This is a genomic window from Pseudanabaena sp. UWO311 (genome assembly GCF_006937785.1).
GTDB lineage: Bacteria > Cyanobacteriota > Cyanobacteriia > Pseudanabaenales > Pseudanabaenaceae > Pseudanabaena.
The window spans coordinates 55538-111592 of sequence record NZ_SJEE01000017.1 but is presented as its reverse complement, the minus strand read 5'-3'; the positions used below and the strand labels follow the sequence as shown (position 1 = coordinate 111592).

General features: G+C 42.0%; 54 protein-coding genes and 1 tRNA gene (1 of these 55 running past the window's edge). 33 read left to right on the top strand and 22 right to left on the bottom strand.

The genetic code is table 11. The annotated features are described in order from the left end of the window. Positions 1-119: 119 nt before the first annotated feature. On the bottom strand, positions 120-407 hold the full coding sequence (locus PseudUWO311_RS14460; protein ID WP_142655960.1) for a DUF5335 family protein: 288 nt from the start codon (positions 405-407) through the stop codon (positions 120-122). 224 nt (positions 408-631) lie between these two features. Then, a complete protein-coding gene (locus PseudUWO311_RS14455; protein ID WP_142655959.1) occupies positions 632-1048 on the bottom strand; it encodes a hypothetical protein in 417 nt (138 codons plus the stop codon). A gap of 554 nt (positions 1049-1602) precedes the next feature. Here PseudUWO311_RS14455 and PseudUWO311_RS14450 point away from each other — a divergent pair. After that, a tRNA-Pro gene (locus PseudUWO311_RS14450) sits at positions 1603-1676 on the top strand. Positions 1677-1720: 44 nt separating this feature from the next. On the opposite strand, the gene PseudUWO311_RS14445 is transcribed toward PseudUWO311_RS14450, so the two are convergent. The 4 genes from PseudUWO311_RS14445 to PseudUWO311_RS14430 form a co-directional block, all read right to left on the bottom strand. After that, entirely contained in the window at positions 1721-2239 is a 519-nt protein-coding gene (locus PseudUWO311_RS14445) for a rhodanese-like domain-containing protein (RefSeq protein ID WP_142655958.1), read from the bottom strand. 73 nt (positions 2240-2312) lie between these two features. Next, the gene (locus PseudUWO311_RS14440; RefSeq protein WP_223807581.1) at positions 2313-3092 is read right to left on the bottom strand and encodes a sterol desaturase family protein; all 780 of its coding nucleotides are present in this window, start codon (positions 3090-3092) and stop codon (positions 2313-2315) included. 24 nt (positions 3093-3116) lie between these two features. Further along, positions 3117-4043: a pentapeptide repeat-containing protein gene (locus PseudUWO311_RS14435; RefSeq protein WP_142655957.1), complete on the bottom strand. Its 927-nt coding sequence runs from the start codon at positions 4041-4043 to the stop codon at positions 3117-3119. Positions 4044-4079: 36 nt separating this feature from the next. After that, positions 4080-4778, bottom strand: a complete 699-nt coding sequence (locus PseudUWO311_RS14430; protein WP_142655956.1) for a type IV pilin-like G/H family protein — start codon at positions 4776-4778, stop codon at positions 4080-4082. A gap of 542 nt (positions 4779-5320) precedes the next feature. On the opposite strand from PseudUWO311_RS14430, the gene psbD reads away from it, so the two are divergent. Beyond that, on the top strand, positions 5321-6388 hold the full coding sequence (gene psbD / locus PseudUWO311_RS14425; protein WP_142655955.1) for a photosystem II D2 protein (photosystem q(a) protein): 1068 nt from the start codon (positions 5321-5323) through the stop codon (positions 6386-6388). Positions 6389-6605: 217 nt separating this feature from the next. Beyond that, entirely contained in the window at positions 6606-7997 is a 1392-nt protein-coding gene (gene psbC, locus PseudUWO311_RS14420) for a photosystem II reaction center protein CP43 (RefSeq protein WP_142655954.1), read from the top strand. Between the two features lie 87 nt (positions 7998-8084). On the opposite strand, the gene PseudUWO311_RS14415 is transcribed toward psbC, so the two are convergent. After that, the gene (locus PseudUWO311_RS14415; protein WP_094530228.1) at positions 8085-8384 is read right to left on the bottom strand and encodes a 30S ribosomal protein PSRP-3; all 300 of its coding nucleotides are present in this window, start codon (positions 8382-8384) and stop codon (positions 8085-8087) included. A gap of 60 nt (positions 8385-8444) precedes the next feature. On the opposite strand from PseudUWO311_RS14415, the gene PseudUWO311_RS14410 reads away from it, so the two are divergent. From PseudUWO311_RS14410 to PseudUWO311_RS14395, 4 genes are all read left to right on the top strand, one after another. Further along, a complete protein-coding gene (locus PseudUWO311_RS14410; protein WP_142655953.1) occupies positions 8445-9245 on the top strand; it encodes a TIGR01548 family HAD-type hydrolase in 801 nt (266 codons plus the stop codon). A 57-nt stretch (positions 9246-9302) separates the two neighbouring features. Continuing rightward, positions 9303-9647: an MgPME-cyclase complex family protein gene (locus PseudUWO311_RS14405; protein ID WP_142655952.1), complete on the top strand. Its 345-nt coding sequence runs from the start codon at positions 9303-9305 to the stop codon at positions 9645-9647. A gap of 86 nt (positions 9648-9733) precedes the next feature. Continuing rightward, positions 9734-10702: a hypothetical protein gene (locus tag PseudUWO311_RS14400; protein WP_142655951.1), complete on the top strand. Its 969-nt coding sequence runs from the start codon at positions 9734-9736 to the stop codon at positions 10700-10702. Beyond that, a complete protein-coding gene (locus tag PseudUWO311_RS14395) occupies positions 10699-12627 on the top strand; it encodes a pentapeptide repeat-containing protein (protein ID WP_142655950.1) in 1929 nt (642 codons plus the stop codon). The genes PseudUWO311_RS14400 and PseudUWO311_RS14395 overlap by 4 nt, the downstream gene beginning before the upstream one ends. A gap of 78 nt (positions 12628-12705) precedes the next feature. On the opposite strand, the gene PseudUWO311_RS14390 is transcribed toward PseudUWO311_RS14395, so the two are convergent. After that, on the bottom strand, positions 12706-13215 hold the full coding sequence (locus tag PseudUWO311_RS14390; protein ID WP_142655966.1) for a GNAT family N-acetyltransferase: 510 nt from the start codon (positions 13213-13215) through the stop codon (positions 12706-12708). Positions 13216-13567: 352 nt separating this feature from the next. Between PseudUWO311_RS14390 and grpE the strand changes: the two genes are divergently transcribed. From grpE to accD, 3 genes are all read left to right on the top strand, one after another. After that, entirely contained in the window at positions 13568-14326 is a 759-nt protein-coding gene (grpE, locus tag PseudUWO311_RS14385; protein WP_103667296.1) for a nucleotide exchange factor GrpE, read from the top strand. Positions 14327-14441: 115 nt separating this feature from the next. Then, positions 14442-16301, top strand: coding sequence for a molecular chaperone DnaK (dnaK, locus tag PseudUWO311_RS14380; RefSeq protein ID WP_142655949.1), 1860 nt, complete (start codon positions 14442-14444; stop codon positions 16299-16301). 148 nt (positions 16302-16449) lie between these two features. Further along, positions 16450-17418, top strand: coding sequence for an acetyl-CoA carboxylase, carboxyltransferase subunit beta (accD, locus tag PseudUWO311_RS14375; protein ID WP_142655948.1), 969 nt, complete (start codon positions 16450-16452; stop codon positions 17416-17418). Positions 17419-17463: 45 nt separating this feature from the next. On the opposite strand, the gene nagA is transcribed toward accD, so the two are convergent. Beyond that, entirely contained in the window at positions 17464-18510 is a 1047-nt protein-coding gene (gene nagA, locus PseudUWO311_RS14370) for an N-acetylglucosamine-6-phosphate deacetylase (protein WP_142655947.1), read from the bottom strand. Positions 18511-18623: 113 nt separating this feature from the next. Continuing rightward, positions 18624-19112, bottom strand: coding sequence for a hypothetical protein (locus PseudUWO311_RS14365; RefSeq protein WP_142655946.1), 489 nt, complete (start codon positions 19110-19112; stop codon positions 18624-18626). A 48-nt stretch (positions 19113-19160) separates the two neighbouring features. On the opposite strand from PseudUWO311_RS14365, the gene PseudUWO311_RS14360 reads away from it, so the two are divergent. Then, positions 19161-19739, top strand: a complete 579-nt coding sequence (locus PseudUWO311_RS14360; RefSeq protein ID WP_142655945.1) for a TetR/AcrR family transcriptional regulator — start codon at positions 19161-19163, stop codon at positions 19737-19739. An 82-nt stretch (positions 19740-19821) separates the two neighbouring features. Here PseudUWO311_RS14360 and PseudUWO311_RS14355 read toward each other — a convergent pair whose 3' ends face one another. From PseudUWO311_RS14355 to PseudUWO311_RS24040, 3 genes are all read right to left on the bottom strand, one after another. Further along, positions 19822-20574: a DUF561 domain-containing protein gene (locus PseudUWO311_RS14355; RefSeq protein WP_142655944.1), complete on the bottom strand. Its 753-nt coding sequence runs from the start codon at positions 20572-20574 to the stop codon at positions 19822-19824. Between the two features lie 116 nt (positions 20575-20690). Continuing rightward, positions 20691-21251: a hypothetical protein gene (locus tag PseudUWO311_RS14350; protein WP_142655943.1), complete on the bottom strand. Its 561-nt coding sequence runs from the start codon at positions 21249-21251 to the stop codon at positions 20691-20693. Continuing rightward, the gene (locus tag PseudUWO311_RS24040) at positions 21248-21388 is read right to left on the bottom strand and encodes a hypothetical protein (protein ID WP_190303504.1); all 141 of its coding nucleotides are present in this window, start codon (positions 21386-21388) and stop codon (positions 21248-21250) included. The genes PseudUWO311_RS14350 and PseudUWO311_RS24040 overlap by 4 nt, the downstream gene beginning before the upstream one ends. An 82-nt stretch (positions 21389-21470) precedes the next feature. On the opposite strand from PseudUWO311_RS24040, the gene gap reads away from it, so the two are divergent. Beyond that, positions 21471-22496 (top strand): type I glyceraldehyde-3-phosphate dehydrogenase, encoded by a 1026-nt coding sequence (gene gap, locus PseudUWO311_RS14345; protein ID WP_142655942.1) that lies wholly within the window; start codon positions 21471-21473, stop codon positions 22494-22496. A 53-nt stretch (positions 22497-22549) separates the two neighbouring features. Here the strand turns inward: gap and PseudUWO311_RS14340 are convergent, their stop codons facing one another. The 3 genes from PseudUWO311_RS14340 to PseudUWO311_RS14330 are packed head-to-tail and all read right to left on the bottom strand — an operon-like array spanning position 22550 to position 24340. Beyond that, entirely contained in the window at positions 22550-22900 is a 351-nt protein-coding gene (locus PseudUWO311_RS14340) for a nucleotidyltransferase substrate binding protein (RefSeq protein WP_142655941.1), read from the bottom strand. 38 nt (positions 22901-22938) lie between these two features. Beyond that, entirely contained in the window at positions 22939-24072 is a 1134-nt protein-coding gene (locus PseudUWO311_RS14335; RefSeq protein ID WP_142655940.1) for a DUF4238 domain-containing protein, read from the bottom strand. 1 nt (position 24073) lies between these two features. Continuing rightward, on the bottom strand, positions 24074-24340 hold the full coding sequence (locus PseudUWO311_RS14330) for a hypothetical protein (protein ID WP_142655939.1): 267 nt from the start codon (positions 24338-24340) through the stop codon (positions 24074-24076). 228 nt (positions 24341-24568) lie between these two features. Here PseudUWO311_RS14330 and PseudUWO311_RS14325 point away from each other — a divergent pair, with 228 nt between their 5' ends. From PseudUWO311_RS14325 to rpsU, 7 genes are all read left to right on the top strand, one after another. Then, the gene (locus tag PseudUWO311_RS14325) at positions 24569-25561 is read left to right on the top strand and encodes a fatty acid desaturase family protein (protein WP_142655938.1); all 993 of its coding nucleotides are present in this window, start codon (positions 24569-24571) and stop codon (positions 25559-25561) included. 14 nt (positions 25562-25575) lie between these two features. Beyond that, the gene (locus PseudUWO311_RS14320; protein WP_142655937.1) at positions 25576-26310 is read left to right on the top strand and encodes an iron-containing redox enzyme family protein; all 735 of its coding nucleotides are present in this window, start codon (positions 25576-25578) and stop codon (positions 26308-26310) included. Beyond that, positions 26273-27397 carry a DUF3419 family protein gene (locus tag PseudUWO311_RS14315; RefSeq protein WP_223807584.1) on the top strand — a complete coding sequence of 375 codons (1125 nt, stop codon included), beginning with the start codon at positions 26273-26275 and terminating at the stop codon, positions 27395-27397. The genes PseudUWO311_RS14320 and PseudUWO311_RS14315 overlap by 38 nt, the downstream gene beginning before the upstream one ends. Further along, positions 27394-28197, top strand: coding sequence for a GNAT family N-acetyltransferase (locus PseudUWO311_RS14310; RefSeq protein WP_142655936.1), 804 nt, complete (start codon positions 27394-27396; stop codon positions 28195-28197). Before PseudUWO311_RS14315 ends, PseudUWO311_RS14310 begins: the two co-directional genes overlap by 4 nt. Before the next feature lie 90 nt (positions 28198-28287). Then, positions 28288-28602, top strand: a complete 315-nt coding sequence (locus PseudUWO311_RS14305; RefSeq protein WP_142655935.1) for a hypothetical protein — start codon at positions 28288-28290, stop codon at positions 28600-28602. Between the two features lie 144 nt (positions 28603-28746). Then, positions 28747-31500 carry a bifunctional acetate--CoA ligase family protein/GNAT family N-acetyltransferase gene (locus PseudUWO311_RS14300; protein WP_223807579.1) on the top strand — a complete coding sequence of 918 codons (2754 nt, stop codon included), beginning with the start codon at positions 28747-28749 and terminating at the stop codon, positions 31498-31500. A 139-nt stretch (positions 31501-31639) separates the two neighbouring features. Continuing rightward, the gene (rpsU, locus tag PseudUWO311_RS14295; protein WP_094532977.1) at positions 31640-31831 is read left to right on the top strand and encodes a 30S ribosomal protein S21; all 192 of its coding nucleotides are present in this window, start codon (positions 31640-31642) and stop codon (positions 31829-31831) included. A 36-nt stretch (positions 31832-31867) separates the two neighbouring features. On the opposite strand, the gene PseudUWO311_RS14290 is transcribed toward rpsU, so the two are convergent. Both PseudUWO311_RS14290 and PseudUWO311_RS14285 read right to left on the bottom strand, forming a co-directional pair. Beyond that, positions 31868-32389, bottom strand: coding sequence for a thermonuclease family protein (locus tag PseudUWO311_RS14290; RefSeq protein WP_142655934.1), 522 nt, complete (start codon positions 32387-32389; stop codon positions 31868-31870). A gap of 65 nt (positions 32390-32454) precedes the next feature. Further along, positions 32455-32955: a DUF2993 domain-containing protein gene (locus tag PseudUWO311_RS14285; protein WP_142655933.1), complete on the bottom strand. Its 501-nt coding sequence runs from the start codon at positions 32953-32955 to the stop codon at positions 32455-32457. A gap of 114 nt (positions 32956-33069) precedes the next feature. On the opposite strand from PseudUWO311_RS14285, the gene PseudUWO311_RS14280 reads away from it, so the two are divergent. The 5 genes from PseudUWO311_RS14280 to PseudUWO311_RS14260 all read left to right on the top strand — a co-directional run bounded on the left by PseudUWO311_RS14280 (position 33070) and on the right by PseudUWO311_RS14260 (position 37121). Next, the gene (locus PseudUWO311_RS14280) at positions 33070-33681 is read left to right on the top strand and encodes a sigma-70 family RNA polymerase sigma factor (RefSeq protein ID WP_142655932.1); all 612 of its coding nucleotides are present in this window, start codon (positions 33070-33072) and stop codon (positions 33679-33681) included. Next, entirely contained in the window at positions 33678-34124 is a 447-nt protein-coding gene (locus PseudUWO311_RS14275) for a hypothetical protein (protein ID WP_142655931.1), read from the top strand. The genes PseudUWO311_RS14280 and PseudUWO311_RS14275 overlap by 4 nt, the downstream gene beginning before the upstream one ends. A gap of 16 nt (positions 34125-34140) precedes the next feature. After that, on the top strand, positions 34141-34737 hold the full coding sequence (locus PseudUWO311_RS14270) for a Spy/CpxP family protein refolding chaperone (protein ID WP_142655930.1): 597 nt from the start codon (positions 34141-34143) through the stop codon (positions 34735-34737). A gap of 313 nt (positions 34738-35050) precedes the next feature. Beyond that, positions 35051-36058 (top strand): COX15/CtaA family protein, encoded by a 1008-nt coding sequence (locus tag PseudUWO311_RS14265; RefSeq protein WP_142655929.1) that lies wholly within the window; start codon positions 35051-35053, stop codon positions 36056-36058. A gap of 37 nt (positions 36059-36095) precedes the next feature. Next, positions 36096-37121: a heme o synthase gene (locus tag PseudUWO311_RS14260; RefSeq protein WP_142655928.1), complete on the top strand. Its 1026-nt coding sequence runs from the start codon at positions 36096-36098 to the stop codon at positions 37119-37121. A gap of 57 nt (positions 37122-37178) precedes the next feature. Here PseudUWO311_RS14260 and PseudUWO311_RS14255 read toward each other — a convergent pair whose 3' ends face one another. From PseudUWO311_RS14255 to PseudUWO311_RS14240, 4 genes are all read right to left on the bottom strand, one after another. After that, positions 37179-37991, bottom strand: a complete 813-nt coding sequence (locus PseudUWO311_RS14255) for a response regulator (RefSeq protein ID WP_142655927.1) — start codon at positions 37989-37991, stop codon at positions 37179-37181. Between the two features lie 341 nt (positions 37992-38332). Further along, positions 38333-39799, bottom strand: coding sequence for a polyphosphate:AMP phosphotransferase (gene pap, locus PseudUWO311_RS14250; RefSeq protein ID WP_142655926.1), 1467 nt, complete (start codon positions 39797-39799; stop codon positions 38333-38335). A 403-nt stretch (positions 39800-40202) separates the two neighbouring features. Beyond that, positions 40203-42038, bottom strand: a complete 1836-nt coding sequence (locus PseudUWO311_RS14245) for a polysaccharide deacetylase family protein (protein WP_223807578.1) — start codon at positions 42036-42038, stop codon at positions 40203-40205. A 234-nt stretch (positions 42039-42272) separates the two neighbouring features. Continuing rightward, positions 42273-43112 (bottom strand): YdcF family protein, encoded by an 840-nt coding sequence (locus PseudUWO311_RS14240; RefSeq protein WP_142655924.1) that lies wholly within the window; start codon positions 43110-43112, stop codon positions 42273-42275. Positions 43113-43487: 375 nt separating this feature from the next. Between PseudUWO311_RS14240 and PseudUWO311_RS14235 the strand changes: the two genes are divergently transcribed. The 9 genes from PseudUWO311_RS14235 to purL all read left to right on the top strand — a co-directional run. Then, positions 43488-44780, top strand: coding sequence for a response regulator (locus tag PseudUWO311_RS14235; RefSeq protein ID WP_142655923.1), 1293 nt, complete (start codon positions 43488-43490; stop codon positions 44778-44780). A gap of 343 nt (positions 44781-45123) precedes the next feature. Then, positions 45124-46404 (top strand): response regulator, encoded by a 1281-nt coding sequence (locus PseudUWO311_RS14230; RefSeq protein WP_142655922.1) that lies wholly within the window; start codon positions 45124-45126, stop codon positions 46402-46404. Positions 46405-46625: 221 nt separating this feature from the next. Then, positions 46626-46985 (top strand): PleD family two-component system response regulator, encoded by a 360-nt coding sequence (locus PseudUWO311_RS14225; protein ID WP_142655921.1) that lies wholly within the window; start codon positions 46626-46628, stop codon positions 46983-46985. Positions 46986-47045: 60 nt separating this feature from the next. Next, a complete protein-coding gene (locus tag PseudUWO311_RS14220; protein WP_142655920.1) occupies positions 47046-47411 on the top strand; it encodes a response regulator transcription factor in 366 nt (121 codons plus the stop codon). 1 nt (position 47412) lies between these two features. Beyond that, a complete protein-coding gene (locus PseudUWO311_RS14215) occupies positions 47413-47925 on the top strand; it encodes a chemotaxis protein CheW (RefSeq protein WP_142655919.1) in 513 nt (170 codons plus the stop codon). Between the two features lie 58 nt (positions 47926-47983). After that, complete coding sequence (locus PseudUWO311_RS14210; protein WP_142655918.1) at positions 47984-50302, top strand: methyl-accepting chemotaxis protein; 2319 nt, start codon at positions 47984-47986, stop codon at positions 50300-50302. Positions 50303-50366: 64 nt separating this feature from the next. Further along, complete coding sequence (locus tag PseudUWO311_RS14205; RefSeq protein ID WP_142655917.1) at positions 50367-53279, top strand: response regulator; 2913 nt, start codon at positions 50367-50369, stop codon at positions 53277-53279. A 30-nt stretch (positions 53280-53309) separates the two neighbouring features. Beyond that, positions 53310-53825 (top strand): chemotaxis protein CheW, encoded by a 516-nt coding sequence (locus tag PseudUWO311_RS14200; RefSeq protein ID WP_142655916.1) that lies wholly within the window; start codon positions 53310-53312, stop codon positions 53823-53825. A gap of 238 nt (positions 53826-54063) precedes the next feature. Beyond that, on the top strand, positions 54064-56055 hold the 5' portion of the coding sequence (gene purL, locus PseudUWO311_RS14195; protein ID WP_190303503.1) for a phosphoribosylformylglycinamidine synthase subunit PurL. Its footprint extends 333 nt past the window's final position; 1992 of the gene's 2325 nt are visible here — the first part of the coding sequence; its start codon is at positions 54064-54066; its stop codon lies beyond the right edge, outside the window.

Genomic DNA, 56055 nt, shown 5'->3' with positions numbered 1-56055 from the left:
GTAGAGAAGTCGCTGATGGTTTCAAGGAAAATCTACCTATCATTTTTGATGAATATCTTCCTAAATGGAATTATAGAGCTATTCCTCAAAATAACTGAAATGCATAAGTTATTTATTTTTCATTCCTTAGCATTCAGCGCTGTTGAAATTTCTGTTGGTGAATCGATTGTGTGAGCATAGGTCATTTGATCTTTACCCACTTCTATTGCCAAATTATTGCCTTTATCAGGGCGATCGTAAATCATCACCAACAAAGGAGCATTCTTAATCAGCTCTTGGTCACCAAGTTCTGAATCAATAATTTCGATTGCAATATGTCGTCCACGGTTATCACCAGAAAACTGGTCAAAAAATTTCTCCCACTGCACAAGGGGTAGAGATTTACTCAGGGCTATTGTATTCGTCATAGGATTCCTCGCAAAAAATTAGTAACCCAGCATTGTTATTGCCTTCTATAGAGTTACTGAAGATTGATTGATTTCCTGAATAAGTTAATTGAATTGATTGATTACGATACAAATTGCTACACTATGAGCAATTATCAGAGATTTAGTCGCACTTTTGATGTGATTGCTTTTTGAATGTTTGTCTATAGAGGTTTTCTAATGAGTATGCACTCATTAGAAAACCTCTATGGAGTTCCTGCGATTTCTGCGTCTAGTCGGGCTGCAATCGCTTCCAATATTGCTTTTTCGGCTTTTTCCATTATCTCGAACGCTAAGTAAGTTGCCCTAACTGCATAGTCTTCAGCCTTATCTGCATGCAGTTCCAGTTGATTGATTTCTTGCCAAGATTTCCATTCCTCGACATTTGAATTCAACTCGGATTCTTTTTCTTCAAATTGAATTTGCAGTTTGGCTCGATAGCCTTCAACTTCTAGCTTCTTAGCACTCAGATTTGCCTTTGCTTGATCAAGTTTTGACTGAATCTCAACATGAGGTTGTTTCGGCACGGTCTGAATATTATCTCTTAGCGATTTTACACTCTCTTCAACTATTTCTAAATTGTTATGGAGTTGTTTAGTGAATTTGTCAATTGTAGTGCTCACGGTTATCACACTATTGATTTTATCGTATTAGAGAAATGCTGAACCAAGATCGATTGAGTCTCTCTAGTTTATGAGAACACCTTGACAAAAGGGTGTTTTACTTCATGAATGAATTGGTTGAATATGATATAAAACGTAAACGAAAAGACTCAATAACGTGAGTTCGGGATAAGGATTTAACCCAATATCACGCTCTATAGTAGTGCCTGCAAGGAGAAAAGACATCTATAAAACCAGTGCTTTTTACTTGGCAATAAAGAGTTTAAAGTGAAAGCCACGATTTTTGACTGCTTCAGCATCGCTCTGGAGAATATCACTTGATAGATATAGGCTTCAGCCTTTCTTATCCCGAACTGACGTTCAATAGTAGTTGCGGACAAGGGTCAGCTAATTGGGGATAGGTGCTGAAATGCCCATTTCATAATGACAAAAAAGACGCAAATACGTCGATCACGCTTTAACAGTCCAGTGCAAAATACTCATAGAGGGAAATTTTAATATAAAAAATAATTTTGTGTATTTAGCGCTTTGTGTAGTAACATAGATATTCGCAACGGGATGTAGCGCAGCTTGGTAGCGCGCCTGCTTTGGGAGCAGGATGCCGTAGGTTCGAATCCTATCATCCCGACTTAAAAAGAAAAAACTGAGAAGCGTCATAATCATGGCGCTTTTTTATTTGGCTAGCAAAACTTGCAGATCCTGCGATCGCGTAAATTGTTTGCGCCATGCGGTAATACCGCCTGTTAGAGTTATCACTTGATAGCCGCGATCGCTAAGATACCTATTTGCTTTAATTGATCTCATTCCCGAAGTACAGTACAAAACTACCGTTGGTTGAGCTTCATACTTTTTTTCATAGCGTTCCACGATGTTCTTAACTTTCTGAATACCAAATTCACCTTCAATTTCGGGTAATGGCACAAGCTCACTATTCGCAATGCGATCCTCTGCATATTCTTCAGGCGATCGCACATCGATTAAAACTACAGATTTGAGCTTGCCACTAGCCAACTCTTCAACAGAAATTTGTGGCGTACTAAAGCTTTGCAAATACACTGGCAAGCTCATTTGATGTTGATATGCAACAATACTTAAAATCCCAGCAGTAGCAACTAGTAATGAGCCAACTAAGGCTAATGGGATTAAATATCTCCGCCTAGAGACAAATTCCTGAAAATTACTTGGCTGCATTTTTTACTCCAATTTTTAGTAGGGCTAAATAGGTAGGGATGGGCGGCTCGAAGCGCCGCCCATCCCTACCTATTTAGCTTTTTCTATTTAGAAGCACCCAATTTTTAAACGGATAAATTAAATGATTAAAATAATTTGTTGTGGTATTTAATTTGGTCCCATATAGTTTTGGTTGTTCATTTTCAGGCATATACAAAGTTCCAAATATATAATCAAGAATTGGCAACTGTACAGCTAGATTTTGAGCGCATTTCTGTGGATAGCGATCATGATGCCAACAATGAAATTCTGGCGTAGCAATAATCCATTTGAGAATCGGAAATCTTACGCGAATATTGGCATGAATAAAAAAGGCGATCGCACTCGAAAAAATCACATAAATTGCTAAAGCCTCAGTCGAAAAACCCAGCAAATAAAGGGGGATCATTTGGAAAGCCTTAGTCAAAACCTGCTCGAAAGGATGAACACGTACTGTGGCAAGCCAGTCAATATGAGTAGAACTATGATGGATTGCATGAAATCGCCATAACCAAGGCACGGTATGCAATAGCCTATGAATAAAATAAAAACACAAATCACCGATGAATATTGCGGCAGTTACTTGCAAAACAAGGGGCTGTTGACCGACAAATTGAGACATTGTCGGTATTGATCTTTGACTCAACAATACAAATACAATTAATAACTTTGTTGTGCCATGACCAATAAAATAGCCAGAAAAGTAATAACAAAGATCTGTAAACCAACCTTCACGGAATAGCTTTTGGCGATGAAGTGATAATGCTTTCTCAATCGGTACAAATACAAAAATAAGGATTAGTATTCCTTTGATAACATCAGGTATTTCCATCATTCCAATCACTAATTCTGCTCATGGTTAACTATTCACTGCCAACTGCTCAATCTCTGGATTAATTTCAGAATGTTTAGCGATCGCCTCATTTACATCCATAGAAAAACCTTTAGGAAACTTGCAATTTTTAAAGGTTGCACCATGCCAATCCACACCTTGCAGATTTGCCCCTAAAAAATCACAATTTGCTAAGTCTGCATTGACGAATCGCGCATTTTCTAAATCTGCGCCATAAAAAGAAGTCATCGCAGACATTTTAACCTTTGCAAAATGCAGATTAAAAGCCTTAGTTGCCAAAATGGCTGGAACAATCGCAAGTATTGCAAACAAAATCGCGTAATGAATTTCTCGGTATTTAACCCAACTATAGCCAGCCGAAATTGCGGATGAAACTCCCACTGCCATCCATACCATACCCACTGTGATCGCCCCTTTTTTGTAGCCTAGATAGAGTCCACAAAGCGACATTATGAATGCGGCAACCATCACACCTATGCCAATCACTGTCATAGCAATATAGTGAATCGACGCAATCACCATTAACCCAATTAGCCCCATATATATGATAAAAAGCTTTCTTTGAGACATGGCAGCGGCTGTGGCAAAGGCAAACATCCAAACAAATGGATTTGTCATCCACCCATAAGGATTTGCGACTTCACCGCCACAGCCCACGAGAACAAGTCTGCCAGAAAACCAAGATAATAAACCGAGAGGGAGGCCCAAAATGATATGCAATGACATTTGCATGATCTGTTTTTGGAAATTCTGTTTATCTTGTCCGATCGCTGTTTCCGAGAAATCAGCACCTGCTAGATTTGTCCCTCGAAAATCGCAACTCTTTAACCTTGAGCCTGTAAAGTCAGCTTTTTTCTCTTCGCCTTTAGGAAATTCATTCTGAAACGATTGATTCTGAAAATCACGATAACGATAATTTACGTAGTTATCCATCGGTCAATCTCTTTATAAGTTAGTTTTGTGAGACAGCTAATTGAACGCTACAGTTCCCCGAGCACATGTTGGAGTCCCATTTTGGAGAAATGGATTTGTTAGCTTTTGCTTTACACCAATTTTGGAAGATTCACAAAGGATAGTGACTGTAGTTAGCTCTTTTTTTGTGTTTGGCGTTGAGCCTGATGTTGAATTTATCTGTTGATTTGACCCTTGAAGTTTTTTATCTCGGTCAGGGACAACAAACACCGCGCTGACAAAACTTTTTAAATCGTCATTCTTGGGAACACCATAATGATAGGCAACAAGCTCAAAACTTTGTAAATCATACTTGTAGTTAGCTGTCTCTTCTTTAATGCCAATTTCCAAAGCAGGAATTGAGCGCCCCAAAGCTCCATTTTCTAGCCAAAAAGCTTGCTGCGCTCTACCCATACTTCCTACATAAGTTCGAGCTTCGCTACTCCTAGCTTTTGTCCCACAACTAAAAGATGATCCCAGAAATGCTATAGCTCCTATTGCAATTAACCCAAATCCCAACAAGCCATAAATTGGCCAACGAAATAGCTGTCGAAATTTTTTTTGCTTTTGTGGCGCAGTATCTTCTTGAAACAAATCAGCAAGCAAACTAGTTTCCTCATCCACTTCTGAGAGTTCGATGGCATTAGATAGTATTTTGTCTAGTAGGAGATTTATTTGCTCTACATCAGATTGTTTTGCCTTAGATTGTCCAATCATTATGATCACCTCTTGTGCGGACTTAACTAATACTGCCCTGTTACCTCACAAAGGAATGCGATCGCGATCGCATTCCTTTGTGAGAAGTACTACAAAATTTGTGCTTGATTTCTTGGGGACTTACACAAAGTAATAAATCCCAAAAATATAGTGACGGGCTTAACCCGTCACTATATTTTTGGGATTTATACAGATCATTTTTTCTTGGAGTTCACTAGGTGTAAATGCTTAGTCTATTGAACTCAATAATGCATCAATCTTTGATCCTTAAAGCATTTTTGAATGACTGGATTTAGTCCTGCTATATTGTTAATTAAATATATTAATTTATTGACCTCTATCTCCAAAGAGATATATCTAACAACCCTTAACATTTTTTTAAGATTTGTTGTCGAATATATATACTTTATAGAATTGACTCAAGCCTTTGTCTAGAGAGGGTTTGAAGCTCTTAAGTATTTTGTAAGAAGGCAAACGTAAAGATGTGTTAAGCTAATTTCAAATCCATATAAATACTAGTAGTTAAAGCAGGATTTAGAATTATGACCATTGCAATGGGCAGGTCGCAAGAAGTCGAAAGAGGCTGGTTTGACAGCATCGACGACTGGCTAAAGCGCGACAGATTTGTATTCATCGGCTGGAGTGGCTTACTGCTATTCCCAACAGCATTTTTAGCAGTTGGTGGCTGGTTCACAGGCATCACATTCGTATCATCTTGGTATAGCCATGGGCTAGCTTCTAGCTTCCTAGAAGGCTGTAACATTCTCACTGTAGCAGTATCATCTCCTCCTCTTAGTGTTGGACATTCTTTGGTACTACTATGGGGACCTGAAGCACAAGGCGACTTCACCCGTTGGTGCCAAATTGGAGGACTATGGACATTCCTAGCACTTCATGGCGCTTTTGGTTTGATTGGCTTTATGTTGCGTCAGTTTGAAATTGCTCGTCTAGTCGGTATCCGTCCTTATAATGCGATCGCATTTTCTGGTCCTATCGCCGTATTCGTATCTGTATTCTTAATGTACCCATTGGGTCAATCTGGTTGGTTCTTCGGTCCAACCTTCGGCGTAGCTGGCATCTTCCGCTTCATCTTATTCTTACAAGGTTTCCACAACTGGACTCTGAATCCCTTCCATATGATGGGCGTAGCAGGTATCCTTGGTGGAGCATTGCTCTGTGCTATTCACGGTGCTACCGTTGAAAACACATTGTTTGAAGATGGCGATGGTAAAACCGCTAACACCTTCAAAGCTTTCAACCCAACTCAGTCTGAAGAAACCTACTCCATGGTTACAGCTAACCGCTTCTGGAGCCAAATCTTCGGTATTGCTTTCTCCAACAAGCGTTGGTTGCACTTCTTCATGCTATTCGTACCTGTAACTGGACTATGGTTCAGTAGCGTAGGTATTGTCGGATTAGCATTGAACTTGCGTGCCTATGACTTCGTATCTCAAGAAGTTCGTGCCGCAGAAGATCCTGAATTTGAAACTTTCTACACCAAGAATTTGCTTTTGAATGAAGGTATCCGTGCTTGGATGGCTCCTCAAGACCAACCAGCAGAAAGATTTATCTTCCCTGAAGAAGTTTTGCCTCGCGGTAACGCACTATAAATTTGAAGCTAAAAAATTGCTTGCAGCTTATTGCAAGCAATTTTTTAAGGATAATTGCAAAATTTAGCTATCAGAAATCAGTACGGTTCTACTAGGTTTTGGATTATGATGAATTTCATCAAACTTCTAAACGTTAGCAGTTAACAAGATGATAGCTGATAGCTTAAAAATTATTTGCACTTTAAACCTATAAAAAATTTTCTGGAGATAACCTCTCGTGACGACGACCATTAACTTAAACTCGCTAGGAGTGGGTGGACGTACACAGGATACATCGGGCTTTGCTTGGTGGTCTGGTAACGCAAGACTCATTAACCTTTCTGGCAAACTGCTGGGCGCTCACGTAGCTCATGCTGGTTTAATCGTATTCTGGGCTGGCGCAATGACTTTGTTTGAAGTCGCGCACTTTATTCCCGAAAAGCCAATGTACGAGCAAGGCTTTATCCTTCTTCCTCACATGGCAACCCAAGGTTGGGGCGTTGGTGCTGGTGGTGAAGTTGTAGATATTTTCCCTTACTTCGTGGTTGGTGTATTACACCTTATTTCTTCGGCAGTACTTGGCTTTGGTGGGATTTACCATGCCTTGCGTGGACCTGAAGTCTTAGAAAACTATTCTTCATTCTTTGGTTATGACTGGAAAGACAAGAACCAAATGACCAATATTATCGGGTATCACCTGATAATATTGGGTTGCGGTGCGTTGCTACTCGTATTTAAGGCTATGTTCTTTGGTGGTCTCTACGATACATGGGCTCCTGGTGGTGGCGATGTACGTGTGATCACGAATCCTACAATTAATCCTGTTGTCATCTTTGGCTATTTGCTCAATTCACCTTTTGGTGGAGAAGGCAACATCGTAGGTGTTGACAACCTTGAAGATGTAGTTGGCGGACATATCTGGATTGGCTTGATCTGCATTGGCGGCGGTATCTGGCATATTCTCACCAAGCCTTTTGGTTGGGCACGTCGTGCTCTCGTTTGGTCAGGCGAAGCATATCTATCTTACAGCTTGGGCGCATTGAGCTTTATGGCGTTCATCGCTACTTGCTTTGTGTGGTTTAACAACACTGTTTATCCAAGTGAGTTCTTTGGTCCTACTGGCGCTGAAGCTTCTCAATCTCAAGCTTTCACCTACCTTGTCCGTGACCAAAAATTGGGTGCAAACATTGCAACCTCTCAAGGGCCTACAGGTCTAGGTAAGTATTTGATGCGTTCTCCTTCGGGCGAAATCATCTTTGGTGGTGAAACCATGCGTTTCTGGGATTTCCGTGGTCCATGGCTGGAGCCTCTTCGTGGTCCTAACGGTTTGGATATTGACAAACTTAAGAATGATGTTCAACCTTGGCAAGTACGTCGCGCTGCTGAATACATGACACACGCTCCTTTGGGTTCTTTGAATTCAGTTGGTGGTGTTATTACTGAAATCAACGCGGTAAACTTTGTTTCTCCACGTTCTTGGTTGTCTACTTCCCACTTCGTATTGTCATTCATGTTCTTAGTTGGTCACTTATGGCACGCTGGTCGCGCTCGCGCGGCTGTTGCTGGCTTTGAAAAGGGTATTGACCGTAAGTCTGAGGCTGTACTTTCTATGCCTGATTTAGATAAATAGCTAACTAAGATGTGCTTTGTCTCATCCTAATAAAAAGAAAGGCAGTGCTTAGCACTGCCTTTCTTTTTTTGACTTTGGCGATAATTACTAGTTACTACCAGTAAATATGACATCAGGGAATTTACCTTGAGCTTCTGTCATGGGGCGGTTTTTACCCTCTTGTTGCCAGTAATTAATTACTTCGGTTGCCTTATTTAAAATTTCAATCCGATCCTGATCGGCAATCCAAGGCTTGCTTTCCATTTCTGTTTTAAGTTGATCCCAAGCATCATCACGGGGCCAAAAGAAATACTTGGTGAGAGGGCTGAAACCTTTGCCAACGACTTGATCGACAGCAAGAGCTACATTATTCTCTAACCATAAGATTTTTAGAATAAACTGGGACAATGCTACCTACCTCCAAGAAAAGTTAAATTACATATTAAAGTAGCGATCTTGCAATATAACATGATTGAAACCTCTAAAGTTGACTTAAAATTATTAAACTCAAGTATTTTTGTGTTTGATATTGATGGCGTGATTCGTGATGTATCAGGTTCTTATCGCCGAGCACTGGCAGATACAGTTGAATATTTTACAAATGCAGCTTATCGTCCTACTCCTGAAGAAATCGACGATTTAAAAGCTGAAGGCATTTGGAACAATGACTGGGAAGCCTCGCAGGAGCTAATTAAGCGGTATTTTCAAGGTCTAGGGCAAGAGATCAAAATATCCTATGAAACAATTGTGGAATTCTTTCAGAGTCGTTATCGGGGCAAGAATTCTGACTGGTCAGATGGATATATTGCGACGGAGCCGTTGATCGCGACCACAGAATATTTTCGGGATTTGACGATCGCAGGGATTGGCTGGGGATTTTTTAGTGGCGCGACAAGGGCTTCAGCGAGTTATGTTTTACGACGTTTAGAAATAGATGCCCCTGTCTTGATTGCCATGGAGGACGCAGCAGGTAAACCAGATCCTACGGGACTTTTACTAGCGGTAAAACAAATTGAGTCTAGTCAGGGTAAATCGGCAGTTGTTGTGTATGTTGGTGATACAGTCGCAGATATGCTGACGGTTGTAAAAGCTAGAATTTATGACCCAAATTATCAATATCTTGCTGTTGGAGTGATTCCGCCCCATGTAGCTGAAGATTTACGTGATCGCTATGCAGCATTGCTTAAAGAAAATGGTGCTGATCTTGTTTTGAATTGTGTTCTAGAACTAACGCCACAGCTTAATCTATTGCAAGGTTCTATAAGTTAAATAAGCGTTAACATAGATCTGGCTTTACAAGCTATTACCTTGTTAAGAAAAAAATTTATGTCAGACTCCAAGCAATATTATTTTGTGGCTGCTAGCCGTAAATACCTATGTGAAGACGAAGGTAAACCTTTGGGAGAAACCTTGTCGGAGCGGCGGCGCAATTTTGAAGCACGCAATAAGGAAATAAATTTTTGGTTAGTTGAGCAGCCTGCTTTTTTGGAAGCGCCTGAGATGGCAAGTATTAAAAAGCAAATTCCCCAACCTGCGGCAGCAATCATCACAACTGATCCAAATACAATGCGTTGGCTAAAGCTAAGACTTGAGTTTGTTGTGACAGGTGAATTTACAGCACCGAGTGCCTCAATTCCAGATGCTTTTGCATCTTTGGCTCTTAGCTTGTAAAAATAGAGCGTGCTTGGCACGCTCTATTTTTTTGGAAAAGAAAAGCCGCCATAGGCGGCTTTTCTTTTTGGTTAATGTGCTAATCTGTGACCTTAAATTTGCTGATCAGATTGCCGATCGCTACAGATATTGTGTTTAGATCTTTTTGCAATAATTCTTTTTCTAGTTCGCATTCTCAGTATGGGGCTGCAAATTTTGGTTTTAAGTCGATCGCTGCCAATACTCGAAAATATGGCGATCGCAGTTTATATGATTTATCGGCTAAACCTAATTTGCAAGCTTTAGAAACAAAAAAATCACCGTTTGTTGTTGAGCTTATTCAAAGTTTCTCAGTGCAGAAAGCAGGCAATGAAATCGCCGAATGTGAAGATATTTGGGGTTGTGTACAACGTAATCCAATGATGTCGATTGCCTTATCGGATGGGGCGACTGAGTCTTCCTTTACGAGAGAATGGGCAAGGGCATTAGTTACAGCTTTTACAGATCGCCAGTTGCCTTGGCAAGAGGTTTATGCCTGTGCCACAACTTGGCTAATCCCATTACAAGCAACTTGGCAGCAATGGTTAGGACAACAGGATTTGTCTTGGTTTGCCAAACGTAAGGCTGGAGAAGGGGCTTTTGCAACTTTTGTGAGCTTAGAAGTTTTTGCAGATTTAAGTTGGAAATCTCTTGCTGTGGGAGATTCTTGTTTATTTGTGGTACGCGATCGCACCTTGCAAAAAAGTTTTCCTTTACAAACTAGCCATGAATTTAACAACCGACCAAGGCTGATCGGAACCAATATCAAGGCGGCGAATATTACTATTTCGCAAATTCATGGAGTTGCAAAATGCGGAGATCACTTTTATCTAGCAACCGACGCGATCTCCTGTTGGATTTTTAAGCAAATAGAAGCAAATCAAGATCCTTGGGTAAAATTAGAGCAGATCAGGACGCAAGACTTGTTTGCAAAGTGGGTGACTGAATTGCGCGATCACCATGAAATAGCCAACGACGATACCACCTTACTATGCCTCAAAATTCAGGATGCAAAAGAAGTGCATTGTGAGTCATGACAGATATTCAAGCTTGGCCCCTCAATATCGACTTTACGATCGCGGTGCAAAATCCGCACCTCTGTTTTGTCGATCCTGAACTTAAGCAGGCAAGCACTGCCAAAAATTCGCGGGGACGTGTCTTGTTATGGTCGGGAAACTTCGCCACTGTCTACAAACTAACTAAGGGAAATCGTTCCTGGGCAGTGCGTTGCTTTACGAGGATTCCTCAATCAGATGTACAGCAGCGATACAAGTTAATCAGCGAATATCTCAGCCAACATGAAATTCCCTACTTAGTCGATTTCGAGTTCCTGACGCAAGGAATCCTCGTCAAAGGCGAATGGTATCCGATTTTGAAAATGGATTGGGTGCAAGGCTCAGAAATAGATCGTTATATTGGCGAACATATTGACGATTCGCAAGTCTTATTGCGTTTAGATCGGCAATTAAAACAACTGCAAAAAGATCTGCAACAGGTGGGGATCGCCCATGGCGATTTGCAGCATGGGAATATCATGGTTGACTCTGAGGGAGAGCTAAAGCTGGTTGACTATGACGGTATGTACGTCCCCGCATTGCGAGGTGCTCCGCCCCTTGAAGTGGGGCATCCCAACTATCAGCCCCCTATGCGCTCTTCTAAGGACTTTAGCGATCGCCTTGATGAATTTTCTTTTGAGGTAATTTCCTTATCACTTCGCGCTCTTGCAAGTCAGCCAAATCTTTGGGAGACATTTCATGAAGACAATAAAAATTTGATTTTTCGGCAAAACGATTTTCAAGAGCCTGAGTTGTCTCCAGTATTTCAGTCGATTTCCAATATTCCTGATGATGAAACCCGTGAACTATGCGATCGCCTAATCCGCCGATGTCATGGCAAAGATCAGCAAGACCAATCTGAGCAGCCATTACGAAAAGACAAAATAGTTACGCAATATAAGATGTTTTTAGTTTTTGGCGTATCGGTATTCGCTATTGTAGGCATTATTTTTTGGCTGGTTAAAACAAACCTATCGCAACCTCAACCTACCGTAACGAACATTCCTACAAATGTGCCAGTAAGCTCTCCTTCTCCCAGCAATTCCCCCACTCCCGTCGCTGTAGCAACTCCAAAATTAATCCCAATCACAGCTGCAACTTTACAAGCTAAATATGCTGAAGGTCAGCGCGATTTTCGCTATATGCAGTTGACTGGCAATCAAGGCGATCGCATACAAGGTCAGGACTTTAGCAATATTAACCTCAGTGGTTCTGTTTTAGAGCGAGTAGATTTGCGCCAAATCATCTTCAAAAATGCGAATTTGAACGGTATTAAAATTGTTAAAGTCGATCTCCGAGGCGCAGATTTGAGTAACGCTAGTCTTGTTGACGCAAACTTATCTTTTTCTAATCTGACCGAAGCTAATTTAACTCAAGCAAATTTATTGCGAGCAAACTTATCACAAACCAAGTTAGTCTCAGCACTTTTACCAAAAGCAGAGCTAATGAAATCAAATCTGAGTGAAGCTGATCTTAATGCAGCGAATCTCAAGGGAGCAAATTTACTTCTAGCAAATCTTCGTAAGGCAAATCTAGCTAAGGCAAATCTGAGTGAAAGTAATTTGAGTGCCGCTAATTTGAGTGAAGCGAGCTTAGATGAAGCCAATTTATCTTCAGCGGATTTGCGATCGGCGGAGCTACACTTGACAAATCTCTCTAATGCAAATCTGAGTTCGGCTAACCTGACAGCTGCGAAACTAGTTCTGATCGAGTTTTCAGGGACAAATCTTAATGGGGCAAATTTTCGCAATGCGATCGTTGAAAATATTGGCAGCATCGAAGCCGCAGATTTTACTAATGCTGTAAATATTACTCCTACTATTCGTAAATATTTCTGCTCTTTGGCTTCTGGTAACTCCTCTGAGACTGGGAGCTCTACAAAATCAACTCTTAATTGTTTGCCATAAATCAACATAAAAACCAATATTTTTTCAGAGATGGCTTCGCCACCCCTCAAAAAATATTGGTTTTTATATAAGCGATCGCTATGCGCATTCTTGGAACTCGAATCGGTATTTGACGATTCCACGACAACCATCCAAAGCGCTATTTTTCAATTCTAAGACCATAAACACATCATCTGGAACTAGGTACTCACACTTTAGTCCCTTTTCTTTTGCGGAAATAAATCCGAAACGTGAATAGTATTCTGGATATCCCAACACCACCACAGCTTTGCATCCTAAATCAGAGCATTTCTCTAAACTATGTTTAATCAATAGAGATCCAATTCCCCGCCGTTGATATTGAGGCAATACTGCTAATGGTGCTAATCCAAGAATCATTAATTCTTCAGAGCATTTTTCGTCGATCGTAACGGGACTAAAGAAAATATGACCAACAATTTGTTCTGATTCTATAGCAACAAAAGAAAGTGTATTTTCAATTCCCCTTAACTGATCGACTAAGTTAGCCTCATTATCTCGTCCAAAGGCTGCGATATTAACCGTACGAATTGCATCTATATCTTCTGGTCGTTCGTCTTGAATTTCCATCAGTTTAGGTAAATAAAATAGTCCCTTAGATAGTATGTCACGGCGATCGCCGTGACATACTCCTTTCCCAGTCAAGAAATAGCGGTGCGGGGCTTCGCCCCGCACCGCTATTTCTTGGTTTTATATATCTATTTCTTCGGTGGGAAGGGAGTATTTTTAGACATATCAAAAAGTAAAAGTGGTAAAAGGTAATTACCATTACTTTTTGGGTTTATGTCACCAACTGCTATACGTTGTCTCTGATAAAGAGTAAAATCGGTATAATTGACTAAAATCGTCAAAATTAACACTTAAATTTTAACTCTTAGCAATTTACTGCTAGTCTAAAAAGCGCTAAAAGAGTATCACCGTAATGATCGAAGAAGAAAACAACCTAATTTCTGACGACCTCATCGACGAAGATGATGAGGTACTTGAGTCTCGGCTGCAACAACTTGCAACCGAAGAATTAAATCAAATCGCAAACCCAGAAACATCTATCCCAGAAGGCTCTCAAGGATCTGCGACTACAACGAGCGAATCAAAACCTGAAGTAAGTAAAGCAAACGCCGCCGCCGCCGCAACGCTAGACAAAATTAATGGTTTGATCGCTGAGTCAACATCACTTAGAGAGCAGCTAGACGATCGCAAGCAGCAATACTTACGGCTGTATGCCGACTTTGAGAATTTTCGCAAACGTACAGAGCGCGATAAAGAAGAGCAAGAAGGCACAATTACAGGCAAGATTCTCAAAAAAATCTTGCCTGTAGTTGACGATTTTGAACGGGCGCAGTTACAAATTTCACCAAAAACAGACGGTGAAGCGTCAATTCACAAAAGTTATCAATCGGTATACAAACAGTTACTCAAATGCCTCAAAGAGACAGGTGTAGTAAGAATGGAATGCGTCGGTCAAGACTTTGACCCTAATTTTCATGAAGCAATTATGCAAGAACCATCGACTGAATATGGCGAAGGCATAATCACTGAGGAATTACGCCCAGGATATTTAGTCAGCGATGATCGAGTTTTGCGTCATTCTCTGGTTAAAGTATCATCTGGGAAAATCGATGGCGATGATAGTGCATCTTCTGAAAATGCTACCGAAAATAGCTCTGGAGAATCCAACTAAAATAAATATTTCAAGATTGCGATCGCGATTGCATCTTGAAATGCATTATTAGGGTACATTATTCAGAAATTCATTAAGCTAAACTTTAAAAAAGCTTTTAACGGAACTGGCGAATATGTCGAAAGTAATTGGGATCGACCTTGGTACGACGAACAGTTGTGTTTCTGTTTTAGAGGGTGGTAAACCTGTTGTCATCTCTAGTGCAGAGGGAGGGCGAACCACACCTAGTATTGTCGCTTTTGTCAAAGACAGCAGCGAACGGATTGTTGGGCAGGTTGCTAAGCGCCAATCTGTTACCAACTCAGTAAATACGGTTTACAGTATTAAGCGGTTTATTGGTCGTAGCTGGGATGAGACTGAACAGGAGCGCAGTCGCGTTCCTTATACTGCGGTCAAGGGTAAAGATAATACCGTAGATGTCCAGATTGGCGATCGCTCCTACACTCCCCAAGAAATTTCGGCGATGATCTTGCAAAAACTCAAGCAAGATGCCGAGAACTATCTAGGCGAAGAAGTGACTCAAGCGGTTATTACCGTACCCGCTTATTTCACTGATACTCAGCGCCAAGCAACAAAAGACGCTGGGGCTATTTCGGGCATGGAGGTTCTGCGGATTGTCAATGAACCTACAGCAGCGGCTCTCGCCTATGGGTTGGACAAGCAAGATCAAGATCAGATTGTTCTAGTGTTTGACCTTGGCGGCGGTACGTTTGATGTGTCCGTGCTCCAACTTGGCGATGGTATTTTTGAAGTTAAGGCAACATCAGGTAATAATCACCTTGGTGGTGATGACTTTGATGCGATGATCGTGGATTGGCTAGTTGCTGACTTTAAACAAAAAGAAGGAATTGACTTAGCAGCCGATAAAACCGCTTTGCAGCGACTCAAAGAAGCCGCTGAAAAAGCCAAAATCGAGCTTTCTAGCGCTCCTTCAACCCTAATTAGCTTGCCATTTATTGCATCAGATGCAACTGGTCCAAAGACCATTGAACTAGATTTTACCCGCTCTAAATTTGATGAGATTACGGCACCTTTAGTCAAATCAACACTCGAACCTACGGCTCAAGCTCTCAAAGATGCTGGGTTATTACCGAAAGAAATAAATCGGATTATTTTAGTTGGTGGCTCCACCCGTATTCCTTCGGTACAAGATGCAATCTCCAGATTTTTTGATGGCAAAAAGCCAGATCAGTCAGTTAACCCTGACGAAGCCGTAGCGATCGGCGCTGCTGTGCAAGCGGGGATCTTAGGCGGCGAGGTTAAGGATCTCTTACTACTAGACGTAATTCCCCTTTCAATCGGACTAGAAACTCAAGGTGGTGTATTTACCAAAAACCTAGAACGTAATACCACCATCCCTACTAGCAAGTCCCAGATTTTCTCCACCGCCGTTGACAACCAATCAGCAGTAGAAATCCATGTGCTTCAAGGTGAACGGGCAATGGTAAAGGACAATAAAAGCCTTGGCAAATTTGAGCTAGAGGGCATTCGTCCCGCACCACGTGGTATTCCGCAGATCGAGGTTTCCTTTGATATTGACGCTAACGGTATTCTCAAGGTATCAGCGCGAGATATTGATACTGGGGTTGAGCAAAGTATTAGCATCACCAACACAGGTGGATTGAGCCCTAGCGAAATTGAGAGAATGCGGATGGAAGCTGAAGTCTATTCTGAAGAAGATGAGGCTCGCCGTGAATTAGCGAATATGCGGAACCAAGCATCTAACTTAATTCGCACAGTTGAAGAAATCCTCAGAGACAATGGACCTTCGGTCATCACTTCAAGTTTGCGCGAACCTACGCTAAAAAACATGGAAGCTCTCAAGAATTTATATGAAGCTGAAGAAGCCACCTATGAAGACTTACAAACTGCAATTAAACCGTTACAGCAATCCCTATTTGAAGTAACTCAAACAGTTGAGAAATACTCTCAAGTTGAACGAGTGAAACAAAAACCAGGCGACAGCTTAGAATAAAACTGAAGGGCGATGTAACACATCGCCCTTCAGTTTTACTGCGATCGCAAAGCGCTGTATGATGACAAAGTTACACTTGTATTTTTGGCTACAGTTGTCATCTGTCAATATTGACAACTAAAGCTTGTTCTGTAAACCGTGAGCCGCTATGTCACTGTTTGATTGGTTTGCTGAAACCCGTTCCCGTGCAGGTGAAGCATATCACCGCAAGACTCCTAATCTAAATCAAAATTCTCAAGAACGCGAAATTCCTGACGGTTTGTGGCACAAATGTTCTAGTTGTGGCGCTTTAACCTATGTAAAGGATTTAAAAATCAATTTGATGGTTTGCCCAGAATGTGGTCATCACAATCAGGTAAATGCCTATGAGCGCATAGCTCAGTTAATTGATGCTGGCACATGGCAAGAAATGGACGCAGACTTAACTTCTTGCGATCCTCTAGGGTTTAAAGATCGTAAGCCTTATATTGATCGCATCAAAGAATATAAGCAAAAAACTGGTTTAAGCGATGGGGTAATCACTGGAACTGGCAAGATCGATGGCTGTGACGCTGCAATGGCAGTTATGGATTTTCGCTTTATGGGCGGCAGTATGGGATCGGTTGTGGGTGAAAAAATTACCCGTATGCTCGAGACTGCTACGGCAAAACGTTTTCCTGCTTTGATATTTTGTGCTTCGGGTGGAGCTCGGATGCAAGAGGGGATTTTGAGCTTGATGCAAATGGCTAAAACTTCAGCAGCACTGGAGCGTCATCGTCAAGCCAATTTGCTCTATATCCCTGTTTTGACCAATCCCACTACGGGCGGTGTGACTGCTAGTTTCGCGATGCTTGGCGATATTATTTTGGCTGAGCCTAAAGCTTTAATTGGGTTTACAGGGCGACGAGTCATCGAGCAGACCCTCAAACAAAAAATTCCTGATGGCTTCCAATCATCAGAATATTTGCTCGATCATGGTTTTGTAGATGCGGTTGTGCCAAGAACAAAGCTGAAACAAAGTTTGGCGATGATTTTAAAAATGCATCAACATCAAGAGTTAATTGCTACCAATCAAAATCTTAATGGTGCTACTAAGTCGGTCACCCATGCTATGTCTGATAGTTCACTAGGCTTATGAGTTTTTGATTGGCGCGGCGAAGCCGCGCCAATCAAAAATCGGTTCTTAGTTAATTTCACAGCCGAACGAATGACGGACGGATTGTGCGGGAGGCGGAACATGGTAAGAGAAAGAGTACCTACACCAAGTAAGTCTCTGAGGCGCGGCTGCCTGTATCTCAAGGTTGATGGCAAGACGCGGAGCGTCGATCGCTAACTTAATTGCATTTTCTGGTTCACAAACTCCCCACTCGATCAGGTTATTCACGGCTTTAATCAGGGGCAGAGTCGTACCTGAGAGCGTGCCATCGGGCAATCGCGCTGTGCCATTTTTAATCGTAATCTGGCGATCGTCCCAAGGATAAGTGCCATCAGCTAAGCCAAGAGGTGCAAGCGCATCGCTGACTAGAAAAACTTTGTTTGTCATTCGATAAAGCAGTTTTACCATCTGTGGCGAAACATGAACGCCATCAGCAATTAACCCGCACCAAACCCGATCGCTTAAAATTGCTTCGCCTAATAAACCAACATCACGATGAAGCAAACTTGGCATGGCATTAAAGGCATGAGTGAGCATTGTTGCACCTTGCTCGATCGCTATTCTCGTTTGCTCAGCATTAGCCGTAGAGTGTCCTAAACTGACAGTAATATTGCGATCGCGTAGATATTTTATAGTTTCGCCTGTGGGATCTAGTTCGGGCGCGAGGGTAACAAGTTTAATAATTTTGGTGTAATCACCTAATACCTGCTGCAAGGTTTCGAGATTCAGCGGTAATAAATGTTGCTGTGGATGTGCGCCCCTTTTGTCAGGATGAAGAAATGGTCCCTCAAGATGCACGCCTAAAATTTTGGCTTCGAGAGGATTAGGATTTTGCGTTTGATAGGAGATTGCTTTAGCCAGAACAAGTAGAGATCGATGTGTTTGCTCAATAGATGTAGTCACAAGTGTAGGCAAGAACCCGTCTAGCCCTTGTTGATATAAAAATTGGCAAATTTCTGGTATGCGTGAAGCGCGATCGCGATTTAAGTCATTAAAGGAAATACCTAATGCTCCATTAATTTGGAGATCGATAGCTCCTTGAGTAGAACAGATGATTACACGTAAACCTGTCATGGTATTTGCAACGGAGAGGGTAATTAAAGGCGATCATCCTTTGAGAAAGACAAATAAATTGTATGGATTTTGAAATTTTTTAGCTATGGTAACTTGAATAGGGCGATTTGGTCTTATTTAATAAATGAAAGCAAATCGAACTCTTGACGGATATCAAGTAGAGAGCGATCAAGCAAAGGATGAAATTCTAAAAAAGGCAATAGTTTGTTTCGGTTACGAGTCTTAAACCAAATTGAAATTACTTCTGGCATGAGTGGAGGTAGAACTCTCAAAATATTTCCATAGAGCCAAAGCACCCCATTTTGTTGAATCATGTCATCGTACATCACATCAACAGCAGGCGTTTTTCTCATTTCACGGAATTTTTGAAAAGTACATTCACTTGTCCACCAAAATAATGGCAAGATCTTTAGCTCATCATACATACCCGTATCGCAGCCATAAATGACATGCCCGGCATCATGGGCAAGCAGAATTTTGGCAAATTCAGGCGGTTGACTATCGGGAGGCGTGAGATGGGGATTGATCGCGTAATATTCCTCTAAACCTTCGCGAAGAGTTTGGATACTACTTTTATCTTTGTAAAGAGGTTTTTTATTCATGATCTTTATTTACGATACGCTATCGTTTCGCAAATTATAATAACACCCATGAATGATGCTAGTAAAAAATCTTTAGGAAGACCTCGCAGTGATAAATCACATCAGGCTATCTTGCAATCTGCTTTAGCACTGTTGGCTGAAGTTGGATTTGATGCAATAAGTATTGAGGCGATCGCATCTCGTGCAGGGGTTGGCAAAACAACTATTTATCGTCGATATAGTGGTAAAGCGGAGTTGATAGCTGATGCTATTGAGAATATACGTGAAGAAGTGCTAATTCCTGATACGGGCAAACTGGAAAGTGATATTGATACGCTCATTGAAAAAGCTGCTCAAATTTCTCTTAATCCATTGGGACGACAAGCCGTTTCCATGATTATAAGCAGTGCCTCAAGTAATCCTGAGTTTGCCCAGATTTATTGGTCAAAGTACTTACAGCCGCGCCGAGAAGCTTTTGATATTGTCATCGAACGGGCAAAATCTAGAAATGAAGTTTCGCAAGACTTAGATTCGGGGTTGGTTTTCGATACGATGAGTGGAATCATGCTTTATGCTTTGATCTTTCAACCTACCCCAGAATCTTGGACAGCATATGTCCGCCGCGCCCTAAGCTTGCTTATCAGATAAGTTTTTGTACTGAATTGGACAAATCCAGAGGGGCGAGGTTCGCCCCTCTGGATTCGTCAATGTTGCTGATGGGTAAATTTAATTACACGATCGCCTGATTAGCAACATTGCTATTAATCGCTTCTCTAAGAGCGCGAACAGTCGCAATCATGGAAACCACGTCATTTAATTGGTTAACTGCTGAACCAACACCAACACCTGAAGCACCTGATGCGATCGCCATCGGTGCTGTGATATTGCTCAATCCAGAAGCGCACATTACGGGGATTGATACAGCGCGGCTGATGGCATGGGCAGCAGCAAGGGTAGGTGATGCTTTTTCAATTGCACCAAGAATACCTGCATGAGTTGGAGCCGAGCTTGTGCCGCCTTCAGTTTGGATGATGTCTGCACCGATCGCTTCGAGTTTCTCGGCGAGGGTAACTTGCTCATCTAGGGGCAAGGTGTGAGGAACTGTTACCGAGATTACGGTATGAGGCAATAATGCTCTAGTTTCGGCAGTCAAAGCAATGATTTCATCGGCGGTAAAAATCCGACCTTGCGCATAGAAGCTATCGTAGTTACCGATTTCAACTAGATCTGCACCATTAGCAACAGCTTCTGCAAGTTTATGGGCTTCAACTGCCGATACACAAATAGGCAAAGAGCAATTAGCCTTAGCGATCGCAATTAGCTCAGCATCAGCCGCGATGTCAACAAAAGTAGCACCACCGCGATCGGCTGCTTGCACGACCATTTTCACGGAGTTGCGATCGAAGTTTTGGATACCGCTAATAATTTTGAGAGCGTTGCGGCGGTCAAAGGCGGTTGCCAAGGCAAGAGGTAAACGAGACATAAAATTTGTCATCCTAATAGACTGAATATTTAGATGTAGGACTACTTTAACGCGATTTTGGATAAAACCCAAAGAGTGTGAGGCTGAGCTTTGCGCCGCTTCACACTCTTTGGGTTTTATTCGGTGATACCAAAGAAATGTTGCTGAATTACCATACCTAGAGTTGCATCACCCAATGGCAGTTGACTATTAAGTAAATATTGAGGATTCTGCCAAATATTCTGTAACTCCTGTTCTTTAACTTCCATCTCAGCAGCAGGCAGTAATTGTAAATGGCGATCGTAGCGAATCATTTCCTTGGTGCGGTTTAAATTATCCAATGAAAAGATCGAAGTTCTTTCCCATTCTTCTATCTCACCTTCAACGCACATCCAAGTCGATTGGCAACCATCGGAAAGCCATGACAACTTCCTCAGAATTACACCATCTAGGGAATGTTCATAATCTAATTGATCGTTGCTTGTATCAATCGCAATGAAAATTACTTCACCAAATTCTTCTGAAAGCTCTTGGGTCAAATATGTATCTTCCTCGAATGTCCCATCAACATAGCTATCGCCAAAATCGCAAACAATCCAATCTGAATTAGGAATCTGTTCAGGCTGTGGAAGTTTTTCTTGAACTTTGGTGATCGGCTGTTGGGTTTTCAGAAAGTAAGCATTATAAAAAAAACTCATAGAGGCAACCCTAATTCAACAAGTTTAGATGCACCAACTTTAAACCCAAAAATCCCTCTTTGTTCAAGACTAAAAGCTGATATATTCCTGACAACAGTGCTGGGGATCGCCATATTTATATATTCAATCCCTGACATATTAAGTTTTTAGAGTTTTTAGACTATAGAACTTGGGTTAGCATGATCGCGAAGCACTATAGGTAGGCTGGATAAGCAAAATATGGCTAAACTCAGAATTGGCATTAATGGATTTGGCAGAATTGGACGATTAGTGGTTCGCGTTGCTGCCAAGCATCCCGAAATCGAGATTGTCGGAATCAATGATCTAGTTCCTTCTGATAACCTCGCTTATCTTCTCAAACATGACTCTACTCATGGACTCTATGACGGTGCGATCGCATCTCACGCAGACGGAATTGAGATTGACGGAAGGTTTGTTCCTTGCTCTGCGATACGCAACCCTTCAGAATTGCCTTGGGGCGATCTAAAAGCCGACTATGTGGTGGAGTCCACGGGCTTATTTACTGACTATGCTGGGGCGATCGCACATATCAATGCTGGTGCGAAGCGCGTAATTATTACTGCTCCCACTAAAGATCCCGAAAAGGTTCCCACGTTGCTAGTTGGAGTCAATCATACTAAGTTCAATCCTGAAACTGATTTGATTGTTTCTAATGCAAGTTGCACCACCAACTGTTTAGCACCGATCGCGAAGGTTCTCAATGATAATTTCGGCATTGCAGAAGGCTTGATGACGACTATCCACGCGATGACAGCGACTCAGCCAACGGTAGACGGACCAAGCAAAAAAGACTGGCGCGGCGGTCGTGGTGCTAGTCAAAACATCATTCCTGCTTCTACAGGGGCGGCGAAGGCGGTGGCTTTGGTACTTCCAGAACTGAAAGGCAAGCTGACGGGAATGGCTATGCGCGTACCGACACCTGACGTGTCGGTGGTGGATTTGACGTTTAGGACTGAGAAAGCCACTAGTTACAAAGAAATCTGTGCGGCAATGAAGTCGGCATCAGAGGATTCATTAAAGGACATTCTCGGCTATACGGATGAGGAGGTTGTCTCAACTGATTTTAGAGGAGATTCGCGATCAAGTATCTTTGATGCTGGCGCAGGTATGGAACTAAATCCAAACTTCTTTAAGGTTGTCTCTTGGTATGACAATGAGTGGGGTTATTCCTGTCGTGTGGTTGATTTGATGATATCAATGGCACAAAAAGAAGGAATTCTCTAAATCCCGAAAAGGCAAGGGTAATTCATGAATTACCCTTGCCTTTTTAATTTTACTTATACAGCGATCGCCGTTTCTTCGTTATAGGTATGGGATGTCAGGTTGCGATCTTGCAGTGCATCGATCCAGTCATGTCCATTGCTGATAAGTCCCGACTGAAATGCTTGTTTAATCGCTTCTTTAGGAGTTTTGACAATCAAGCCTTCTGTTTCTTCATAGTCCTTGAGCAATTTCCAAGAGAGTTCAAAGGTCATCTCAAAAAACTGAATCAATCCTGCTCTTTCTAAAATGGAAAGCGGTTCTGTTTTGAGTGAGTCCTGAAATAAAAGGAATGCTCTCTCAAAGTTAGAAAATCGCTGTATCCATCGGACATCTTCTTCAATTGTTTTTCTTAATACTAAATGCATATAGAGTTTATTTTAGATATGATGCAGTTCAATAAAATTTAAATTTTTATCATTTTATTAATTTGTTGCTTAAAAATCATTTGAACTTTTTCAACAAGTTCAGGATCTCTTTCTTGAAAAGATGAGTCATAAGCATTAGATTTTCTCTTTATCTTTACAAAAGATGGCATATGTCTAAGCTTAGTCTGTTTAGCAAAAACCAAATGCCTACTTTTGATTGATTCTTCTTTTTGACTATTTAAACTTTCAGTTATATTTACAAATTTATTTTCAAATGTACGAATATTAATATGCTTATTTTGATCATACAAAGATCTTAAGTTGTTTTCATTTTCTCTGGCATGAAATCCTATAATTGAATTTGCATTCATCATTTGAAATGAATTTAAAATATCGATATCTATGACATTAGAAATATAAGTCACTAAATTTTTTTGTCCATACTTATATACTTTCGGATCATATAAACAGAGTGTCAGAGTTGGAGAAAGTGGTAAAAAAGCTTGAAAGCCTCTTGCAGCTATACTTGTAATGGCTGGATGATCTAAGTTTCGATAAAGCCAGTTATATGTAAAGACTGGATGATCAGAGATATAAAATTCCAGTTCAGTTTCGTTTACAACAAAATGAAAGGCTAAATCTCTAAAAATTATTGCATTTACACTTCCTTGAATTGTGCTAAAGGAAGCCACTTGACTTAAATCATAAATCTCAAAACGTCCATTACTTGCTTCTTCTGGATCAAACCCATTTAATCCTAGTAATTGTCTTACTATTGATTCAATATGGCTATTAAAAAATGAAAGTAACTCTTCTCTAGCTTCAAGTGTACGAGATAAAAGTGATGAGATAAATCTAAGAAGAGTCAGTGGATCTTCGTTTACTATCTCAAAGTTTCCGCTAACAATCTGGTCTATTATTACAGAAGCTGGAGTTTCAATTTGTCGCTCTATAAAATTTTCAATTGAGTTATCTTTATCATAAAAATAGTTCTGAGAAAAAACCTCTTTAATTGCCTGATTATATCTAACTGTAGATCTGGCAACATCAAAAATATTAATCTTCAATATCCCCTTGTTTGCATTCCAACTAAAATGTTTGAGAAGACATTTAGGAACGTAATGTTGATTTTTTGTTATTTGCTTATTAGCTTGTTTTTTTGAATTAGACATTTTAATGAAGACTCCAACCGCGAATCGGATTCACTTCATTTGCTAAAATCTCTTCGTCTCTCTCTGAAACATCTTTTTCAGTGGAAGCACCCAATCCTACGATTGAAAGTAAAAAACTGTTGTGAGGGGGCTTCGTTTTTGTTTCATTTGTTTCAACAGCCTTGTAACGAAGATAGCCAATAAGATTGACAAGCTCAGAGAAAACATCCTCTGGCAAGTTATCAATTACCTCAATAATCTGCTGCCGCGTTGGAGTTAGAGTATTCATAGCAAATATGAAAAAGACACTCATCACATTTTAGCTGCAAGATTAGGCGATGCGCTTTTGGTTAGCTGATTTTATGAGAAAAGAGATCGCCCATTTATATCATCGATCGCCTGTGATGACAGTCACCACTATGTAAACTTAGATCGCGCACAATTAAAATAGGAATGAAAGATAAGATTTCATAATTGCAATTCATTTTAATCCTTTTTTGTGGAAATCCTTAGGTCTATGAAAACACAACAATTCTCAGACAAGGAAAATCTTAGCCCTGAGCAGGATAAGACTCGTGAAGAGATAGAAAAGCCAAAGCTAGATCCCGAACTGCTCAAGCAATTGCATAGTCTAGATCAGCATCCTCAACGCTTGCCGATCTTTATTGCTTTGTACTTAGCAGCAGTGTTTGCGTTGTATAGATTGGTACAGGCGATCGCGACACCTTGGGTATACATTCTCTGTTTACCTCTGTATTTACTAGCGGCAGCTTCTTTACATGGTATTAGTCTGTTCACACACGAAGGAGTACATGGAGTCCTCAGTCGTAATTCTCAGTGGAATCGATGGCTAAGTATTTTTTGTGCATTACCCGTTGGGCAAAACTTCTCTGCGTACAAAGTGTTACATCTCAAGCATCACAAACATTTAGGTATAGAAGGTGATCCCGATCATTACAAGAACTACACTAAATGGAACTGGCTAACATTTTTGATGCATTGGGGTAGATTGATCATTGGTTATCCTGTTTACATTATTGCGATTCCGATGCTTGGCTTTTGGCAGGGCAATAAATCTGAACGAGTATGGATTGCAATCGAAGTAGCTTTGCTGGGCTTATTGGTGATAGGGGTGCTGCGATCGCCTATTCCTACAGGATTCCTAATTCATGGTTGGTTGATTCCGATGCTGTGGATTAATACAATGGTCAATATTCGCGGCATGAGTCAGCACACATTGCTTGAACATGAGGCTGATTTAGTGCGCGGAACTCGCACGATTTTGACGATTCCTTTGGTGCGATTTTTTATGTGTAATGAAAATTATCATTTAGAGCATCATCTTTATCCCGCCGTACCTTGGTATCATTTACCGCGCCTTCATCAAGAGCTAAAGTCAGATCTCATGCAACAAGGAGCACCATACATTCCTTCTTATTTTTCTTTTGTACAAGATTTTATCGCCGCCAGCTTGAAGCGTCAGCCCGTCGGTACTGTTGTGATTAATTGACGCTGGAAATGAATATGCAAACTTTAATCGCAAACCCGATCGCTAATTCGAGAGTCCAGCAATATCCGACCTTAGATCTCACAGATTTGAGCGAGATGCCATCTCTGCAATCCGCAGTATTGTGGATAGGAAAGGTTTATGACTTTAATAACCATCCCTATATGCTGTGGATGGCAGATCCTATGACCGATCGCGATTCTTTTCGACGCAGCCAACTTCCATTCCGTTTTGCCGTCGAAGCTTTTTCTCAGCCCTTAGCTGCGGTGTTAGCCCGAACGGAAACTTTAGAAACACGCTTACCATTACTAGCAAATATTACTGAAGAGCATGGTCACGGTGATCGCTGGCGATCGCACAAATATACTTTTCAGCAATACCTGCGGGCTTTGGGCGCAACTGAGTGTGAGCTAAATTCACTATGTACGATGCCAGTACTAGCATTTAATCAATCGGTTTTGACCTATTGCCTAATGCAGGCAGGAGAATCGGGAGCAGCGATGCTCGGTATGATCGAACATCTCTATGTCGGCATCAGCTCTGCGATCGCTCGAACTTTACATCAACGAAGTTGGACAGCGGCGGGTAGTCAATCTCACTATGCATTCCATGAAAAACTGGATACGGAACATGCGAGAGACTTGCTGTCATTAGCAGAAGCAGGTTGGGAAGATCTGCGTACTCGTCGGCAAGTATTGCAAGGTTTAATGCTTGGTGCTCACTATTTCTGGAGTTTATATCGTGATTTGTAACTCCAGTTCGGCAATCACCTCAGAAATAGCCTTCTCGCAAGTGCGTGAAGATCCTCGGATTGAATTGCGCGTAATCCAAGAGTTAGCCAAGCGCCAGCAAAATCCATTAAGGGTGCTTTTGGTCGCTTCAGGTGGTTGCACCGCCTTAAGTTTGCTGTCAAACCCTGCGATCGCCAAAATCGAAGCGGTAGATCTTAATCCTGCTCAACTACATCTCGTCGAACTACGCCGCCATGCCTTACTGTATTTGTCTTTAGATGAGCAATTGCGATTGATTGGTGCAGATAAATCTATTAGCGATCACGATCGGCTCAGTATCTACGCCAGCTTAAGCCCAAATTTACCAGCGAGTACAAAAGCTTTTTGGGATGCAAGACTCGAACAGATTGGGTTTGGTGTTAATCAAGTCGGACGCTTTGAACAACTATTTCGTCAACTTGCAGAAAAATTTGCTCAGATGGGAATCGAACCTTTGCAAGAACCATTAATTGCTGTTCAACATCCGCGATGGCGCGATATTTTTGAGCAGGTATTTGAGCGTGATCGACTCATCCAAGCCTTTGGCGAAGCTGCCGTTAACTACTCGATGGATCGCAGCTTTGGCGAGCATTTTGCCGATGTATTTGCTCAAGCTTTACAGCAATTTATCCCCAATGAGAATTATTTCTTGACTCAAGTCTGGGGCGATCGCTATACGTCAAATCTCACAGGCGAGGGAGTTCCTCTTTACCTCCAAGCATCTGCTCAAAATGATATTCACAGATTAGGAACAGAGCGATTACAGCTACATCAGGGCGCTTTTGTTGATTGCCTTCAGCAACTCGCCACATCAGAAAAATTCGACCTGATTCAGTTTTCTAATATCTCAGACTGGATGCCTCTGAGCAGCCTTCACCAAATGTTGAAAGAGATAGTCTATTGCCTGAATTCGGGCGGTGCGGTCATTGGGCGGAGGCTCAATGGCGACCATTATTTAGCGGAAATCATGGCAGAACATATTACGATTGATCGCTCACTTAGTCAGGAATTGCTTGCCAGCGATCGCTCTTTTTTCTATCGTGAAGTTGTCGTAGGGTTTCGGTCATGAGGTTTCATCGTATTGAGTTCGCAGAACGTTCACTATTTCAGGCAGGAATTGAGGCGATTGAGAAAACCGCTTTCTATCCATTGGGCAAGGATTTCTTTCAACTCAATCATGGTCATAATTACTTTGCCTTTTTTGATCGCCTTGGCGATGTACATTACTTTGCGGCTTTAGATGGCTATCGCATAGCTGCTGTTGGCGCAGGAATATTAAGACAAGTGCCTTACCGTCAGAATCAACCAGCACGTTTAGCTTGGTATCTCTGCGATTTAAAAGTTCATCCTGACTATCAACGGCAACATCTTTCAATGAGGCTTTTGCATCATGCTTTACCAGTTTGTATAGGAGAATGCGATCGCGGTTATGCAATATCGATGAATGCAGGTGATGGTAAACCTAATCGTCTTGTGCGTGTTTATGAGAAGTTTAATCTGGTGCGGTTTCGCTGCTCGTCTATATTGGGTATCTATAGTGTCGATGCGGAAGTAATGCGATCGCTAGAACCGATACTCATTAAATATCGCGGTAAAATCTCTTATCTCTCTCTAAAAGGTATTAAAGATTTAAAACTAAAAAGTAATGGAGAAATGTTGCCATTACTGCATGTACAGTGGGGCGATCACCTGCCAACAGAGATTTCTACCCCTTTGGCTGAATATACCCATATGTTCTGTGTGCCTAGAGGTGACGACTTAGCGATCGCCCTTGCCAATCAGCATATATTTCCTAATGCGATCGCTAGTTTGGTCAGTCATGGCATGGATGAAAGTGATTGGCGCTTTATTCTAACTAGCGATATTTGATTTGTCAGTGTCTATTTTTATCCTGCCACCAGAGAAAATGGTATAATTATGGAGTGAAAAGATAAAACTATTCAGTGAGGAATCACCGATATGTATACCATCGATCGCAAAGAAATGAAGGTAGCAGATAGTCGTAGTGATAGCAGTGAGCTACCCTCCGTAGAAGTTCCAGAAGCAGTTACAGAAACAACTTTTGCAACTATTCCCAATCCAAGTGTTCCCATCTCAAGCGGTTATACCGTAGATGATCAGGGACTACTGAATAACTATGCAATTCTGACACCAATGTATATAGAAGAGCCTACTCTTCCAACTGCTGAAGAGCGACTTCGCTCTAAATCTCAAGTTGTGTTCGCTATTCTGCTCACAGCAATGGCAATATTTATCGCTCTCATCGTAAGTTAAGACTTAATATGCCTTAAATGACTCAAGAAAATCCCTTATCTCCTAGCCCTTTCTCCTAAGTCAAAGAAAGAGAGTAGGGATTTTTCTTGACTTCTATTTGTTGATCGCGAAAATTACATTGATATCTAGGTTTAGGATAATGGCATGGAGAAAGTTTCAACAAATAATTTAACAAATCAAATGTGTGCTGAAGATCCAGCACATGATATTTGGAAAAGACAGCGGCATCCCCTTGACTGTATTTTTCATCCTCGCTCTGTTGCTGTAATTGGTGCAAGTGAACGTGAAGGAAGTGTAGGACGAACATTGCTTTGGAACTTAATTCGCAGTCCCTTTGGGGGTACTGTTTTTCCAGTCAATCCTCAGCGTCATAGTGTACTGGGAATTAAATCTTATCCAGATATCGCTAGTGTTCCTGAAGTCGTGGATTTAGTTGTAATAGCAACACCTGCGGCGACAGTCCCTCAATTAATTCGTGAATGCATGGCAGTAGGGGTAAAAGGAGCAATTATTGTTTCGGCAGGGTTCAAAGAAATTGGCGAGGCGGGAGCAGAGTTAGAACAACAAGTTCTCACTGAAGCAAGAAGGGGGGGGATGCGAATTATTGGACCGAATTGTCTTGGGGTCATGAATCCACTGGTGGGACTAAATGCCACATTTGCAGGAGCGATCGCTCGTGCGGGGAACGTTGCTTTCATTAGTCAAAGTGGAGCGCTCTGTACTTCGATTTTAGACTGGAGCCTTGGCGAAAATGTGGGATTTAGTGCCTTTGTTTCCATCGGCTCAATGCTGGATGTGGGCTGGGGTGATTTGATTGAATATCTCGGTGATGATCCCCACACCCACAGTATTGTTTTATATATGGAATCAATTGGCGATGCTCACGCCTTTCTATCGGCAGCTCGTGAAGTAGCCATGGATAAACCAATCATTGTATTGAAAGTGGGACATACAGAAGCGGCGGCGAAAGCTGCTGCCTCACACACTGGGGCTTTGACAGGTAGTGACGAAGTGCTAAATGCAGCATTTCGTCGTTGTGGGGTATTGCGCGTACATACAATCTCTGATCTATTTGATATGGCAGAAATTCTCGCCAAACAACCAAGACCTAAGGGAAATCGTCTGTCAATTGTCACCAATGCTGGGGGGCCTGGGGCGATCGCAACGGATGCCCTGATCAGTGGCGGTGGTGAATTGTCGGAACTAGCTCCAGAAACATTGCAGCAGCTAGATCAATTTTTGCCTCCCCAATGGAGTCATCATAATCCCATTGATATTTTGGGCGATGCCAGTAGCGATCGCTATGCTAAAACCCTAGAGGTTGTGGCAAATGATCCCAATAGCGATGGATTACTCGTAATCTTGACTCCGCAAGCAATGACAAACCCTACACAGACTGCGGAAAAGCTCAAGGCTTATAGTCAATTAGGCAAGCCAGTTTTAACAAGTTGGATGGGCGGTGCGGAAATTGCCGCAGGCACGCAAATCCTCAATCAAGCTAATATTCCCACCTATCCCTATCCCGATACAGCCGTCAGATTGTTTAACTATATGTGGCGGTATACCTACAATTTGCGGGGGATCTATGAAACTCCTTCTTTGCCTACGGATTCCGATCAATACGCACCTGATCGCCTTCTTGCCGAGAAGATTTTAGCGCCAGCCATCAGTAGCGATTGCAGTCTGTTAACTGAGTATGAATCCAAAAAATTACTTGCTGCCTATGGTATTCCCACTGTACCAACCGAAATTGCTAAGAGCGATCTGGAAGCTGTAGAAATCGCTGATCGTTTCGGTTATCCTGTTGTTCTTAAACTCCATTCCGAGATTATCACTCACAAAACTGATGTTGGTGGTGTGCGTCTTAATCTCGAAGATGCAGCAGCCGTTACTCGCGCTTTTATGGCGATCGCATCCAAAGTTCGAGCTATAAACCCCCAAGCCTTTTTGGGTGTAACTGTGCAACCAATGGTCAAGACAGATGGCTATGAATTGATCTTAGGTAGCAGTCTTGATCCTCAATTTGGCGCAGTAATGCTCTTTGGCATGGGTGGTCAGCTCGTAGAAATCTTTCAAGATCGCGCTTTAGCCTTGCCACCTTTAAATACAACTCTTGCGCGACGAATGATGGAACAGACTCGCATCTATCAAGCTTTGCAAGGAGTCAGAGGCAGAAAGGCGATCGATCTAGCAAAGCTTGAGCAATTATTGGTTAACTTCAGCCAATTAATCGTTGAACAGCCCCAGATTCGCGAAATTGATATCAATCCTCTAATGGTTTCGCCTGATGGCATGATTGCTCTAGATGCGCGAGTAGTATTGCACAATGCAGATATTACAGAGCGACCAATTCCCGCAATTCGTTCATATCCTTCTAAGTACGTTCAGCCTTGGGAATCCCTAAAAGGCGATCTCCTCACGATTCGTCCGATTCGTCCCGAAGATGAGCCACTGATGGTTCTGTTCCATCAAGGGCTTTCAGAAGAGAGTGTCTATTTGCGTTATGCGCATATGGTTAAGCTCAAGCAGCGTATTGCCCATGAGCGCTTAACCCGTATTTGCTTCATTGATTATGATCGTGAAATGCTCTTAGTCGCTGATTCTAAAAATCTGCAAACTTCCGAGCATGAGATTTTGGCGGTGGCAAGGTTGAGTAAGTTACATGGTACAAACGAAGCCGAATTTGCGCTAATCGTTAGCGATCGCTATCAACATCAAGGCTTAGGCACAGAGTTATTAAGAAGACTTCTTGAGATCGGTAAGGAAGAAAAACTTAGTGCGATCATTGGTTATATTCTTGGTAGCAATCACACAATGCAAAGTATCTGTCGGGAATTAGGGTTTCAGTTGCAACCAGATCAGGAAGAAGGAATGTTAAAAGCTGTTTTTGTGCCGTAAAGCCGACTTAAATTTGCGGCTTACAAAATAAGACTTTACAATCTGGGTTTAGGTTTGCTAAACTAGATACCCGTCGCCTAAATTAAAATGCGCCAAACTACAGCATAATTAAGAACAATACTTTGCTACCAAAATAAGCATGACTCAAATAATCGTTGGTGAAAATGAAGGGATTGAATCGGCTCTGCGTCGATTTAAGAAAAAAATCCAGAAAGCTGGCTTACTAGCAGATATTCGTCGCTGTCAGTACCATGAGACCGCAGGCGAAAAACGTAAGCGTAAAGCTGAAAATGCTAAGCGTAGAGGTCGTTTTCGCCGTCGCGATAGTTAATATAAAAAAGGAGCGCATTGCGCTCCTTTTTTATGGCTAATATCCAACGCCTAATAATTTATTTTCCCGTCGAAATTGGCTTGGTAGCACCACATTAGTACCATTAGCCCATACACCTAGGCGATCGCTTTGCGCTTGTGCTTCCAGTTCTTCATAGCCTTGGCAGTCTTTTTCTTGCAGGGGATCATAATGGGCTAGCCCCAGAGACACCATAACTTTGTTAGCATTTTGTCCCCCCGCTAAAACTTCGGCAGTGTAACGCCCAAACTTATCTTTTTTAAAAACTTTTATATAAACTTCTTCATCGTCAAGAATATTTTGCAACACTTTGCGAGCATGTTGTCCCTCAAATTGCAATAATTCAGGTGCATCAATGCAAGCAAGATGCACTTTAGTTTTTATACCGCGATCAACAAGGGTGATATTGTCTCCATCAAAAACTCTCACAGCAAATTCTGCTGCCCATGTAGGCTGAGTCGCGATCGCTATATATGCGAAGTTGATGACCACAATCAAGACAAACTGCTGAAATTTATTTACAAAATTGACAAGGGACATTTATGGGGAGTACGGAGGGATTAGATTAATCATATAGCTGTCGCCGCCACAGGCTTTTTTCGGCTTTAAGTTGCGGCGATCGCGAATTCGCCACGACATTTTGCGCCGCCATCAGCGATCGCCAGTTCATGGAGTGTAAATTCATCGCCGAGTTTATGCACGAGGGCTTCTAGTAATGCATGAATCTCCTGATCGCTTTTGGCTACGGGAGGTGTATCAGTAGCGATCGCTTCTAAGAAAATCGGAGACTTGAGGCAACTTTGCAGATCTTCAGATGAAAGCTCTACATCCATGGTGACGTGGATGGGATCAAGTAATCGTAATGCCTCACCCTTGATAATTTGGGAAATATTTAGATGAATAGCTTCGGCACATAAATCAATATTGGTGATCGCTAAGCCTTTATATTTGGCTCCCACCCCGATGACTGTGGCTTTAGGAATGTCACCACTTAAAATCTGACGACTTTTGCCAGCGATCGCAATTTCGATGGTTTCGATATGCTCGACCTGCGATCGCAACCATAGTTTAATAATAGGAATTAATACAGAACTAACAGCAGACATTGTAAATTGAACCTATTTAAGGTTATGGCGGTCAAAACTAGTAACTTAAAAATAAGTTAAAACCGCCAATATTGCCTCACTAAGTATAGATGCTCATACGGATGTTCGCCATAGATGTTCAGAGCGGTAAAAACAGATATCAGAGAATCACCTCAGACCGATCCCGATCTCGCGATTGTGCAAGCTTGCTTGCAGGGTGATCCCAATGGTTTTAAAAAACTGTATCAACGTCATCATCACAAGGTGCGCTCAACGCTCTACCAGCTATGTGGCTCCGATGGGCTAGATGATTTGGTGCAGGATGTGTTTTTACGGGCGTGGAAAGGACTATCTAAGTTTCGGCAGTCCGCTCAGTTTTCGACTTGGCTCTATCGAATTGCCTTTAACGTGGCAAGCGATCGCCGAAAAGCTTTGGCAAAAATGCGATCACGAAATATCTCTGTCGAAGATGAGCAATTAGAAAATCTTGCTGACGATGCGATCTCCCGTGAAAGTGATTCGCAACCGAGCTTAACCCAAATGCATTATCAAGACATAATGCAACGCGGTTTAGCAAAGCTAAGTGAAGATCATCGCGCTGTATTGGTTCTGCATGATCTAGAGGAGTTACCTCAAAAAGATATCGCCGAAATTTTATCTATTCCTGTCGGCACGGTGAAATCGCGGTTATTTCATGCCCGTAGTGCCATCAAAAAGTTTTTAGAAGCGCAAGGAGTCGAGTTATGAAAAACAAATATGCTCAAGATTTTCCAGAAAGTTTTGGTGAAAGCCCTAGCGAAGATTCTGTTGACTCCTTAGTGTCTTTTCTCAGACAAAATAAGCCGATCGCCCCTCCTCCAGACCCAAATTTTGAGAAACAGCTATTTGCTGAAATCAATAAATATCCACAGAGATCGCCAAAATCTTCTAACGCAAATTTACGACGTTGGTTGCCTTGGGCTTTATTGATTCCCGTTGTGATCGCTACAGGGATTACGTTTAATTGGGTAACTAACCGATCCCAGTATCAAATGGCAAATATTAGCGAATCTGAAAAAGCTGAGATCGAGCAGTCACTGATTAGTAGTTGGAATATGACCGATGACACGACCTATCAAGAGGTTAATACTGCAACTAACTCCACAGATAATCAGCTTTTGAGAGAACTAGAACCTCTTGAATATGAGTAAATAGCCGAGGATTATTATGTTTAAATCAAAAATTTTTCAATATTGCGCGATCGCTTCAACCGTAGTTGCCGCCAGTGGCGCTATTTGGGCTAGTAATACCAACTTACAGTCGCAATCAGCGCAATCTCAAATTCAAGCACAATCTCAAACTATCCCTGAAAACAAGCCTGAATCAGAACCCGAAATATTAGCCCAAGTATCCAATCGTCCAGATCGCGCTGAAATCGGCGATATTCCATCAGGTAGGATGCTCAAGCAATTAAATTTATCAACTGAGCAATTACAAAAGCTTAAGTCAATTCGAGATCGCGATCTGACTCGTATTCGAGAGCTTGCTCAGCAATCCCGTCAAGCAAATACAGAATTACGAGATTTACTCGATGGGTCTGAAAGCAGTGATGTCATTAGGGCAAAACATAATCAAGCGTTAAATCTTCAGCAAGAATTACGCAAGCAACATTTTGAGAGAATGTTAGCCATGCGCGAAGTTCTGACTCCACAACAGCGATCGCAACTCAAAGAAATCATGCAAAAAAATCGCCCAAATCATCCGAGAGAGAACATGAAAGACCGTATTGAAAACCGCCTCAAAAAACGTCTAGACAATCTATAGCCTTGAAAGTTTTACTTATTAGGACATAAAACCCGAATAAAGAAAGGCGGCGCTTCGCGCCGCCTTTCTTTATTCGGGTTTTGATTTGTCCTAGCTATCGCTTTTATTGCTATAGGCGATCGCCCAAATCTATGAAATTTAAAAACATCGCTACGCAGTGTTTTTTAGATCAGTGTAAATACCTAACGCGAAGAAATTGTTAAATCTCCAAACCAAATCTAGAACTGCTCTTAATATGATCTCTAGCTATTACAAATACTTCTGTTGAGTTTTATCAAGATTCACGAAGAAAGCCTGAACCTCATAAACTTGCATGACTGACTCTTTATCTTCTTACAAATCAGCAAAATCGGCTGAAAATAATATTAATAGTAGTTCTCGTAGCACAAACCGATTTATAGAGCCAGTTGTTCTAATCCGTCGCATTGCCTTTGCAATTGCGATCGCAACTTGGATGGTGATGGCGATCGGCAGTGCAACTCGCGTGATGAATGCAGGCTTGGCTTGCCCCGATTGGCCCCTGTGCTATGGATCGGTATTGCCCGCAGAGCAAATGAACCTGCAAGTATTTTTAGAATGGTTTCATCGTCTAGTTGCCTCTACAGTTGGATTTGCCACAATTGTTTTGTTTAGTGCAAGCTGGTATTTCCGCAAATCTTTGCCGAAATGGCTACCTTGGGCTACATCAGGATCATTATCTCTGGTAGTTTTTCAGGGGATTTTAGGCGGACTGACGGTAACACAATTATTAAGGTTTGATATCGTCACAGCCCACTTGGGGACGGGGTTATTATTTTTCTCTAGTTTGCTTGCGATCGCCACAGCTTTAACTAACCAAGAAGGTAGTTTTGATGACTTGCGAATTAAGTCATCAAAACTACCTTGGCTTGGTTTGATAGCAGCAGTTTTAGTTTATTTACAAAGTATTCTCGGTGCATTGGTTGCCTCTCAATGGGCGCTGCACCAATGCTTTGCTACTCAGGATATGTGTATTGTTTTGAATGCACACTTGCTTGGTGTGATCCCAGCTACCCTTGCTAGTATCGCGGTAGTGATTACAGCATGGCTATCTAAACAAATTGCCCCTGTACTACGAAAGGTGGCAACGATCGCAGGTTTGTTAGTAATTTTGCAGGTAGCGATCGGCTATGGCACTTATAAACTACACCTACAAGTCGAACAGCTCACCATTGCTCACCAAGCTACAGGTTCAGCATTGCTCGGAACCCTTGTTTGCTTTGCTGTGTTAGCATTTAGAGCCAATAGTCAAGACCAATCTTTAATCCAAGAACAGAATCAAGCGCAACCTGCGATTCGCTAACTGTAATAACTGCGAAATATTTTAGGAGTTAAGCGCAATGCAAGAAACAGCAATTCAAGAATTGAACATCTCAGAAACAGCGATCGCGGAAAATATCTTTCCTAAAGCAAATAAATCTTCAAGTCGTAACTGGCGAGAGATTATTCAAGACTATACAGAGCTAACTAAACCACGAATTATAGTCTTGCTGCTAATCACCACCGCAGGGGCGATGTGGATTGCTTCTGAAGGACAAGTGGATACATTTTTGATGTTTATTACAGTTTTAGGAGGGGCGATCGCAGCAGCTTCGGCAAATGCAATTAACTGTCTATACGATCGCGATATCGATGCCAAAATGGAGCGTACTAGCTGGAGACCAATTCCCTCAGGCAGAATTCAACCTCTTAATGCGCTGATTTTTGCGATCGTCTTAGCAATTATTTCCTTTACCTTATTGACGGTATATGCCAATCTTCTTGCTGCTTGCCTAGCAATGTCAGGGATCGCTACCTATGTTGGCGTTTACACGATTTGGCTTAAGCGTTCCAGCACTCAAAATATTGTCATCGGTGGCGCAGCAGGTGCGATCCCACCCCTAGTTGGTTGGGCCGCGGTAACTGGTGAACTAAGTTGGGCGGCTTGGGTTTTATTTGCGATTATTTTTGTGTGGACACCACCCCATTTCTGGGCTTTAGCATTAATGATTCGTGATGAATATGCCAAGGTAGGTGTACCGATGCTGCCTGTTGTCAAGGGCGCTGAAGTTACTGCCGATCAAATTTTGCTTTACACCTTATTGTTGGTTCCTGTGTCGCTTTTGCTAGTTTATCCCTGCAATGTCATGGGTCTAGTCTATGCAGCGTCAGCTGTTGGTCTTGGCGGTGCATTTATTTATAAAGCAACCCAATTGTTAAAAGAACCCAGCGATCGCACAGTTGCTCGGTCTGTATTCAAATATTCGATTCTTTATTTAGGTTTGCTTTGTGTAGCGATGGGAATTGATAGCTTGCCAGTTGCACATATTTCTGGAGAACAAGTGATCGCTTTACTGCAAACTACTATTGCAACTCTCAATCCATAAGTAAAGAGACGCTATACTTCTGTTTTTTATAAAAAAGTAAGATGTGCATTGCCTATCTTACTTTTTTTTAGACTTAGTTTCGGAATATTCTGCAATGATGCGATTAATCTCTTGAATTAGAAGGGGTTTAGTCACAAAATCATTCATTCCTGCATCAAAGCACAATTGACGATCTTCTGCTGAAGCATTAGCTGTTACGGCAATAATCCGAGGTTGCGGTTGGTTAGATTGGCGAATAATCTTTGTTGCCGTAACTCCATCCATTTCTGGCATTTGCATATCCATGAGAATGAGATCATAAACTTGCATGTCTACCATTCGTAATACTTCTAAGCCATTATTAGCAATGTCAGCAATATATCCCAGCTTTTTGAGCATCATTGCCGCTACTTTTTGATTGACAAGATTATCTTCTGCGAGCAGGATTTGATATTGAGATTGATCGATCTTCACGTCTAGTTGGGGATTACTTAAAGTTTTTTGGGGTATCGTTTTAGTCTCGGAAGCTACTTTTAAGTTAGCCGTAAAATAAAAGGCTGTGCCTTGAGTTTGAGCTAATTCTGAAGTCCAATCCTCAGGAGGGTTTCCACCGATATTACCTAAGCTTTCTACCCAAATCTTCCCACCCATTAATCTGATTAAACTCTTGCTAATTGCTAGACCTAACTGATAAAAGAATATGCGATCGCATCGCAATATTTGCTGCACCGCATCTGCTGTAGTTTGCAAAATTGTTGATAGGGCTAGAGATTGCTGAGTCTTTATAGCAATTGTCTCTATCAGACTCTTCCAGTCAAGTCGAGATGCATGGTCGCCAATCAAGTCCTGATTGTTGCTGTTTGAATTACTTTGTATTAAATAATGTCTCATACAGCAATTCAGACCTCTTAGAGGATTAGAGATTATGGCTCTTTGTTAAAGTCTGTAGGAAAGTATTCTGGCTAAAAAAGTTCCAAATTAACCTTGTCAACCAAAACACTGGCTTTTATATCAGTGCAAAGCGCTGTACATAAAAGTCATAATCATCAAAGAATTATAGCAATTTCTGAGAGTCCGACTACACTTTTGTGTTTTGGTAACCCTTACAGGATTTGATTTTCACTTTACAGAAGTGTTGTCACACTTTTGCAAATTAAAAATCAGTGGTGTGCGGCTTTGCCCCACACCACTGATCGTTCACTAGGAAGTGTGTAAATCGAATTTGGGGAAATCTATTTTTTTAGGCGATCGCACAATGTCTTCATTACCTTGATTCGGGCAAACTTCTTGTCATTTGCTTCAATCAAGTACCAAGGCGCGAACTCAGTGCTTGTACGCTCGATCATATCGTTAGCAGCTAGTTCATATTCATTCCATTTGGCTCGGTTGCGAAAATCTTCATCAGTGATTTTATAGTGCTTATATGGAGTTGCTTGCCTTAATTGGAAGCGGCGCAATTGCTCATCAGGATCAATATGAATCCAAAACTTGAGCAGTAAAGTGCCATGTTCATGAAGTTGTTGCTCAAAGTTGACGATTTCATTATAGGCTCGCATCCATTCTGCTTCTGAGGCAAAACCCTCAACTCTCTCTACAAGAACTCTTCCATACCAACTACGATCAAAAATAGTGACCCGACCCGATCGTGGCAGATGTCGCCAAAATCGCCACAGATAATGATGCGATCGCTCTTCGTCCGTCGGCGCTGCGATAGGAATTACCTGATAGTCACGCGCATCTAGTGCTGAAGTAACACGGCGGATTAGTCCTCCTTTGCCTGCGGCATCCCATCCCTCAAAAACAAGGATCACTGATTGACCCAAAGACTTCCCTTGACGGAATAGTAAATTTAGACGACCTTGGTATTTTTCCAGCAATCTCTTGTAGTCCTCTTCACTCAGGCTTTGCTTTAGATTGAGAGTGTCTAGGATTGTGAAGGAGTTATTAGTTTGAACTGGAGATGGAGCTATTTTAATAGCCTTCGCATTGTCTATGGCAATACGTTTAGACACTAAGTCGAGGATATATTTCCCTACTGTAATGCTTCGATATCTCCTATCCGCTCCCTCAATGATAATCCAAGGAGCTTCACCTGTACTTGTGGTGCGAATGGCTCGTTCTGAAGTGCGCCGAAACTTATCGTAAAGCTTGAAGTGTTGCCAATCCAAATCGGTAACTCGCCAGCGGGTATCAGGATTTTTCATCAGCGATTTTAGGCGCTCAGATTGTGCTTTTTTACTGAGATGGAACCAGAATTTAATGATCAGTGCCCCATCATCCACCAACGCTTTCTCAAAAGCATTGATTTGCATCAGTGCCACGGCTAGATCTCCAACCTTTGTCTTGCCATAGACGCAATCGATGATTGGTCGCGTATACCATGAACCAAATAGAATACCGATTCGTCCTTTCGGCGGGAGAACTCGCCAAAATCTCCAAGCTTCTGGACGCTCGCGCTCTTCATCGGATGCGGCTCCAAAAGCGTGGGTTTCGAGATAGTGTGGGTCAATCCACTCATGGAGTAAATTAACAGTTTCTCCCTTACCAGCACCATCTACTCCCCCTATCAAAATAATCACTGGGAAGGAAGCATTTTTGAGATCTTCCTGAACTTCTAAGAGTTGAATACGCAGAGAAGGCTCTTGAGCTTCATACTCTAATTTATTGAGCTTATGCCCGATTTCAGCTGATTCAAACATAGAATGAGTACCAATCCTCAATCAAATACCAAAAAACTCTATAGCAATCAGACGTGAGCCATCGCTGCTGTTATTTAGAGGAAGTTGATAGACCCACTCACTTTAATTGTGCGTGAGATTTGGGAATAGAAAGATTGAATGATATAAATCGTAACTGTTGTTCATTAAGCCCCATAGGATTTATGTTTTATACTAATTCACGAAAGTGTTGTCACACTTTCGTGAACTGAAAACCAAAACCAGTAAGAGCTTTTAAATCAAAAAATGGCATAGCCATTTTTTGATTTGGTATTATGGGGCTGTCACAACTTGATTGCGAACTGCATCTAGGTTGAATAGCAGGCATTTTATCGTAGGTAAAATGCCTGCTATTCTAAAGCTCTCTTGAGAATTGTCCGAAATCTCAAAAGCGATTTAAACTGACTGGACAATTTGGTTTCTCGGCGGTTTCCACAGGAGCAGGATCGGGCGGTAAAAGTGCCACAATATGAGGCACAGGACGAGGTTCATAAGCCATAACTGATTTACCGCGATAGGCAAGCGCTGCACTTGCGCCAGAGTCAAGCATAACTACATCTCGCAATCCAGCTTTCGCCAAGATTTTTCCTAAACCGACAGAATCAATCATTTCCATAGTTACGCCAATAGTCGGTCTTCCAGAACGATCAATCCCCCAAAAAGCGCGATCGCGACTTGCATCAAATCCATAAAGCTTCCCGAAGGATTCTGCTGATTGTGGTTTACCATCGCGGACTAGCCAACCTGCGGCAACAAAGGCATCCGTGACATCAGGCAATTCCGCTCTTACAGCTTCTAAAGAAATATGCTTAGCTGCATTAAAGGGAATAAATTTAACTGTTGTAGGGCTAATCAAAACTAGAGGGCGACCATTGAGAAGGGGATTTTCGCCTTTATTACCAGTGTTAAAAACTCCTGCATAGCTGGAAAACTGACTCATCACGGGGCCAATCATCGTATTGCCATCAATACGTTCAAGGGAGAAAAAGCCACCATCAACCGCCGCGATCGCATTGGGAGTCATGGCAAGAATCTCTGCAACCTGAGCGCGTTTATCAGCATGAGTTGTGACAGCACGTCCACCATGTACTAGGGTAAGTGGCAATCCATCAATAGTAACTTTGCGCTTCTCAACAGGAGTAGTAAAATCGATTACGCCATTGTTTACTGTTGGCAAAAGTGAAACTTGACTTGCCGAAGTTCCTCCAGAAGCTTGTTCGATCGCTTCACTAAAACGTGATTGCCCAAAACGCATAATCGATAGTAAATCCTCTGACTCATTCGCAGATCGCTCTTGACGGGGATCAAGGCTCATTGAAAGTGCGGCTTTATAACCAACATCCTTAACTTTTTCCTTAGCTCGTTCCGTAAATTCTCCTTCAGGATAAGTGAAGTAATCTATAGGAATTCCTAATTCTTTTTCAAGTACTTTTTTCGATTCCAATACTTCCCGTTCAATTTCAGGATCGCTCAAGTTCTTCATGTTTAAGTGATTGACTGTATGGGAAGCAACGGTGATCAAACCACTTTTTTGCATTTCTCGAAGTTGATCCCATGTAGCTTTAGGTTTTTTCCCACCTGTGCCGACAAAGCGAGTATGAACAGACCATACGGCAGGATAGTTATATTTTTTTAGCAATGGAAATGCATATTTGTATTGTCCGAGATAGTTGTCATCGAAGGTGAGCAATACAGGCTTTTCTGGCAATTGCGCACCTGTACGCAGATGGTTAACCATGCGATCCATTGTAATTGGTGTATATCCACCCTCTTGGAGCGTTTGAAAATGTTTTTCGAGATCTTCAGGTGTGACATCCCAATCGACATCTTTTACCGCTGTGATGTCGTGATACATGATGATCGGGATTTTTGCAGCACGGGCGCGATCGCTGATCGAGGGAAATGGAGCAGGGGTAAAACTAGCGATCAGCTCAGCATTAATACTGCTGCTCAGACTTGATAAAACTGGTAATGGGTCATTGGCGATCGCATTGATCGATCTGACCTGATAGAGAGAAGCCGTCACCGACTCTAAAGCATTGTATTGACAAAAAGCTCTCGAGTCATTACTTGCGACAGGATTAGCAGGGTTTAAAGCTGATTCATCAGTGGCTGTGGCTATCTCCGTAGAGGATGTTCGGGTGACCAATCTTGTGGCGATCGCTGCACCCATGCCAGTACCGAGGGCAGCTAATCCCAGCACGATCCAAATCGTGTTCATGCTGCTGCTATTTTTGCCGTTGCCCCTGCTCATAAAGATTTATAAATTTTGTGATATTACTAGCGCCTATTTAATCAGAGAGCCATCATGTGCACAAGTACCTACGGTAAATGGTGGTATTTATTACGTTGAATTCAAAACCCAAGTTTTTGTTAAAAGTGCTGCGAAGCAGCACTTTTAACTTCTCCACGCCCAAAGGAAATGCGGCGCTTCGCGCCGCATTTCCTTTGGGGACTAAGCCCATCCTGCTAATTGATAAACCAGTAAGCCAATGTACTCCTTGATCGCATTGGTAGTGTTTCTGAGCGCATCCACACTAGGCAAGAACTCCAGCAATAAAGCGAAACCTTTATTGTTCTCATTTTGTACCGACAAAAAGTCAGTTGGTGCAGCTATAGCCTCAACACCGACTTTCCGAAATATTTCCATTGAGCGGGGCATATGCAGTGCAGATGTTACTAACAATATTTTATTGAGCCCCTTTTTAGTAAGGATTGCCTTTGTATTAATCGCGTTATCGCGGGTATTAAAAGATTGCGATTCTTGGATAATGGCACTAGAGGGCACACCCATAAATTCGGCGATCGCAGCCATATCCTCAGACTCAGGATTTCCGCCATCACCTAGCCATTCGGCTCGACCGCCAGTGACGATTACTAAGGGTGCTTTGTCCTGCTTATAGAGCCACGAGCCATACAAAATGCGATCGCCAGCTTCATTGACCTCATACCAAGGTCGCGGTGCTATGCGTGGTCTTGTACCACCACCCAAAACCACGATTGCTTCAGCTTTGGGGATATCACCGTTCGGTAAATATTGCCATTCCAACGATCGCACTAACCACTTAGAAAAAATTTCATTGCTGCTTAGAAATAAAATTACTAGTGCGAGCCCTATTAGGGTTGAGGCAAAACGATTTTTTTTAAATAAGCTGATTAGTTTACTAGAGTTACTCGGATTGCGCGATCGCTTAGATCGCCATAATAAAATCACTAAGGCGATCGTAATTAATACACTCGATAACCCAAGCGGATAAAAAAACAGCGGCAAAAGTTTCGATAAAAAAAGCGACACAGTTTTAAGACTATTTTCGGGGATTTTGTATTATAGCAATCCTAAATTATTATCTATGTATATTACGTTTATGGAAGAGTGCATTCTTTGGATGCACTCTTCCATAAACTATTTAGGATTGCTTCAGCATAAGATGTTTTTGAGTCAGATCAATGACTTTGTTTGCATTATTGGGGAATCATTGACAACCTTACAACCTCGTTAAAATGTCTTTAAACTATAAGTATTTTGTTTGTGATGAGATTATGGTTTAATGAGTATCTCAGGGAATTGGGAGAACTTTAGTTAAACAATAGAAAATTTCTAAATACAGCCGAAGAAATTTCTAAATAAGGAGAGAATCAAATTCAGACTTAGCAATTGGGAATAATTCAGATGTACGCTGACATTAGTACAAGTGTAAGTAAAGAGCAAAAAGAGACAGCTAGAGAACTCCTGAAGAGTTTAGAGTTAAGTAGAGATGGATGTGTTTATGTCATCCGCGATCGCATTCGTTGGTCTTTTTATATTGAGCGAGGCAAATTGGTCTATGCTTCGCACTCATTAGATAGTTTTGAAAGATTAGAACGACATCTGCGGATGTTAAGTCGAGAAGTTCCAGCACTCAATGACAAAATGAGATCAGAGCTTCGGCTGATGTTTGATGATCCTTCTCCAGATAATGCTAAGTACAAAGTTACTAGCGAAATTCTCTGTGTTGAATACCTTGCAATTTTGTGGCTAGTTAATGAAAACTATCTCCCGAAGACTATGGCAAGCAAATTAGTTGCACGGATTATCCAAGAAGTTATTGAAGCATTCCTAGGATTGCAAGATGGAAAGTTCGGTGGCATGTATTATGAGCATTTCTTGAAGGAGACATATTGCAATCTATCAATTGATCTGATTTTAGAAATAGTTACACAAAGACTTCAAGAATGGTACAAGCTTGGTCCCGCAATTTGCTCTCCCTACCAATGCCCATACTTAGTCAGCCAGAAAACTGCTGAAAAGCGCATGTCCACTGAAACTGTACAGCGGCTTGGAAGAATTTTACGTGGGTTTAACTTCTGTCAGTTAGGGGCATTACTAGGCAAAGATCCACTTGCGATCGCCAAGCATCTCGTTCCACTAATTAGTGATGGCTCAATCCTGTTAAGAGAACCTTTGGCTCCTTTAAATATGTTGCCGCGCACCTATTATCTAGCCCCCGCCAAAGAGCACGATAATATTGAGAAACTTGCAGAAACCTTTGCTATAGAAGAAAAAGCCAATACTGATAATATCTCCAGTATTAGTAAAATTGTTTTAAGACAATCTGTCAAAACATCAAAGATTGTTTGTATCGATGATAGTGAATCGATGCTTGGAATTATTAGTAGCTATTTAGGAAATGAAGATTTTCAAATTACGCTCATTCAAGACTCTATGAAAGCTTTAATGAAGATTAATTCTATCTGTCCTGATTTAATCTTACTGGATATTGGAATGCCAAATGTTGATGGCTATCAACTCTGTTCTTTAATTCGTAAATCTTCCAATTTCAAATATATACCAATTGTCATGGTGACAGCAAATAAGGGCTTGATTAACCGTGCACGGGCAAACATAGCGGGAGCAACAGATTATCTAACCAAGCCATTTAATCAAGCTGATTTGTTGAAGATGGTTATGCGTCATCTCATGTAGATCTCGTGTAGAGACCTTCAAAATAGTGAATAAACAACTATCCACAACTATGAAACCCAGTAAGTGATTCCAAAAAATAAAATGACAACGTCATTTTATTTTTTGGAATCACTTACTGGGTTTGTTTTTTAATTCCTGAAAGTGTCGTTGCACTTTCGGGAATTGTTGTTAAATATGAGTCACAGGTAGTTGAGCTTAATATTTAGAAAAATAAATAATAGTTTATGATTTAATATAATGAATTATTGTAAAATGCATTTATTGCAAAAACATTGAGTTTACTTTTGGTGGGGGGCTTAGAAATTAATCCTACATATTTGTAGTTTTGCTGATGGGGTAAATCATGGTATGTACCACTATTGATATGATTAAAGATCAAAAACAGTCTGCTAGAGAAGTCTTGAGAAGTCTAGTATCCAGTAAAGATGGATGTATGTACGTTTTTCATGATCAGATTCGCTGGGCATTCTATGTCGAAAAAGGGAAACTGGTATATGCATCGCATTCATTAGAAAGCTTTGAAAGAGTAGAACGGCATTTGCGCGGGCTAAGTCGAGAAGTACCTACATTGAATGACAAATTGCGATCGCAACTCCGCTTGATGTTCGATGATTTATCCCCTGAGACTGCCAAGTACAAAGTTACGAGTGAAACCCTATGCACTGAATACCCAGCCATCCGATGGCTAGTTGGTGAAAATTATTTGACTAAAATAATTGCGGGTAAACTAATCGCTCGAATCATTCAAGAGGTGATTGAGACTTTTTTATGTCTGCCTAGCAACGACTTGAGTCACACTTTTTATGAGCACTTGTTAAAGGAGACTTACTGTAGTTTGCCAATTGATCGAACTTTAGAAGTTGTCGAACAAAGATTACAAGCTTGGTATAGCCTCGGCCCCACAATTTATTCTCCCTATCAATGCCCATATTTAGTCAGTCCGACGGTCGCCACAAAGCGCATGTCAGCCGAGACTGTCCAGAGACTCGGTCTTATTCTAAGAGGTTTTAACTTTTGTCAGCTAGGTGCATTACTAGGCAAAGATGCTTTGGCGATCGCTAAGCAGCTTAGTCCATTAATTAGAGAAGGAGCGATCTCTTTAAAAGAACCTTTGATTCCTTTTAATCAGTTGCCACGGACTTATGATCCTACTCTTAAAGAGGGAAGCAAAAAAAATGAACAACTTTTGGAGGCAGATACTAAAGAAGAAGAAGGAGGTGATGACGATATTTCGCAAATTACTTCTCAGCAACCAGTCAAAACATGGAAGATTGTTTGTATTGATGATAGTGAGTCGATGCTTAGTATCATCAGCAGCTATTTAGGAAATCAGGATTTTCAAGTTACGCTCATTCAAGACTCGATGAAAGCCTTGATGAAAATCACTTCTATCCGTCCCGATTTAATCTTGCTAGATATTGGAATGCCAAATGTTGATGGTTACCAACTTTGTTCTCTAATCCGTAAATCTTCAATTTTAAAAGATATTCCGATTGTAATGGTAACAGGCAATAAAGGATTAATTGATCGAGCCCGCGCAAGACTTGCTGGGGCTACAGATTATTTGGCTAAACCCTTCGTCCAAGCTGACTTACTGAGAATGATAATGCGTCATCTCATGTGAGTATTCGATTTGCAAATGTGCAGGAGGTCATTAATTTTTTAGCTTCCCCAGAACTAAACTGCGCAAATCCAAAAACACATTACTTTTATATGGTATCTTTATATTTTATTGAGAATTACTTGTACGGTAAAAAATAGGATTAATACAAAAAGTAAAATCTTATCTGCCAAAATCTATTAACCAATAACGAATTAAGAAACAGAACTTAGTGAGAAAGCATTATGACAACAGTACTTGTAGTTGAGGATACTGCTTCTGAGCAGGATTTAATTGTAAGCTATTTAATAGAAAGTGGTTACTACGTAATCAGTGCAACTAATGGACAAGAAGCTCTCAAAAAAATTGAAGGGAGAAAGCCTGATGTTGTAATTACAGATTTGGTAATGCCTGGAATGAGTGGATTAGAGCTATGCCGCAGTCTAAAAAAGAATGCTGAGACAAAAGATGTGCCGATTGTGGCATGTACCTCTAAAAATCAAGAGCTTGACAAGTTATGGGGTATGAAACAAGGAATTGATATCTACATTACCAAGCCCTTCTCCCGTGAGGATATCTTACGAGCTATTCGTTCTGTAGCCTAAGTCACTAAGCTCTAATTGTCATGCTCGATCAGTTTCCATATAATTTAAGGAGGTAAGAGATTGATTACAGTATTGGTAGTGGAAGACACGTCTTCAGAACGTGAATTAATTTGTGAGTATTTACGTCAGGGAGGATATTCAGTCGTAAGTGCTTGTGATGGCAAGGAAGGATTGGAAAAGCTTGAGTCGGCTAAACCGAATATTGTTATTACCGATCTGGTAATGCCTGGAATGAGTGGATTAGAGTTATGTCGGGCAGTCAAAAAAAATGCTGCTGGTAAAGTACCTGTAATTGCTTGTACTTCTAAAACCCAAGAACTCGATCGCCTATGGGGGATGAAACAGGGGGTTGATGTCTATCTCACTAAGCCATTTACAAAGGAGGAGATTTTACATGCAGTGCGATCGCTGGCGGTAGGAGGATGAAATGGTTGATTTGATGATCGAGTTACAGGAGGAACATTCTCAGGCGATCGCAGGCTTGCCCTATTTAAGCTTGCAGCTAAGCCCCGATGTAAAAGTCGCTGTGCAGTTAAAATTTGTACGTGAAACCCTAGTGTTAACGGCTGATCGCTTCACACAAATGCCCAATGTTCATCCTTGTCTGATGGGGTTAGTTGAGCATCGCAGCAACGTTTTTTGGGTACTGGACTTGCCTCAGCTACTAGGTTTTGCCCCAATTGATTCGACTACGATCGAGACGCATATCGCAGTTTTGCAAATTGGGGGCGCATTTATTGGTCTAGGTGTTTATCGGGTGGGGAGGGTGGTGCGATTGACTGAGCCTGAGATCGTATCACCACGAGAATCACCTAATGTTAAGACCCCAATCGAGCTTGTGCCTTTTCTGCGGGGTTGGGTCATTCAGTCAGAAACGGTTAACGACAATCTGTACGTGTTAGATACCGAAGCGATCGCCAATCATAACTTCAGCGTATAGATTTCATTTTTCCTTTTTTCCCTTTTCACTTTTTCCTTGAAAAACGGAGTTTTTAATCATGGTACTTGATTCACGTTCTCGCGTTGATAGCTCTGAGGCAATCAATAGCGATGGTGCAACATCTTCTAATAATGGCTCTAGTGCTGCAACTGTAGCCACAGTTAGTCCTTCCATATCTGTACCTACTGCGCCAGCATTAAAAAAGAACCCTATCGGGAACTGGTGGCAAGCTTTAGGTCTACGGACTAAGACGACAATTGCATCGGTTGCAGGGATCACCATTCCGTTGTTAGTCTTAGGAGGATTTACGGTCATCTACGTTGGACAAGATATTGCAACTTCAACCAAAAAGATTGAAGCCGCAAGTGCAAATGGGATAGCATATCGGGTTGCGTATTTCATGAGAGAAAGGTATGGGGATATTCAAGTGCTTGCGCAACTATCATTCTTGACTAACCCAAAAGTACAAGCTTTGCTGCCCATTTCTGAACAGAAAGCAATTTTAGAAAACTATCTCAAGAGTTATATTGTCTATGACAGTATTGCGGTCTATCGCTTGGATGGTAGTTTACTGATAGACTCAAGCTCAGAACCACCACCTGCAAACATCGCCAAACGTGAATACTTTCAGACAACTGTAAGTACAGACAAGCCATTTATCAGTCAGCCCGAAGCTTCTGTTGTTACCAAGAAAATAAGTGTTTTTATTGCCGCACCAGTTAAAGATGTTACAACTGGAAAAACTATTGCAATCGTGCGTACAAGAATGCAAGCTTCTGCTCTTGAAGACCTGATCAAAGATTTCGGCGTTAATGGCGAACAATATCACTTGGTTGAGTCGAATGGTAAGTTCTTCGTAGCCCTAGAGAAAGATCAAGTTGGACGCGATCTAAAAACTGACTTTCCAACACTAGCTCCTGTTGTAGAGAAGAGGGAAATAGGAGCAGCAACATCGATCGATCTAATTTCTAATAAAGAACAATTTGTAGGTTATGCACCGCTTCCCAAACTAGAGGGATTACCAGATCTAAAATGGGATGCTGTAATGGCAGTCGATACAGCGATCGCACTCAAGCCATTACAACAATTACTGTTAATCCTAGTAGCGGCAACTGGTGCAGTAGGCATATTAGCAGCAGCCTTGGCGTTCTTGATCGCCCAACGCGCCACCCGTCCAATTATCAACGCAACTGCGGCGGTGGTCGAACTAGGCAAAGGTAATCTCGATACTCGCCTTACCGTAGAAGGTCAAGATGAAATGGCGCAACTGGGAGGCAACATCAACTTGATGGCGGGTCAGTTGCAAGAGTTTATTGCGCTTCAAGAAGAGCAAACCCGCCAATCTGCTGAATTAGCAGAAAAAGAACGCCTACGTAGTGAATCAATTCAACGTGAGTTGATTACTTTGCTATCTGACGTTGAAGGTGCGGCGAGTGGAGACTTGACCGTTCGCGCTCAAATCTCGGCTGGTGAAATTGGCATCGTTGCCGACTTTTTTAACGCGATCGTGGAAAGTTTGCGGGACGTTGTATCGCAAGTAAAAATCGCCACTTTACAGGTAAACAACTCAGTAAATACCAACAATGCATCGATTCGCACCTTAGCAAGCGACGCAACCTTACAAGCAGAACAACTTGATGATGCTCTGCAATCTGTAGAACAGATGACTGACTCGATTCAGCAGGTAGCAAGTAATGCTAAAGAAGCGGCGGATGCTTCTAACTTAGCAGCGACAACTGCCGAAACTGGTAGCATTGCGATCGAGCAGTCAGCAACAAGTATCCTGCAACTACGTCAAACCGTTGCCGAAACCACCAAAAAGGTAAAGCGTCTCGGTGAAGCATCGCAACAGATTTCCAAGGTTGTCGTACTGATTGATCAGATTGCGCTAAAAACGAACATGCTTGCGGTAAACGCCAGTATTGAGGCAGCGCGTGCGGGTGAAGAAGGTCGAGGCTTTGCGGTAGTTGCGGAAGAAGTTGGAGCATTGGCTGCTCAGTCCGCGACAGCAACCAAAGAAATCGCTCGGATTGTCGAAAGTATCCAACAAGAAACTAGTGAAGTAGTAGAATCAATGGAATCTAGTACATTACAGGTGGTTGAAGGTACGAATAAGGTCGAAGATGCGCGAAAGAGTTTGAGCCAGATTGTGGATGTGGCGAGGAAAGTAAATGAACTTTTTCAAGGCATTTCAACAGCAACAACTTCGCAGGTGCAAACCTCACAATCAGTAAAACTGGTTATGGAAAATCTCTCCACCCAGTCCCAAAAATCTTCAGCTACTTCCCGTGAAGTTGCGATCGCTCTCCAAGAAACTGCGGACGTTGCTAGTAAGCTACAAGCTTCTGTGGAAACCTTTAAGGTTGATGCTGCATAAAGTTTTTGCCCCCTGTGCTTCGCACAGGGGGCAAAAATAATTTTTAAAATTAGTAGAGGTCGATATGGCAACTAATACATTAAGCGATCGCGAATGGGAAGTTCGATTGCTATTTCTCGACGAAGTTAAAGATTTTTTGGCGGATATTGAGACGGAAATCATCGGTTTAAGCGATCGCGGGTTGCAGAAATCGGCTCTCGACAAGATTTTGCGGGCTGCACACTCGATGAAAGGTGGTGCGGGGATGATGGGCTTTATGGCTCTCAGTGAACTCGCTCACCAACTAGAAGACTTTTTTAAGATTTTACAAGCTGGCAACAAAAACACGACTCCTGAGATCGAAAGCCTATTCCTGAGTGCGATCGACAACATGAGAGAAACTGCTAATATTCATAAGCAGCGAAGAACTCCCGAGGATAATTGGTTACGAGAATTTGCTAATCCTCCCTTTACTCATTTGCGCACAATTTTAGGTGAGCTAACAGCACAAGATGAAGCGAATCTACTATCTGAAGAAGCAGGTGAGGATATGCGTGTCCTCATGTTTTCAACTGAAGTAGATGCTTGTTTGGAGAGATTGACTACTGTCCTAGCTGATCAAAACTCTCAGGTACTGAGGGAAGAGTTTGAGCTCACCAGTCAAGAATTTGGCTGCTTAGGAGAAATGTTAGAGCTTCCTGCATTTAGCAATCTTTGTGCAGAAATTAGTGCTGCTCTGGAATCAAAAGAACATAATCTTCGCGAAGTGACAACGGCTGCACTGGAAGCTTGGAGACGATCGCAAGCCCTTGTTTTGGTTGGGCAGTTTCAGGCTTTACCTGAACATTTTGAGATAGCCACCTTCTTGGATTCAGGCTCAGGAGATCTCAATTCTCCTAGCCCAGTAGACTCTAAACCCACATTATTAGATAGTAGTTTTTGGCAAGAAGATCAAACAATTAGTCTAGAAAAATCAGCGGTAGATCTAGAAGAAATCCAAGTTTTAAGCTTTGATAGTGATACAGCAGCCGATGCTCCTGCTCAACCTGATCAAAATCTAGATGCGACGATTCGCGTTCCTCTTCGTCAGCTAGAAGCACTTAGCGATCGCTTTGGTGAGTTAAATGCTGAACGGAGTGGATTGCGCCTACAACTAAAACGGATGCGCGATCTAGTACAACTCTTAAATACAAGAATGCATGGCTTAGAGCAATCTAATGCTCAATTAAGAGATGCCTATGATCGCGTAGCAACCTCCTCCGAGTCGTTCATTCCTATCAATGCAGTAATGGCAACCGAAACACCGACGAGTATTAAGGGCGATCGCTTTACCAGTCAAAGTCAAAGCAACGAAGTATTTCTACCCTATGCTAGTCGATTTGATTTACTAGAAATGGATTCCTATAGTGAGTTGCATGTACTATCACGGGAAATCATGGATAGTGTAGTGCAGTTACAAGAAGTTTCCAGCGATTTGGAAACCGCTTTAACTGATACTGAAGGAACTGAGCGTGAGCTAGGACGTGTTTCACGGCAAATGCAAACTGCGATCGAGCAAGCGAGAATGCGAATGCTTAGTGAAGTCTTAGGGAGATTTCCGCGTTTGCTACGGGATTTATCATTGACCCATGGCAAACAGGTTGAACTTATCTTGCGCGGGAGTTCAACCTTAGTTGAGCGATCAGTATTAGACGTTTTAGAAGATCCGCTTTTACATCTAATTCGCAATGCCTTCGATCATGGTATCGAAACACCAGAAACTCGAATAGCTCAGGGGAAGCCACCGAAAGGAAAGATCGAAATTGCCGCTGGATATCGCGGCAACCAAACTGTAATTACTGTCAGTGATGATGGCAATGGTATTAATTTTACCAAGCTACGCGATCGCGCTTTGCAGATGGGATTAAGCGAGAGTGATCTTGATGGCTGCAGTGAAGCTGAACTACTGGAGTTGATTTTTGAAGCAGGATTTAGCACTGCCGATCGCGTGACTGAGCTTTCAGGTCGTGGTGTTGGTATGGATGTGGTGCGCTCTAATTTGAATGTGATTGGTGGCAGCGTTCGTGTCGAAACCGAATCTGGACAAGGGACAACTTTTATCTTGACAGTGCCAGTATCTCTCTCAATTGCGCGAGTGCTTTTATTTGAAAGCAATGGTTTGCAGATGGCAATTCTGACCAGTGCTGTTGAAGAAATTCTCTTAATTAAAGATACTTCGATCTACACAGTCGCCAATCAAGAAGTGTTGGATTGGCAAGGATATTCAGTACCTTTATTAAAATTAGGCGATCGCCTCCACTTCTCGCGTCCGCAATTTCAAATTGAAACTGAAAACCGCCCGATTGTAGATGAGCCTTTAATGTTAGTTGTTACGCGCAATAACGTTCCTTTCGGATTGCAAGTGGAGCGCTATTGGGGTGAGCAGGAAGTAACCATTCGTGGTTTGCAAAGTCAGATCCCAATGCCCACTGGGTTTATGGGTTGCGCAATTTTAGGTGGTGGTAAGCTTGTGCCATTGGTAGATATTGATAGCCTATTAACTTGGTCAATTGCCGATATTGATGCACCTCCTAGTAAAACACTCACCTTGCCTTCTGAGCGAGGCGATCGACGGGTTACCGTACTGATCGTTGATGATTCAATTAATGTGCGGAGATTCTTAGCGATGACATTGGAGAAATCGGGCTATCGAGTGGAACAAGCTAAAGATGGACTAGAAGCAATGGAGAAGTTGCGGAAATTGCAAACATCACCGAAAAGCTCCAGAGTCAAAGCCGTGATCTGCGATATCGAAATGCCTCGGTTAGACGGATTTGGCTTCTTAGTACAATCTCGTGGCGATGATAGTTGCAAAAATATTCCTGTGATGATGCTCACATCTCGAAGTGGTGCAAAACATCGAGACTTAGCAATGCGTCTGGGAGCTTCTGCATATTTTGCCAAGCCATTTAAAGATAATGAACTCTTGCAAACGTTATCTCAGCTTGTCGCTAATTAATTACGAATTACGAATTATCAATTACGAATTATGCCAGCCATTTCTTCTCTGCGATCGCAACGACTTTCAGAACTTCGTCCTGATATCGGAAAGCAATATGTTGCTTTCCGCTTACGTCTTGCTTGGTTTATTCTGCCAATTGAATCCATATATCGAGTCATTCCCCTTGAGAAACATATTCCCAAAATTACTCTGGCAGGACAAAACGTGCCACTCATTGATCTAGGGAAAATACTATTTGGTCAAACTAAAGTCCAAGTAAGTGATATTCCTCAGTTAGTTGTTAATGGAGCATCTGTATCTTCAAAGCCCTCCTTGATAATTGTTTGCAATCAAAAAGAGGATTTAATTGGCATACTGAGCAATTCTCAACCTGCCCTGCAAAGAGTCGCACAAGATCAAATTGTCCCACTTCCTCCAACCTATAGTGAGCGATGGAAAGTTGACTTTATCAGCTCCATGACTCTTCCTTCTAAGGATCTCCCTTCTTTATTTGAGATCAATAGCGATCGCCTTATTTCGACCGTCTTAAAAAAGAACAAATAATACAAAAGCACAAAATGGCGTAGCCATTTTGTGCTTTTAAAACTTTTACATGTTTTGATTTTTAATTTAAAGAAGTGTCGGCTTACTAAGGATTTTGGCTCTGTTTTTTTAATTATGCCGAGGTACTTACAACCAAAAAAATAGGAGTAGTGCGATGCACTACTCCTATTTTTTTGTCAAAAATTAAGTTTGACTAGTAAGATCGATATTGACCGCTAAAGATTTGTCGCACGTTACTATGACCGCAAATATCACCACTAAATTTTCCCCAGCCGAAATCAAGTCTGAAGGCTTGACCTTAGATGAGTATCAGATGATTTGTGATCGCCTAAATCGCGAACCCAACAAAGCCGAATTGGGGATGTTTGGCGTAATGTGGTCAGAGCATTGCTGCTACAAAAATTCACGTCCATTACTTAAGCAATTCCCGACCACAGGCGATCGCATTCTGGTAGGCCCTGGGGAAAATGCAGGTGTAGTCAAGATTACCGATGATATTGCCATCAGTTTCAAGATCGAAAGCCATAATCGCCCGTCAGCAGTCGAGCCATATCAAGGTGCAGCGACAGGCGTAGGCGGTATTTTACGAGATATTTTCACGATGGGAGCGCGTCCCGTCGCGATTCTCAACTCATTACGTTTTGGTGAACTTTCCGATCCTTGGGTGCGGAGTCGAGTTAATGGCATTGTCAATGGTATTGCTGGCTATGGCAATTGCATTGGTGTCCCTACCGTTGGCGGTGAAGTTTATTTTGATAAAGCCTATAACCGTAATCCTCTCGTCAATGCAATGGCGATCGGGATTATGGAAACCAAAGAAATTGTCAAATCGGGAGCTTCTGGCACTGGGAATCCTGTGATCTATGTTGGCTCCACTACGGGGCGCGATGGTATGAAGGGAGCGAGTTTTGCTAGTACAGAGATCTCAGATAAATCCGAACAAAGTCGTTCGGCGGTACAAGTAGGCGATCCATTCTTAGAGAAGTCTTTAGTGGAAGCTTGTTTAGAAGCTTTCAAAACAGGCGCAGTTGTGGCGGCGCAAGACATGGGTGCGGCAGGTTTAACCTGTTCAACTTCTGAAATGGCGGCGAAAGGTGGCGTTGGTGTTGTTCTCGATTTGGACAAGATTCCTGCTAGAGAAACGGGAATGACTCCCTATGAATATTTGCTGTCGGAATCGCAGGAAAGAATGCTCTTTGTTGCACATAAAGGAAGAGAAGCAGAACTCATTGAAATTTTCGAGCGTTGGGGACTTCATGCCGTTGTTGCTGGTGAAGTTCTTGCCGAGCCAATTGTGCGAATTCTTTGGCATGGTGAAGTTGCTGCGGAGATTCCTGCGACCGCGTTGGCAGATAATACACCGATTTATCATCGTCAGTTAGCTGATACGCCTGATTATGCTAAAAAAGCTTGGGCTTGGGATGAGAAAGCGGCGATCGCCGCTTTCCCATCCATTACTCCCAATGATGCACTTTTACAATTGCTAGATACGCCTGCGATCGCATCGAAAGCATGGGTCTATCGCCAATACGATCATCAAGTGCAAAATAATACAGTCATCTTCCCAGGGGGAGCCGATGCTGCCGTAATTCGTTTACGCAGTCAAGGCTTTGGTGTCGGTGACTTAGAATCGACAGCTTCTCAAATTGATTCTCTTGTTGGTGTCTCGGCTACAGTCGATTGCAATGCCCGTTATGTTTACCTCGATCCTTACGAAGGTGCAAAACTTGCGGTTGCGGAGGCAGCGCGAAACTTGTCCTGTGTCGGTTCCGAGCCTCTATCCGTAACCGATAATTTAAACTTTGGCAGCCCAGAAAATGCGATCGGCTATTGGCAACTTCACGAAGCATGTCGTGGAATTGCTGATGCTTGTCGTGAGCTATCAACGCCTGTGACGGGTGGTAACGTCTCACTCTACAACGAAACTATCGACTCAGATGGCAATTCTCAACCAATCTATCCTACACCTGTAATCGGTATGGTGGGCTTAGTTGAAGATGTAACTAAGGTTGTTAGACAGGGTTGGAAAGCGGTCGGTGATGCGATTTATCTACTCGGTAGCGATCGCGCTAGTTTGGCAGGTTCTGAATATCTCGCTTCAGTTATTGGTGAGGTGACAGGTCGTCCACAACCTGTAGATTTCGAGCTAGAACGAAAAGTTCAATTTGCTTGTCGTCAAGGTATTACTCAAGGTTTAGTCCAGTCAGCCCATGACTGTTCTGATGGTGGG

Bases quoted from the DNA above. Each gene is read 5' to 3' on its own strand.
- PseudUWO311_RS14460 (WP_142655960.1), bottom strand. From the start codon at position 407: ATGACGAATACAATAGCCCTGAGTAAATCTCTACCCCTTGTGCAGTGG.
- PseudUWO311_RS14445 (WP_142655958.1), bottom strand. From the start codon at position 2,239: ATGCAGCCAAGTAATTTTCAGGAATTTGTCTCTAGGCGGAGATATTTA.
- PseudUWO311_RS14440 (WP_223807581.1), bottom strand. From the start codon at position 3,092: ATGATGGAAATACCTGATGTTATCAAAGGAATACTAATCCTTATTTTT.
- PseudUWO311_RS14435 (WP_142655957.1), bottom strand. From the start codon at position 4,043: ATGGATAACTACGTAAATTATCGTTATCGTGATTTTCAGAATCAATCG.
- PseudUWO311_RS14430 (WP_142655956.1), bottom strand. From the start codon at position 4,778: ATGATTGGACAATCTAAGGCAAAACAATCTGATGTAGAGCAAATAAAT.
- psbD (WP_142655955.1), top strand. From the start codon at position 5,321: ATGACCATTGCAATGGGCAGGTCGCAAGAAGTCGAAAGAGGCTGGTTT.
- PseudUWO311_RS14410 (WP_142655953.1), top strand. From the start codon at position 8,445: ATGATTGAAACCTCTAAAGTTGACTTAAAATTATTAAACTCAAGTATT.
- PseudUWO311_RS14405 (WP_142655952.1), top strand. From the start codon at position 9,303: ATGTCAGACTCCAAGCAATATTATTTTGTGGCTGCTAGCCGTAAATAC.
- PseudUWO311_RS14395 (WP_142655950.1), top strand. From the start codon at position 10,699: ATGACAGATATTCAAGCTTGGCCCCTCAATATCGACTTTACGATCGCG.
- PseudUWO311_RS14390 (WP_142655966.1), bottom strand. From the start codon at position 13,215: ATGGAAATTCAAGACGAACGACCAGAAGATATAGATGCAATTCGTACG.
- grpE (WP_103667296.1), top strand. From the start codon at position 13,568: ATGATCGAAGAAGAAAACAACCTAATTTCTGACGACCTCATCGACGAA.
- dnaK (WP_142655949.1), top strand. From the start codon at position 14,442: ATGTCGAAAGTAATTGGGATCGACCTTGGTACGACGAACAGTTGTGTT.
- accD (WP_142655948.1), top strand. From the start codon at position 16,450: ATGTCACTGTTTGATTGGTTTGCTGAAACCCGTTCCCGTGCAGGTGAA.
- nagA (WP_142655947.1), bottom strand. From the start codon at position 18,510: ATGACAGGTTTACGTGTAATCATCTGTTCTACTCAAGGAGCTATCGAT.
- PseudUWO311_RS14365 (WP_142655946.1), bottom strand. From the start codon at position 19,112: ATGAATAAAAAACCTCTTTACAAAGATAAAAGTAGTATCCAAACTCTT.
- PseudUWO311_RS14360 (WP_142655945.1), top strand. From the start codon at position 19,161: ATGAATGATGCTAGTAAAAAATCTTTAGGAAGACCTCGCAGTGATAAA.
- PseudUWO311_RS14355 (WP_142655944.1), bottom strand. From the start codon at position 20,574: ATGTCTCGTTTACCTCTTGCCTTGGCAACCGCCTTTGACCGCCGCAAC.
- PseudUWO311_RS14350 (WP_142655943.1), bottom strand. From the start codon at position 21,251: ATGAGTTTTTTTTATAATGCTTACTTTCTGAAAACCCAACAGCCGATC.
- PseudUWO311_RS24040 (WP_190303504.1), bottom strand. From the start codon at position 21,388: ATGTCAGGGATTGAATATATAAATATGGCGATCCCCAGCACTGTTGTC.
- gap (WP_142655942.1), top strand. From the start codon at position 21,471: ATGGCTAAACTCAGAATTGGCATTAATGGATTTGGCAGAATTGGACGA.
- PseudUWO311_RS14340 (WP_142655941.1), bottom strand. From the start codon at position 22,900: ATGCATTTAGTATTAAGAAAAACAATTGAAGAAGATGTCCGATGGATA.
- PseudUWO311_RS14335 (WP_142655940.1), bottom strand. From the start codon at position 24,072: ATGTCTAATTCAAAAAAACAAGCTAATAAGCAAATAACAAAAAATCAA.
- PseudUWO311_RS14330 (WP_142655939.1), bottom strand. From the start codon at position 24,340: ATGAATACTCTAACTCCAACGCGGCAGCAGATTATTGAGGTAATTGAT.
- PseudUWO311_RS14325 (WP_142655938.1), top strand. From the start codon at position 24,569: ATGAAAACACAACAATTCTCAGACAAGGAAAATCTTAGCCCTGAGCAG.
- PseudUWO311_RS14320 (WP_142655937.1), top strand. From the start codon at position 25,576: ATGCAAACTTTAATCGCAAACCCGATCGCTAATTCGAGAGTCCAGCAA.
- PseudUWO311_RS14310 (WP_142655936.1), top strand. From the start codon at position 27,394: ATGAGGTTTCATCGTATTGAGTTCGCAGAACGTTCACTATTTCAGGCA.
- PseudUWO311_RS14305 (WP_142655935.1), top strand. From the start codon at position 28,288: ATGTATACCATCGATCGCAAAGAAATGAAGGTAGCAGATAGTCGTAGT.
- PseudUWO311_RS14300 (WP_223807579.1), top strand. From the start codon at position 28,747: ATGGAGAAAGTTTCAACAAATAATTTAACAAATCAAATGTGTGCTGAA.
- rpsU (WP_094532977.1), top strand. From the start codon at position 31,640: ATGACTCAAATAATCGTTGGTGAAAATGAAGGGATTGAATCGGCTCTG.
- PseudUWO311_RS14290 (WP_142655934.1), bottom strand. From the start codon at position 32,389: ATGTCCCTTGTCAATTTTGTAAATAAATTTCAGCAGTTTGTCTTGATT.
- PseudUWO311_RS14285 (WP_142655933.1), bottom strand. From the start codon at position 32,955: ATGTCTGCTGTTAGTTCTGTATTAATTCCTATTATTAAACTATGGTTG.
- PseudUWO311_RS14280 (WP_142655932.1), top strand. From the start codon at position 33,070: ATGTTCAGAGCGGTAAAAACAGATATCAGAGAATCACCTCAGACCGAT.
- PseudUWO311_RS14275 (WP_142655931.1), top strand. From the start codon at position 33,678: ATGAAAAACAAATATGCTCAAGATTTTCCAGAAAGTTTTGGTGAAAGC.
- PseudUWO311_RS14270 (WP_142655930.1), top strand. From the start codon at position 34,141: ATGTTTAAATCAAAAATTTTTCAATATTGCGCGATCGCTTCAACCGTA.
- PseudUWO311_RS14265 (WP_142655929.1), top strand. From the start codon at position 35,051: ATGACTGACTCTTTATCTTCTTACAAATCAGCAAAATCGGCTGAAAAT.
- PseudUWO311_RS14260 (WP_142655928.1), top strand. From the start codon at position 36,096: ATGCAAGAAACAGCAATTCAAGAATTGAACATCTCAGAAACAGCGATC.
- PseudUWO311_RS14255 (WP_142655927.1), bottom strand. From the start codon at position 37,991: ATGAGACATTATTTAATACAAAGTAATTCAAACAGCAACAATCAGGAC.
- pap (WP_142655926.1), bottom strand. From the start codon at position 39,799: ATGTTTGAATCAGCTGAAATCGGGCATAAGCTCAATAAATTAGAGTAT.
- PseudUWO311_RS14245 (WP_223807578.1), bottom strand. From the start codon at position 42,038: ATGAACACGATTTGGATCGTGCTGGGATTAGCTGCCCTCGGTACTGGC.
- PseudUWO311_RS14235 (WP_142655923.1), top strand. From the start codon at position 43,488: ATGTACGCTGACATTAGTACAAGTGTAAGTAAAGAGCAAAAAGAGACA.
- PseudUWO311_RS14230 (WP_142655922.1), top strand. From the start codon at position 45,124: ATGGTATGTACCACTATTGATATGATTAAAGATCAAAAACAGTCTGCT.
- PseudUWO311_RS14225 (WP_142655921.1), top strand. From the start codon at position 46,626: ATGACAACAGTACTTGTAGTTGAGGATACTGCTTCTGAGCAGGATTTA.
- PseudUWO311_RS14215 (WP_142655919.1), top strand. From the start codon at position 47,413: ATGGTTGATTTGATGATCGAGTTACAGGAGGAACATTCTCAGGCGATC.
- PseudUWO311_RS14210 (WP_142655918.1), top strand. From the start codon at position 47,984: ATGGTACTTGATTCACGTTCTCGCGTTGATAGCTCTGAGGCAATCAAT.
- PseudUWO311_RS14205 (WP_142655917.1), top strand. From the start codon at position 50,367: ATGGCAACTAATACATTAAGCGATCGCGAATGGGAAGTTCGATTGCTA.
- PseudUWO311_RS14200 (WP_142655916.1), top strand. From the start codon at position 53,310: ATGCCAGCCATTTCTTCTCTGCGATCGCAACGACTTTCAGAACTTCGT.